General features: G+C 53.4%; 54 protein-coding genes and 1 tRNA gene. 22 read left to right on the top strand and 33 right to left on the bottom strand.

Features of this window, described 5'->3' with window-relative positions; all coding sequences use genetic code 11:
* Positions 1–62 precede the first annotated feature (62 nt).
* The 3 genes from AC2D8P_RS06400 to AC2D8P_RS06390 form a co-directional block, all read right to left on the bottom strand.
* Positions 63–506: a GNAT family N-acetyltransferase gene (locus AC2D8P_RS06400; protein ID WP_484701441.1), complete on the bottom strand. Its 444-nt coding sequence runs from the start codon at positions 504–506 to the stop codon at positions 63–65.
* Between the two features lie 172 nt (positions 507–678).
* Positions 679–2,325, bottom strand: coding sequence for a chaperonin GroEL (gene groL / locus AC2D8P_RS06395; protein ID WP_484701440.1), 1,647 nt, complete (start codon positions 2,323–2,325; stop codon positions 679–681).
* A gap of 47 nt (positions 2,326–2,372) precedes the next feature.
* Positions 2,373–2,660, bottom strand: coding sequence for a co-chaperone GroES (locus AC2D8P_RS06390; RefSeq protein ID WP_484701439.1), 288 nt, complete (start codon positions 2,658–2,660; stop codon positions 2,373–2,375).
* A gap of 169 nt (positions 2,661–2,829) precedes the next feature.
* On the opposite strand from AC2D8P_RS06390, the gene AC2D8P_RS06385 reads away from it, so the two are divergent.
* The gene (locus tag AC2D8P_RS06385; protein ID WP_484701438.1) at positions 2,830–3,813 is read left to right on the top strand and encodes a TraB/GumN family protein; all 984 of its coding nucleotides are present in this window, start codon (positions 2,830–2,832) and stop codon (positions 3,811–3,813) included.
* Here the strand turns inward: AC2D8P_RS06385 and AC2D8P_RS06380 are convergent.
* The gene (locus tag AC2D8P_RS06380; protein WP_484701437.1) at positions 3,797–4,504 is read right to left on the bottom strand and encodes a DUF2161 domain-containing phosphodiesterase; all 708 of its coding nucleotides are present in this window, start codon (positions 4,502–4,504) and stop codon (positions 3,797–3,799) included. The genes AC2D8P_RS06385 and AC2D8P_RS06380 overlap by 17 nt on opposite strands.
* A 111-nt stretch (positions 4,505–4,615) precedes the next feature.
* On the opposite strand from AC2D8P_RS06380, the gene AC2D8P_RS06375 reads away from it, so the two are divergent.
* Positions 4,616–5,536, top strand: coding sequence for a manganese-dependent inorganic pyrophosphatase (locus AC2D8P_RS06375; protein WP_484701436.1), 921 nt, complete (start codon positions 4,616–4,618; stop codon positions 5,534–5,536).
* A gap of 158 nt (positions 5,537–5,694) precedes the next feature.
* Entirely contained in the window at positions 5,695–6,561 is an 867-nt protein-coding gene (locus AC2D8P_RS06370) for an NAD(P)-dependent oxidoreductase (protein ID WP_484701435.1), read from the top strand.
* A gap of 6 nt (positions 6,562–6,567) precedes the next feature.
* On the opposite strand, the gene AC2D8P_RS06365 is transcribed toward AC2D8P_RS06370, so the two are convergent.
* The 10 genes from AC2D8P_RS06365 to coxB all read right to left on the bottom strand — a co-directional run bounded on the left by AC2D8P_RS06365 (position 6,568) and on the right by coxB (position 15,603).
* Positions 6,568–7,992: an FAD-binding oxidoreductase gene (locus AC2D8P_RS06365; protein ID WP_484701434.1), complete on the bottom strand. Its 1,425-nt coding sequence runs from the start codon at positions 7,990–7,992 to the stop codon at positions 6,568–6,570.
* A gap of 138 nt (positions 7,993–8,130) precedes the next feature.
* On the bottom strand, positions 8,131–8,715 hold the full coding sequence (locus AC2D8P_RS06360; protein ID WP_484701433.1) for a GNAT family N-acetyltransferase: 585 nt from the start codon (positions 8,713–8,715) through the stop codon (positions 8,131–8,133).
* The gene (locus AC2D8P_RS06355; protein ID WP_484701432.1) at positions 8,715–9,977 is read right to left on the bottom strand and encodes a M16 family metallopeptidase; all 1,263 of its coding nucleotides are present in this window, start codon (positions 9,975–9,977) and stop codon (positions 8,715–8,717) included. Before AC2D8P_RS06355 ends, AC2D8P_RS06360 begins: the two co-directional genes overlap by 1 nt.
* Entirely contained in the window at positions 9,974–11,362 is a 1,389-nt protein-coding gene (gene thrC / locus AC2D8P_RS06350) for a threonine synthase (protein ID WP_484701431.1), read from the bottom strand. The genes AC2D8P_RS06355 and thrC overlap by 4 nt, the downstream gene beginning before the upstream one ends.
* A complete protein-coding gene (locus AC2D8P_RS06345; RefSeq protein ID WP_484701430.1) occupies positions 11,359–12,045 on the bottom strand; it encodes an SURF1 family protein in 687 nt (228 codons plus the stop codon). Before AC2D8P_RS06345 ends, thrC begins: the two co-directional genes overlap by 4 nt.
* An 89-nt stretch (positions 12,046–12,134) precedes the next feature.
* Positions 12,135–12,935, bottom strand: coding sequence for a cytochrome c oxidase subunit 3 (locus AC2D8P_RS06340; RefSeq protein WP_484701429.1), 801 nt, complete (start codon positions 12,933–12,935; stop codon positions 12,135–12,137).
* 21 nt (positions 12,936–12,956) lie between these two features.
* Entirely contained in the window at positions 12,957–13,547 is a 591-nt protein-coding gene (locus AC2D8P_RS06335) for a cytochrome c oxidase assembly protein (RefSeq protein WP_484701428.1), read from the bottom strand.
* Complete coding sequence (locus tag AC2D8P_RS06330) at positions 13,544–13,726, bottom strand: hypothetical protein (RefSeq protein ID WP_484701427.1); 183 nt, start codon at positions 13,724–13,726, stop codon at positions 13,544–13,546. The genes AC2D8P_RS06335 and AC2D8P_RS06330 overlap by 4 nt, the downstream gene beginning before the upstream one ends.
* Positions 13,727–13,729: 3 nt before the next feature.
* A complete protein-coding gene (gene cyoE / locus AC2D8P_RS06325; protein WP_484701426.1) occupies positions 13,730–14,680 on the bottom strand; it encodes a heme o synthase in 951 nt (316 codons plus the stop codon).
* 56 nt (positions 14,681–14,736) lie between these two features.
* Positions 14,737–15,603, bottom strand: coding sequence for a cytochrome c oxidase subunit II (gene coxB / locus AC2D8P_RS06320; RefSeq protein ID WP_484701425.1), 867 nt, complete (start codon positions 15,601–15,603; stop codon positions 14,737–14,739).
* A gap of 186 nt (positions 15,604–15,789) precedes the next feature.
* Here coxB and tldD point away from each other — a divergent pair, with 186 nt between their 5' ends.
* From tldD to topA, 4 genes are all read left to right on the top strand, one after another.
* A complete protein-coding gene (tldD, locus tag AC2D8P_RS06315) occupies positions 15,790–17,211 on the top strand; it encodes a metalloprotease TldD (RefSeq protein WP_484701424.1) in 1,422 nt (473 codons plus the stop codon).
* The gene (locus AC2D8P_RS06310) at positions 17,208–17,642 is read left to right on the top strand and encodes a hypothetical protein (RefSeq protein WP_484701423.1); all 435 of its coding nucleotides are present in this window, start codon (positions 17,208–17,210) and stop codon (positions 17,640–17,642) included. The genes tldD and AC2D8P_RS06310 overlap by 4 nt, the downstream gene beginning before the upstream one ends.
* Before the next feature lie 111 nt (positions 17,643–17,753).
* Positions 17,754–18,905, top strand: coding sequence for a DNA-processing protein DprA (gene dprA / locus AC2D8P_RS06305; protein ID WP_484701422.1), 1,152 nt, complete (start codon positions 17,754–17,756; stop codon positions 18,903–18,905).
* Between the two features lie 166 nt (positions 18,906–19,071).
* Positions 19,072–21,609: a type I DNA topoisomerase gene (gene topA, locus AC2D8P_RS06300; protein WP_484701421.1), complete on the top strand. Its 2,538-nt coding sequence runs from the start codon at positions 19,072–19,074 to the stop codon at positions 21,607–21,609.
* Positions 21,610–21,629: 20 nt separating this feature from the next.
* Here the strand turns inward: topA and AC2D8P_RS06295 are convergent, their stop codons facing one another.
* Positions 21,630–22,502: a lytic transglycosylase domain-containing protein gene (locus AC2D8P_RS06295; protein WP_484701420.1), complete on the bottom strand. Its 873-nt coding sequence runs from the start codon at positions 22,500–22,502 to the stop codon at positions 21,630–21,632.
* Between the two features lie 341 nt (positions 22,503–22,843).
* Between AC2D8P_RS06295 and AC2D8P_RS06290 the strand changes: the two genes are divergently transcribed.
* The gene (locus tag AC2D8P_RS06290; protein ID WP_484701419.1) at positions 22,844–23,026 is read left to right on the top strand and encodes a Flp family type IVb pilin; all 183 of its coding nucleotides are present in this window, start codon (positions 22,844–22,846) and stop codon (positions 23,024–23,026) included.
* Between the two features lie 511 nt (positions 23,027–23,537).
* On the top strand, positions 23,538–24,374 hold the full coding sequence (gene cpaB, locus AC2D8P_RS06285; RefSeq protein WP_484701418.1) for a Flp pilus assembly protein CpaB: 837 nt from the start codon (positions 23,538–23,540) through the stop codon (positions 24,372–24,374).
* A 54-nt stretch (positions 24,375–24,428) separates the two neighbouring features.
* Here the strand turns inward: cpaB and AC2D8P_RS06280 are convergent, their stop codons facing one another.
* From AC2D8P_RS06280 to AC2D8P_RS06265, 4 genes are all read right to left on the bottom strand, one after another.
* Positions 24,429–26,321, bottom strand: a complete 1,893-nt coding sequence (locus AC2D8P_RS06280) for an acyl-CoA synthetase (RefSeq protein WP_484701417.1) — start codon at positions 26,319–26,321, stop codon at positions 24,429–24,431.
* Between the two features lie 98 nt (positions 26,322–26,419).
* Positions 26,420–28,213 carry an ABC transporter transmembrane domain-containing protein gene (locus AC2D8P_RS06275; RefSeq protein WP_484701416.1) on the bottom strand — a complete coding sequence of 598 codons (1,794 nt, stop codon included), beginning with the start codon at positions 28,211–28,213 and terminating at the stop codon, positions 26,420–26,422.
* Positions 28,214–28,513: 300 nt separating this feature from the next.
* Positions 28,514–28,587, bottom strand: a tRNA-Gly gene (locus tag AC2D8P_RS06270).
* A 182-nt stretch (positions 28,588–28,769) separates the two neighbouring features.
* Positions 28,770–29,273 carry a MarR family winged helix-turn-helix transcriptional regulator gene (locus AC2D8P_RS06265; protein ID WP_484701415.1) on the bottom strand — a complete coding sequence of 168 codons (504 nt, stop codon included), beginning with the start codon at positions 29,271–29,273 and terminating at the stop codon, positions 28,770–28,772.
* A gap of 30 nt (positions 29,274–29,303) precedes the next feature.
* Between AC2D8P_RS06265 and AC2D8P_RS06260 the strand changes: the two genes are divergently transcribed.
* The 4 genes from AC2D8P_RS06260 to AC2D8P_RS06245 are packed head-to-tail and all read left to right on the top strand — an operon-like array spanning position 29,304 to position 32,340.
* Positions 29,304–29,714 (top strand): antibiotic biosynthesis monooxygenase family protein, encoded by a 411-nt coding sequence (locus AC2D8P_RS06260; protein ID WP_484701414.1) that lies wholly within the window; start codon positions 29,304–29,306, stop codon positions 29,712–29,714.
* A 38-nt stretch (positions 29,715–29,752) separates the two neighbouring features.
* Positions 29,753–30,838 (top strand): CDGSH iron-sulfur domain-containing protein, encoded by a 1,086-nt coding sequence (locus AC2D8P_RS06255; protein WP_484701413.1) that lies wholly within the window; start codon positions 29,753–29,755, stop codon positions 30,836–30,838.
* Positions 30,839–30,861: 23 nt separating this feature from the next.
* Positions 30,862–31,395 carry a cytochrome b gene (locus AC2D8P_RS06250; protein ID WP_484701412.1) on the top strand — a complete coding sequence of 178 codons (534 nt, stop codon included), beginning with the start codon at positions 30,862–30,864 and terminating at the stop codon, positions 31,393–31,395.
* A 54-nt stretch (positions 31,396–31,449) separates the two neighbouring features.
* A complete protein-coding gene (locus AC2D8P_RS06245) occupies positions 31,450–32,340 on the top strand; it encodes an MBL fold metallo-hydrolase (RefSeq protein ID WP_484701411.1) in 891 nt (296 codons plus the stop codon).
* 487 nt (positions 32,341–32,827) lie between these two features.
* Here AC2D8P_RS06245 and AC2D8P_RS06240 read toward each other — a convergent pair whose 3' ends face one another.
* From AC2D8P_RS06240 to AC2D8P_RS06210, 7 genes are all read right to left on the bottom strand, one after another.
* Positions 32,828–33,499 (bottom strand): GntR family transcriptional regulator, encoded by a 672-nt coding sequence (locus tag AC2D8P_RS06240; protein ID WP_484701410.1) that lies wholly within the window; start codon positions 33,497–33,499, stop codon positions 32,828–32,830.
* A gap of 23 nt (positions 33,500–33,522) precedes the next feature.
* Positions 33,523–34,896 carry an amidase family protein gene (locus AC2D8P_RS06235; RefSeq protein ID WP_484701409.1) on the bottom strand — a complete coding sequence of 458 codons (1,374 nt, stop codon included), beginning with the start codon at positions 34,894–34,896 and terminating at the stop codon, positions 33,523–33,525.
* A 17-nt stretch (positions 34,897–34,913) separates the two neighbouring features.
* The gene (gene ehuA / locus AC2D8P_RS06230) at positions 34,914–35,678 is read right to left on the bottom strand and encodes an ectoine/hydroxyectoine ABC transporter ATP-binding protein EhuA (protein WP_484701408.1); all 765 of its coding nucleotides are present in this window, start codon (positions 35,676–35,678) and stop codon (positions 34,914–34,916) included.
* Between the two features lie 8 nt (positions 35,679–35,686).
* Positions 35,687–36,352, bottom strand: a complete 666-nt coding sequence (gene ehuD / locus AC2D8P_RS06225; protein ID WP_484701407.1) for an ectoine/hydroxyectoine ABC transporter permease subunit EhuD — start codon at positions 36,350–36,352, stop codon at positions 35,687–35,689.
* 3 nt (positions 36,353–36,355) lie between these two features.
* Entirely contained in the window at positions 36,356–37,075 is a 720-nt protein-coding gene (gene ehuC / locus AC2D8P_RS06220) for an ectoine/hydroxyectoine ABC transporter permease subunit EhuC (protein WP_484701406.1), read from the bottom strand.
* A gap of 61 nt (positions 37,076–37,136) precedes the next feature.
* Positions 37,137–37,994 (bottom strand): ectoine/hydroxyectoine ABC transporter substrate-binding protein EhuB, encoded by an 858-nt coding sequence (ehuB, locus tag AC2D8P_RS06215; RefSeq protein WP_484701405.1) that lies wholly within the window; start codon positions 37,992–37,994, stop codon positions 37,137–37,139.
* Between the two features lie 89 nt (positions 37,995–38,083).
* Positions 38,084–39,247 carry a M24 family metallopeptidase gene (locus tag AC2D8P_RS06210; RefSeq protein WP_484701404.1) on the bottom strand — a complete coding sequence of 388 codons (1,164 nt, stop codon included), beginning with the start codon at positions 39,245–39,247 and terminating at the stop codon, positions 38,084–38,086.
* 85 nt (positions 39,248–39,332) lie between these two features.
* On the opposite strand from AC2D8P_RS06210, the gene lhpI reads away from it, so the two are divergent.
* The 4 genes from lhpI (at position 39,333) to AC2D8P_RS06190 (ending at position 43,096) form a co-directional block, all read left to right on the top strand.
* Positions 39,333–40,268: a bifunctional Delta(1)-pyrroline-2-carboxylate/Delta(1)-piperideine-2-carboxylate reductase gene (gene lhpI / locus AC2D8P_RS06205; RefSeq protein ID WP_484701403.1), complete on the top strand. Its 936-nt coding sequence runs from the start codon at positions 39,333–39,335 to the stop codon at positions 40,266–40,268.
* Positions 40,269–40,279: 11 nt separating this feature from the next.
* On the top strand, positions 40,280–41,464 hold the full coding sequence (locus tag AC2D8P_RS06200) for an aminotransferase-like domain-containing protein (protein WP_484701402.1): 1,185 nt from the start codon (positions 40,280–40,282) through the stop codon (positions 41,462–41,464).
* An 18-nt stretch (positions 41,465–41,482) separates the two neighbouring features.
* Positions 41,483–42,508, top strand: a complete 1,026-nt coding sequence (locus tag AC2D8P_RS06195; RefSeq protein ID WP_484701401.1) for a succinylglutamate desuccinylase/aspartoacylase family protein — start codon at positions 41,483–41,485, stop codon at positions 42,506–42,508.
* A 63-nt stretch (positions 42,509–42,571) separates the two neighbouring features.
* Positions 42,572–43,096 carry a GNAT family N-acetyltransferase gene (locus AC2D8P_RS06190; protein ID WP_484701400.1) on the top strand — a complete coding sequence of 175 codons (525 nt, stop codon included), beginning with the start codon at positions 42,572–42,574 and terminating at the stop codon, positions 43,094–43,096.
* Between the two features lie 640 nt (positions 43,097–43,736).
* Here AC2D8P_RS06190 and fghA read toward each other — a convergent pair.
* The 7 genes from fghA to AC2D8P_RS06155 all read right to left on the bottom strand — a co-directional run bounded on the left by fghA (position 43,737) and on the right by AC2D8P_RS06155 (position 51,148).
* Positions 43,737–44,561 (bottom strand): S-formylglutathione hydrolase, encoded by an 825-nt coding sequence (gene fghA / locus AC2D8P_RS06185; protein WP_484701399.1) that lies wholly within the window; start codon positions 44,559–44,561, stop codon positions 43,737–43,739.
* A 3-nt stretch (positions 44,562–44,564) separates the two neighbouring features.
* Positions 44,565–45,701 carry an S-(hydroxymethyl)glutathione dehydrogenase/class III alcohol dehydrogenase gene (locus tag AC2D8P_RS06180; protein ID WP_484701398.1) on the bottom strand — a complete coding sequence of 379 codons (1,137 nt, stop codon included), beginning with the start codon at positions 45,699–45,701 and terminating at the stop codon, positions 44,565–44,567.
* Between the two features lie 134 nt (positions 45,702–45,835).
* A complete protein-coding gene (locus AC2D8P_RS06175) occupies positions 45,836–46,600 on the bottom strand; it encodes a DUF5020 family protein (protein ID WP_484701397.1) in 765 nt (254 codons plus the stop codon).
* 369 nt (positions 46,601–46,969) lie between these two features.
* Entirely contained in the window at positions 46,970–47,626 is a 657-nt protein-coding gene (locus AC2D8P_RS06170) for a glutathione S-transferase family protein (RefSeq protein WP_484701396.1), read from the bottom strand.
* Positions 47,627–47,637: 11 nt separating this feature from the next.
* Positions 47,638–49,362: a Rieske 2Fe-2S domain-containing protein gene (locus AC2D8P_RS06165; protein WP_484701395.1), complete on the bottom strand. Its 1,725-nt coding sequence runs from the start codon at positions 49,360–49,362 to the stop codon at positions 47,638–47,640.
* A gap of 25 nt (positions 49,363–49,387) precedes the next feature.
* On the bottom strand, positions 49,388–50,275 hold the full coding sequence (locus tag AC2D8P_RS06160; RefSeq protein ID WP_484701394.1) for an aromatic ring-hydroxylating dioxygenase subunit alpha: 888 nt from the start codon (positions 50,273–50,275) through the stop codon (positions 49,388–49,390).
* A 21-nt stretch (positions 50,276–50,296) separates the two neighbouring features.
* Entirely contained in the window at positions 50,297–51,148 is an 852-nt protein-coding gene (locus AC2D8P_RS06155) for an aromatic ring-hydroxylating dioxygenase subunit alpha (protein ID WP_484701393.1), read from the bottom strand.
* A gap of 141 nt (positions 51,149–51,289) precedes the next feature.
* On the opposite strand from AC2D8P_RS06155, the gene AC2D8P_RS06150 reads away from it, so the two are divergent.
* From AC2D8P_RS06150 to AC2D8P_RS06130, 5 genes are all read left to right on the top strand, one after another.
* Complete coding sequence (locus tag AC2D8P_RS06150; RefSeq protein ID WP_484701392.1) at positions 51,290–52,057, top strand: GntR family transcriptional regulator; 768 nt, start codon at positions 51,290–51,292, stop codon at positions 52,055–52,057.
* Between the two features lie 68 nt (positions 52,058–52,125).
* Positions 52,126–53,220, top strand: coding sequence for a BMP family ABC transporter substrate-binding protein (locus AC2D8P_RS06145; protein WP_484701391.1), 1,095 nt, complete (start codon positions 52,126–52,128; stop codon positions 53,218–53,220).
* Positions 53,221–53,296: 76 nt separating this feature from the next.
* Complete coding sequence (locus AC2D8P_RS06140; protein ID WP_484701390.1) at positions 53,297–54,844, top strand: ABC transporter ATP-binding protein; 1,548 nt, start codon at positions 53,297–53,299, stop codon at positions 54,842–54,844.
* Positions 54,834–55,904, top strand: a complete 1,071-nt coding sequence (locus tag AC2D8P_RS06135; protein WP_484701389.1) for an ABC transporter permease — start codon at positions 54,834–54,836, stop codon at positions 55,902–55,904. The genes AC2D8P_RS06140 and AC2D8P_RS06135 overlap by 11 nt, the downstream gene beginning before the upstream one ends.
* Entirely contained in the window at positions 55,904–56,824 is a 921-nt protein-coding gene (locus tag AC2D8P_RS06130) for an ABC transporter permease (protein WP_484701388.1), read from the top strand. Before AC2D8P_RS06135 ends, AC2D8P_RS06130 begins: the two co-directional genes overlap by 1 nt.
* The last annotated feature ends 595 nt before the right edge of the window (positions 56,825–57,419 follow it).

Below are 57,419 nucleotides of genomic sequence, written 5' to 3'. Positions count from 1 at the left end.
CCTTCCTTTTGCCGGAAATACCTTGGGGTGAATGCGGCGTCGCCGCAGAGGGGCAATGCCCCTCACCCACCAAGAGGCTTAATCATCACCACTTTTACACCGTCCCGGCTATTTTCCTGCCAGCCAAGGTGCTGATATATGGCGATGTTCTCTGGCATATCCTGATGTGTCGCCAACCGCAGCTCGCTCAAACCATGCGTCATGGCATAAGATTCTACCAGTGAAAGCAGCTTGCGCGCCACCCCCTGCCCCTGTGCACTTGGATGCACAACCAAATTCATCACATGCAGCGCATCATCGACCGGGCCAGCGATCAACCCGCCCACTACGCCACCGTCATGTTCGGCCACCCAAACCAGGTTTGTGGCAATATCCTCCTCGACACCTTCGTCAACGGGCGGCAATGACACTCCCCTTTGTCGTGCCTGGGCATAGGCCGCTTGGATACACGCCCTCAGGTCCGCCGCATCTTCTGGCTTTGCTGTTCTGATTTTAACCTGTGCCATCCGAACCCCTTCTTCTTTTTGGTGTAAATACTCTGGGGTTTGGGGCAAAGCCCCAATTTGCGCACCGCACCGGATCGAGCGCGGTGCAGCCGCTCCGCTCCCCGACAGCGCTCAAAAGAAAAGGGCCCACCATATGGCGGGCCCTTCCTATCCAAAAACGGACGGGGCTGGCTTACATCATGCCGCCCATGCCGCCCATGCCGCCCATGTCGGGCATGCCGCCACCAGCAGCGCCTTTTGGCTCTGGCTTGTCGGCAATCATGGCCTCGGTGGTGATCAGCAGGGACGCAACGGATGCTGCATCTTCCAAGGCTGTCCGGGTCACTTTGGCCGGGTCAATCACACCGAAGGAGAACATGTCGCCATATTCTTCAGTCTGTGCGTTGAAACCAAAGGCCAGATCGTCAGATTCACGGACTTTGCCAGCAACGACTGCACCGTCAACACCAGCGTTCTCAGCGATCTGACGCAGCGGAGCTTCCAGAGCTTTGCGAACGATGTTGATGCCTGCGTCCTGATCGGCGTTTGCACCTGTCAAGTCTGCAAGTACTTTCGAAGCCTGAACCAGAGCAACACCGCCACCGACGACGATACCTTCTTGAACAGCGGCACGTGTGGCGTTCAGCGCATCATCAACACGGTCTTTGCGCTCTTTCACTTCGATTTCGGTCATGCCGCCAACGCGGATCACAGCAACACCGCCAGCCAGTTTGGCAACGCGTTCTTGCAGTTTTTCACGGTCGTAATCGGAAGACGTTTCTTCGATCTGACCACGGATCTGTGCAACACGTGCTTCGATCTCTGCTTTTTCGCCATTGCCATCGACAACCGTTGTTTCGTCTTTGGTGATGGTGACTTTCTTGGCAGAACCCAGCATGTCCATGGTGACGCTTTCCAGCTTCATGCCCAGATCTTCGGAAATCACTTGACCACCGGTCAGGATTGCCAGGTCTTGCAGCATGGCTTTGCGGCGATCGCCGAAACCAGGGGCCTTAACAGCAGCAATTTTCAGGCCGCCGCGCAGTTTGTTGACAACCAGAGTTGCCAGCGCTTCGCCTTCAACATCTTCTGCAATGATCAGCAGTGGTTTTTGCGATTGGATCACTTGCTCCAGCAATGGAACCATTGGCTGCAGCGAAGACAGTTTCTTTTCGTGCAGCAGGATGATGGCGTCTTCCAGATCAACGATCATCTTGTCAGAGTTGGTGACAAAGTAAGGCGACAGGTAACCACGGTCGAACTGCATGCCTTCGACAACTTCGGTTTCTGTTTCCAGACCTTTGTTTTCTTCAACGGTGATCACACCGTCATTGCCAACTTTCTGCATGGCACCAGCGATCTGCTGACCAATGGCAGCTTCGCCATTTGCAGAAATGGTGCCAACCTGTGCAACTTCGTCGCTGTCTTTGACTTCACGAGATGCAGATTTGATTGCCTCAACAACACGCGATGTTGCCAGGTCGATGCCGCGCTTCAGGTCCATTGGGTTCAGGCCAGCAGCAACCTGCTTCAGACCTTCGCGAACGATGGCTTGGGCCAGAACAGTTGCAGTGGTGGTGCCGTCGCCGGCTTCGTCATTGGTGCGGCTGGCAACTTCTTTCACCATCTGCGCGCCCATGTTTTCGAACTTGTCTTCCAGTTCGATTTCCTTGGCAACGGTTACACCATCTTTGGTGATGCGCGGTGCGCCAAAGGATTTGTCGAGAATGACGTTACGGCCTTTCGGACCCAGGGTCACTTTGACCGCATCAGCCAGAACGTTCACGCCCTTCAGCATACGATTGCGGGCATCGGTATCAAATTTGACGTCTTTCGCCATTTTGATTGCTCCTTAAATTTCGTGTCAGTTTGAAAAGGACTTAGGGATCAGGAAATGATGCCCAGAATGTCGCTTTCTTTCATCATCAGCAGCTCTTCGCCGTCGACGGTGACTTCTGTGCCGGACCATTTGCCGAACAGAACGCGATCGCCGGCCGATACAGCCATCGCGATCAGCTCACCGGAATCTTTGCGGGCGCCGTCGCCGCAAGATACGATTTCGCCTTCGCTGGGTTTCTCTTTGGCGCTGTCTGGGATAATCAGACCACCTGCGGTTTTCTCGTCGCTTTCTACACGGCGGACCAGCACTCGGTCATGCAGCGGTTTCAATGCCATCTCTGAACGCTCCTTCGTTCGAGGTTTCTGTTATGTATTAGCACCCGCCCTGTGCGAGTGCTAACAGGATGGATGTAAGGAAGCCCCCGACCCGAGTCAACCGCGCACTAGCCAATTTTTTTTGGTAAGCTATGGTAGAAAAAAATCAAAACGAGCAGGCAGAATTTTAATGCGACATTTCCTGATTTCCCTTTTGGCACTCATCCTGCCCTGGGCCGCCCAGGCGCAATGCGTAGGCGAAAACCAAATTGGTGCTCTTACACCCGAACAACGCACCGAATTTCAACGCCGCGTCGATGCCGCCCCCTATCCAGAGGGCAACCTATGGCAGGCCGTGCGCGGTGATACTGTACTGCATGTGGTGGGCACCATGCATCTGGGCGATGATCGGTTCGAGCCACTGATTGACCGGCTCCGCCCCATCGTTACGAGCGCCGATCATGTCTATCTGGAAAGCTCGCGTGAGGATATGACCGCGCTGCAGGATAAAATGACCCGCGACCCCAGCATGCTGTTTGTCGCCAGCGGACCAACACTGATTGACCGTCTGGATGCCACCGATTGGAAAGCCTTATCCGCAAAAATGGAACAACGTGGCATTCCCGGGTTTCTGGCCGCCAAGATGCAACCCTGGTACGCGATGATGATGCTGTCAGTCCCCGCCTGCGCCATTCAGAGCTTCAGCATGGATGACGGCATTGACAGCCAGATCATGGATATTGCGGATGCATCCGGCGTGCCTATGCACTCGCTAGAGGATCCATTGGATACGCTCAAACTCTTGGCCGGGGATGATCCGGAACAGCAGATACAAACGCTGCGCATGACCCTATCGATGACCAAAGACGAAGACGCCAGTTTTGCCACGATGGTCGACTCCTACGCCGCAGAACGTCACCGCGAGATTTGGGAGGCCGGTCGCTACATTGCTGAACTTGAGGGCGACATGACCTCCGACGAACTGGATGCCCAAATGGCCGGGATGGAACAAACCTTGCTGATCGACCGCAATCAGGCCTGGATTGACAAATTAAGTGCTGAACTCCAACCGGGCAACGCCGTCATTGCCGTCGGCGCCGCCCATCTAAGTGGTGAAGATGGCATTTTGAACCTCTTGGCGGGCGAGGGTTACACCCTCACTCGGGTGGAGTAAAACTGGCACCCATATCTTTGATCACGGTTTTGAACTCGGTCAGTGCCTGCTGGCCATTGGGTGTAAGCTGATAAACGCATCTGGAGACGCGCTCAAACCAACCGTAGTAATCATCAGACATCATCCTTCCCGCCTTTTCCACACCTGTGACCTTTGCCGCCTCTTTCGCGGGGCAAGGTCCGCTTCGTGACAGAAAAACGGCGCAACGCAAAGCGTCCTGACGATAGGCAGTTACCAATTTGGCTCTTACACTCCCACCCGTGTTTGGATCACCTTCACGTCTTTCGTATTCACGCAACAGTCTTGCTTTGCGCGATCTGGACTGACGCGGCCTGTAGGGGCCCGGATCAACATGGGCCTCAACAAACCCATCGCGCAGTCTGATCGTGATCAATCCCAGACCTAATCTGCGACACATATCGACATTGCCCTTGAGCGAGCTTTGAAAGGCACGGCCCGACCCTCTGGGAACTGCGATATACACCCAGTCACTGATCGATTGCCGCGCAATCGCCTGACGATACAGCGACAGGCTAAACCCCATCTTCAGCTCAACCAACACCGGGTCATAGATTTCAGACTTGGTGGCCACAACGTCAACGTTTGAAACTTCTGACTTAACCTCATAGCCCTGCTGCTCCAGAAAGGTTTTTAGCGGCGCGTAAAGAGAAGTTTCCGATGGTTTTGACATAAATTCGCCTGCATGTTTGCAATGCGACGGTATCGCCCAAATCCCTAGGGTGACAACCCCTGCCCGACACCCTATAAGTCGCGCGAATTTGCATCTGAACGGACGTTATCCATGACCACTCTGGTTTTTGGCCACAAGGCCCCCGACACCGATTCCACTGGTTCCCCGATCATCTGGTCCTGGTACCTGAACGAGATCAAAGGCGAAGTGGCCGAACCAAAGCTTTTGGGCGAACCTAACACAGAGGCTGCCTTTGTTCTAGAACGTTGGAACCTCGACAAACCCGAAATCATCGCTGACGTCTCCGCCGGCGATACCTGCGTGATCGTGGACACCAACAACATTGCCGAACTGCCCGCCTCCATCAACGAGGCAAACGTGACAGAGGTCATCGACCACCACATGCTGCAGGGCGGCCTGAAAACCAAAGGTCCGATCAACATCACCATCCGCCCGCTGGCCTGCACCGCCACAATCATGGTCGATCTGATGGGCGCCGATGCCGCAAAGATGCCAGAGGCGATCAAGGGCGCAGCGCTGTCCTGCATCCTGTCCGACACGCTTGAATTCCGCTCGCCCACCACGACTGATCATGACCGCGCGGTTGCCGAAAAACTGGCCGCTGAGCTGGGCATCGACATTCCTGAATACGCCGCGGAAATGTTTGCTGCGAAATCCGATGTGTCGCGTTTCTCTGACGCTGAGCTATTGCGCATGGACAGCAAGGAATACGAGGTCGGTGGCACCAAGTTCCGTGTCAGCGTGCTGGAAACCACCTCACCCGCCACGGTTCTGGACCGCAAGGCCAGCCTGATGGCCAGCATGGAAACCGTCGCCGCCGAAGACAGCGTTGATCAAGTCTTGCTGTTCGTGGTCGACATCCTGAACGAGGAATCCACCCTGCTGGTTCCCAACGATCTGGTGAAAAACGTGGCCGAAAAATCCTTTGCCACGGTGTGTTCCGAAGACACCATCGTCCTACCCGGCGTGGTCAGCCGCAAAAAACAGATCATTCCAAATCTTGCAGTTTGATCAGCTCAGGTCCAAGAACACGCAAAAGGCACCCTCGGGTGCCTTTTTTGTATTTCGGCAGAACTGCTCCCGCTCCTGCAATATGGATTATACCGCAGGTCGCATGAATTCTGTGCCATAGTGCGGGATCGGCGAACATGTGGAAACTGGGGGACATAATGAGCGACATTACCGTAATTGGCTTGGGGGCCATGGGCACGGCTTTGGCAACTGCGCTGTTGAAATCGGGGCGCCAAGTGACGGTGTGGAACCGATCCCCCGACAAAATGCAGCCGCTGGTCGACCAAGGGGCAGCGGCAGAACCTGATTTAGCCAAGTCCATTGCAGCCAGTCCGCGCAGCGTCATTTGCCTTTTGAACTATGCCACCACCAATGCCCTGTTTGATACATCGGGCGTGCCCAGCGCGGTGAATGGGCGCAACATCATACAGTTGGGAACCTCTTCACCGCAGGAGGCTGAAGATGCGCAATCTCAATTCAACGCATGGGGCGCGGGGTATGTCGATGGCACGATCATGTGCTGGCCCGGAAATATCGGAACGCCCACCGGCCGGATCGCGGTCGCCGGGGCGGAGGGTGTGTTTGCAGATTGCGAAACGGACCTCAACATTCTTGCAGGCGACCTGCGCTATATGCGCGCCAATATCCGCGCTGCAGCAACACTGGAGCTTGCGTTTCTGTCCCGCCTTCTGGGCATCATCTTTGGCTCTATTCACGGCGCGCTGGCTTGTGAGGCCGAAGGTGTGCCGGTGTCAGAGTTCACCGCAATCCTTCCCCACGGTGATCGTGCGATCCCGCTGACCGAAACCATTCACGCCGGAACATTCGATCAGATTTCCAGTGCCGGGGCCTCCGTCGATGTCGCGGCAGAGGCGGTCGCAGGTCTTTATGATCATGCGATCTCTGTCGGTATAAATAGCGAACTTCCAGCCTTGATGCGCGAATGGGTCAAACGCGCGCAGTCTGCCGGATACGGGAAACAGGAAACCGCAGCCGTGATCAAAACGCTTCGTCAAAACGGGTAAAACTATTCAGATTCCCAAAATGACCCCTGGGTTCATGATCCCCTTAGGATCCAACGCCGCCTTCACCGCCCGCATTGCCCCTAATAGTACCGGATCAGCATAGCGTTCGACATCGGGTACTTTCATCCGCCCAACCCCATGTTCCGCGGCAACTGATCCGCCCAGTTCGTACACCAGATCATGCACCGTGGTTTTGATCGCCTCCCGCAAATGGTCATACGCGTCGCGTTTGCGACCCAGCGCCGGGAAGGCATTGTAATGCAGATTGCCGTCACCCACATGGCCAAAACAATTGATCCGCATATCCCCGATCTTGGCCATCAACGGTCGCGCCCGGGCGATAAACTCCGGGATCACCGCCAGAGGCACCGAAATATCATGGGACGATATAGACCCGATACGCCGGTTGGCCTCGGGCAACGCCTCTCGCAAGGCCCAGAAATGATCGCGCTGCATGCCCGATTGCGCCAACCAGCCGTCGAGGATCATCCCCTTGTCGGTCCCCTCGTCAAACAGATCTTCCAACGCCGTTTCCAAGGGCAGGATGGCAGGTGCGCCAATGTCCAGCAGGACCGACCATTCCGGGGGCGTTTCAAAGGGCAGATGCAGATCAGGGATGGTTTCAGTGATAAAGTCAAACCCCTGCCGGTGGATCAGCTCAAACGCTGAAATCACCTCCCCCAATCGTGCCTGCGCCAGGTCCAGCAATTCCAGCGCCTCTTGTGGGCCAGGAACCGCGATCAGGGCGGTCGCCTGCTGATCCGGTCGCGGCGACAGGCGCAGGCTGGCCGCCGTGATCACCCCCAAGGTTCCCTCTGCCCCGATCAGCATATCGCGCAGGTCATAGCCCAAATTATCTTTTCTGAGCGGCGTAAGCCCATGCCAGATCTCGCCAGACGGCAACACAGCCTCTACCCCCAAACTCATGGCCCGCGCATTGCCGTAGCGCAAAGTATTCACACCACCCGCATTTGTCGCCAAGACGCCGCCGATTTGCGCAGTCCCTTGCGAGGCGATGGTCAGTGGAAACAGCCGCCCCACCCCTTCGGCAGCCTCCTGCACAGATTGCAAACTCGTTCCAGCCTCAACCACCATCGAATTGTCTAACGTGTCGATCATGCGGATATTTGACATCCGTTCCAGCGATAGGATCAGGGGCACAGGCCCCTCGGGCATAACCTGCCCGCCCACCAATCCGGTTCCGCCGCCATAGGGCACGACCCCCACGCGTGCGTCACTGCAAAGTCGGATGATCGCCGCGACCTCCTCGACCGTCCGAGGCAACGCCAGAACGCCGCCCTGCCCGTGATACCTGCGACGTGGTTCAGACAAATATGCCTCTGTCACCGGGCGCAAAACGTCCTGCCCCACTGCTTGCGCGATTTGCGCGGCAAAGGTTTCGTCAGCAGGGGTCAGGTGTGATTGGGTCATATACAAGGTGAACCATGGCGGCGCAGTCAGCGCAAGTCAGTCCTCAGCATCCAGCACCATAACGGTCGGACGCTGCGGAATCACCAGTATAGTCCGTCACAACACTGATCCAGTCGGTCCAGGATAGCACAATTCGCCCTAGCCCGCCTCGGTACGACCGCGCCGATCCAGACGCAAATTGGCGTACAGCACATGGGTACGCCAGCGGCCATTGATCTGCAGATAGCTCTGCGCGACGCCTTCGTACTTAAACCCGGTCTTTTCCAGAACCCCGCGCGAGGCCGCGTTCGTTGGCAGACAAGCGGCCTCAATCCGGCTTAGATCAAGGGAGGTGAACGCATAATGCACAGCGGCCTCAATAGCCTCCCGCATATAGCCCTGTCGGGCATGAACGGACCCGACCCAATAGCCCAACGTCGCGGCTTGCGCAGGCCCCCGGCGGATCGTGTCCAGCGTCAGTGCCCCCAGCAACCGGTCATCCTCACGCCGGATCATGAAAAGTGGCACGGCAGAGCCATTGCTGATCGACCGCTGCGCCCAATAGACCCGGTTGGTAAAGGATTTGCGTGTCAAGTGGTCAGCAGCCCAGCTGGGCTCCCATGGCGACAGAAATTCAACGCTTTCCTGCCGTAGCATAGCCCAATTGCGATAGTCGCTGTGACGCGGCGGGCGCAGCGTCATGCGCTCGGTCTCTATCCTGACCTTACGCCCCCGTCCCAACATCAGGCGACCAGCCGGTCCTGCAACTGCCCCAGTTCAGGCGCACCAACCACCGGACCGTAGAGCGCCATCGTCGGCGTCGTCCCGGTAATCATCTTGGCCGCGAACTCACGCACATCAGAAATGGTGACGGCATCGACTTTCTCGACCACCTCGGCCACGTTTGGCACCCGGTCCCAGATCGCCACCATCCGCGCCAGACGTTCGGCACGGTTCGATGGGCTTTCCAGCCCCATCAACAGGCCTGCCTTCATCTGTGCGCGTGCCCGGGCGATTTCAGCCTCGTCCATATCATCGGCACTGCGGGCAAGCTCATCCATGGTGATCATCGACAATTCACCCAGCTGTTCGGAATTGGTCCCGGCATAAATCGTAGTCAGCCCGGTATCAGCATAGGCCCCAACCTGGGCGAAAATCGTGTAACACAACCCGCGCTTTTCCCGCACCTCCTGGAACAGCCGAGAGGACATGTTGCCACCCAGCGCCGCGGCATAAATCTGTGCCGCATAGATAGATGGGTCGCGATAGCCCGGCGTTTCAAAGGCTAGTGCGAAGTGTGCTTGTTCCAACTCTTTCTCTACCCGGCTCTCGCCCCCTTGATAGCGGGCTTCGCGATGCACCAGACGTGGCCGCGCTGTCAGATGACCAAAAAGCGCCTCTGCCTGCTGAACCAATGCTGCGTGATCCACAGCCCCCGCTGCCGCCAGGATCATTTGATCCGGCCCATAATGTTCGGTCACAAAAGACGACAGATCATCGCGGGCAAAACTTGAAACCCGCTCTGCCGGGCCCAAAATCGTGCGCCCGATAGGCTGATCCGGGTAGGCACGTTCCTGCAACCAGTCAAAAATCACATCATCGGGCGTGTCCAATGCCTGTCCGATTTCTTGCAAGATCACTCCACGCTCGATCTCGATCTCAGCCGGATCAAACACAGGGTTCAGCAGAATGTCGGATATAACATCCACCGCCAACGGCACATCGGCCCGCAATACACGGGCATAATAGGCCGTGGTTTCACGGCTGGTATAGGCGTTGATATAGCCGCCAACATCCTCAATCGCCTCAGCAATTTGCAGAGCCGAGCGGGTGGTTGTGCCCTTAAATGCCATATGTTCCAGAAAATGCGCGATGCCGTTCTGCTCAAACCGCTCATGGCGGCCCCCGGCATTCACCCAGATCCCGACAGAGGCCGATTGCAGCCCCGGCATATGTTCCGTCACAACGCGAAAACCGTTGGACAATGTATGAAGTTCGACGCTCACCTGGCCAAACGCTCCTTGATCAAAGATTTCAGCGCGTCCAGATCATTGGCGACCTGGGTCACACGCTCATCGCGCTCATATAGATCAGCCATGCGCGGGGGCAAGGGGGCATCCTGACCGCAGGCCTCTTTCACCGCTGCCGGGAACTTCGCCGGATGGGCGGTGGCCAGCGTGATCATCGGGGTTACGCCAATAAGTTGGTCGGCCACCCGTGCACCAATTGCGGAATGCGGGCACAACACTTCGGCGCTGCGCTCATGGAAATCGCGGATCGCGCCTTTGGTTTCCTCTTCCGATACACGACCGGAATCGAACTGCTCGCGCAGCGCCTCCATCGCGCCTTGGGAAATCTTGAACCCACCACCGGATTTCAGCTCATCCATCAACTGCCTGACCGCCGCACCATCGCGCCCATAAGCATAAAATAGCGCGCGTTCAAAATTGGAACTCACCTGAATATCCATCGACGGGCTGATCGACGGTTCAACGCCCGTTGTACGATATTCGCCCCCATCCAGTGCCCGGTGCAGAATGTCATTCTGGTTGGTGGCCACGATCAGGCGATCAATCGGCAGGCCCATCTGCTTGGCAATGAAGCCCGCAAAGATATCGCCGAAATTGCCTGTGGGCACGGAAAAGCTGACCCGCCGATGCGGCGCACCAAGGCTGACAGCAGAGCTGAAATAATACACCACCTGCGCCAGAACCCGGGCCCAGTTGATCGAGTTCACACCCGCAAGGCGCACGCCATCACGGAACTCGAAGTCATTGAACATGTCTTTCAGCTGTGCCTGACAATCGTCAAAATCACCATGCACCGCCAACGCGTGTACATTGGCCTCCGCCGGAGTTGTCATCTGGCGGCGCTGCACCTCAGACACCCTGCCATGCGGGAACAGGATAAACACATCCACCGCGTCCAGCCCCCGGAACGCCTCGATCGCCGCCGACCCTGTATCGCCCGAGGTCGCGCCAACAATGGTCACCCGCTCGCCTCTGCGTTTCAACGCCACCTCAAAGAGTTGCCCAATCAGCTGCATGGCAAAATCTTTGAACGCCAATGTCGGGCCGTGGAACAGCTCCAGCAGGAAATGGTTGGGGCCCAGCTGTTTCAGCGGCGCACGGGCCTCATGCCCGAACCCGTCATAGGCGCGGGCAATGATCGCCTTAAACTCCTCATCCGTGAACGTATCACCCACAAAGGGGCGCATCACGCGAAACGCGATCTCTTCGTAAGACAACCCGGCCAGCGCGGCGATTTCATCCGCCGACATCGTCGGGATAGTTTCGGGCACATAAAGCCCCCCATCCCGGGCCAGACCCGTCAGCATCGCCTCTTCAAAACTCAGCTCGGGCGCGCGGCCACGGGTCGAGACATATTTCATTTTTGCAGTCCTTTGCGGTCTTTCTGCCTGATACGCCAGACGAACACCCCTGTCATCCCCAACCAGACCACAGCCAGCGAAAACCAGGTGAACGCATAACCCAAGTGATCATTGGGAATGGCGGATGTATCTACGGGCAAGGGCGTCACGGATTTGTCCATGAACGACAATTGGCGCGCCACCACCAAAACAGGTTGGGTTCGCAGCACTTCGGCCATCTGATCCAGATCGCGGGCGAACCACAGATTGCCCGCCACGTCATTGTCGGGGGTGGAGGAGTTTCGGTCATCAGGCCAGTGCAGATTGCCAACAATTTGCACCGGCCCTTCGGGCAGCACAGGCAACGGTTGGTCCACCTTGATGAACCCCAGATCCAGCAGGATCGACCGCTGCCCTACCCGCAACGGAGCGATCAGGCGATAGCCCGCTCCAATTTGTTTGCGGCTGACCAGCACGCGGAGCACATCCTGCCCAAGCAGCCCGTCAAACTCGACGGGTTGATAACGGTGGACCATCGGATCAGGTTCGGCTGGTAGTGCAATGGGGGCATCCGAAATTCGCGCCTCAATCTCTGCCAGCACGTCCTCCTTCCAATCCAGTCTCTGTACCTGCCACGTACCCAACCTGATCAGGATGGCAGCGCCGATCAGGCCAAAGATCAGAGGGACAATAACGCGGCTCACTGGCGACAGCTCCGTTTCAAAAGGAAAAGCGCGCGAAAGAGCCGCGCGCTTCGGGATTTTCTGTAGGGTGGGGTTTCACCCCACCTTCCTTATCCGCCCCAAACGTAAACAGCGGCGAACAGGAACAGCCAGACAACGTCAACAAAGTGCCAGTACCAAGCGGCAGCCTCAAATCCCACATGCTGTTGCGGGGTGAAGTGGCCGCGCTGTGCACGCATCAGGCAGACAAACAGGAAGACCGTGCCGATAATCACGTGGGCCCCATGGAAGCCTGTGGCCATAAAGAAGGACGCGCCATAGATATTACCGGCAAAACCAAAGGCCGCATGGCTGTATTCATAGGCCTGGAAGCCGGTAAAGATCGCCCCCAGAACAATCGCGATGATCAGGCCGTTGATCATGTCTTTGCGGTTGTTTTCATGGGCCATCGCGTGGTGGGCCCAGGTGCAGGCGGCACCAGAACACAGCAGGATCAGCGTGTTGATCAGGGGCAGGTGCCACGGATCAAATGTTTCAATCCCCACCGGAGGCCAAACAGCATCCACTGCCGGGCTGTCAGGCCCCATCGGGTACATGGCGTGTTTGAAGAAGGTCCAGAACCAGGCCGAGAAGAACATGATCTCAGACATGATGAACAATAGGAACCCATAGCGCAGGCCGATCTGCACCACAGGCGTGTGATCACCCGTGTTGCCCTCGACCACCATGTCGGACCACCACACAAACATCACATAAAGGACCAGCGCCAAGCCGATCAGGAAAATCCACGGAATGCCGTTTGACATCCATTGCACCGCGCCAAACAACATGACGAAGGCACCAACTGCCCCCAGAAACGGATTCAGAGATGGTGGCAGGATGTGATAGTCGTGGTTCTTTTCGTGTGCCATGCGTATTCCCTCGTTTTGAGGCTAGTTAACATCACTCGAAGTCGCGGTCGAGAGGCTCGCCGTATCTTCGGGCATTTCGGTTTCATAAAAAGTGTAAGACAGCGTGATATGCTGCAGATATTTCGCCTCGCGGTCGTCGACGATCTCCGGATCGACAAAGAATGTCAGCGGCATCTGTACCCGTTCCCCGGGCTGTAAGACCTGCTCGGTAAAGCAGAAACAGTCGATCTTGGTGAAAAATCCACCTGCCGCATAGGGCGTTACGTTATAGCTTGCGGTTCCGGCAACCGGTCGATCAGTTGGGTTATAGGCCTCATAAAAGACCAAACCCGTTTCACCAATGCGAATTTCCATCTCGCGCACGACGGGTTTGAACTCCCACGGCATTCCGCGTTCCAGCGTGCCGTCAAACCGTACGGTGATCGTCTGATCCAAAACCTCATCTGATCCGGTGTCGGCTGTCGCGGTGGTGCCGCCAAACCCGGTGACGCTGCAAAACCAATCGTACAAAGGTACCGACGCCCACGCCAGGCCACCCATAAAAACCACAACGCCCAACAGGCTTAGCACGGTCTTACGGTTGCTCTTGGGGGTCGAATCAGGAACGCTCATTGCCCACCCTCCTGCACCTGACCGGTGCTGGCGTTGTAGGCATCATGAACGTCGATGACTTTCACCTTCACCACAGTCAAGCCAAAAACGATCGCCACAAATCCGATCAGCGCCAATCCAACACCGGCATTGCGGCTGAAACGGCGCTTGTGCAGTTCATGTTCCTTTGCAATCGCCATGCCTTACCAGCCCCCCAGCCCATAAGGGCGCAGCGCGGCTTCTGCCAACAAGGCACCGAAATGCAGGAACAGGTAAAAGAGTGATGATTTGAAAAACCCACGTTCCGCTTTATAAGCATCCGCCTCGGCCGCCGCATCATCGCGACGCACAATCTCGACCGCGCCCTTGATGAACCACAGGTTCAGAACCACAGCGGTTGCCAGATAAATCGGCCCCCCGATAGAGGTCAACCCGGCCCCAATGGTCACAGGTACCAATAACAACGTATAGGCCAGAATGTGACGGCGGGTCGACTTGCGCCCGTGGGTCACGGTCAGCATCGGCACACCCGCCTCTTTGTAGTCCGACTTCACAAACAGGGCCAAAGCCCAGAAATGCGGCGGCGTCCACATAAAGGTAATCATGAACATCAGAACAGATTCGACCGATATACCACCGGTGGCCACAGCCCAGCCGATCATCGGCGGGAAAGCACCAGCCGCACCACCGATGACGATGTTTTGCGGGGTCCAGCGTTTCAACCACATCGTGTAGATCACGACATAGAAAAAGATGGTAAAGGCCAGCAATCCTGCGGCCACCCAATTCGCCGCCAGTCCCAGCATCACGACAGCCATGGCCGAGAGGGTGATCCCGATAGCAAAAGCCTCGTCCTTGGTCACTTTGCCTGCCGGGATCGGACGTCCCTTGGTGCGTTTCATCACCGCATCGATATCAGCATCCCACCACATGTTCAGCGCACCCGAGGCGCCACCGCCAATGGCAATAAACAGGATCGCAGCAAATCCGATCATCGGATGCACGGGCACCGGGGCCACCAACAGACCGACCAGCGCGGTAAACACAACCAGCGACATCACCCGCGGTTTCAGCAGGGCAAAGTAATCCCCAAAACTGGCTTCACCGCCATGGGCGGTGGCCTTGATCGGGGTATCTATGCTGGTGTCGCTCATGCCTTGTCTTTCAGACGGGGTGAGAGGCCAGCATATGCACTGGCCCGCAACACGACTTAGTTAGACGCAACGGTGATGGATTGCGGGATACCGGCGAACTCTTCCTTCGCGCGGCCCAGCCAGGCGTCATATTGCGCCTGCGTCACGACCTTGACGGTGATCGGCATATAGGCGTGGTCCTTGCCGCACAGTTCCGAACATTGGCCGAAATAGATGCCCTCGGCCCCTTCATCGACCTCAAACCACAGCTCTGCCAGACGTCCGGGAACGCCGTCCTGCTTTACACCAAAGGCGGGGATGGCCCAGGCGTGGATCACGTCAGCCGCAGTCACTTGTACAACGATGGTCTTACCTGATGGCACGACAACGGCGGTGTCGGTGGCCAGCAGATATTCGTCCTGGCTATAGCCAGCCGCTGCCAGACCTTCACGACCCAGCATGAAGCTGTCAAAGCCGAACTCTTCGTCGACATATTCATAGGACCAGTACCACTGGTTGCCGATCGCCTTGATGGTGATGTCACCTTCCGGGATTTCCTGCTGCTTGAACAGAACCGGCAGCGAGAACGCGCCGATGAAAACCAGAATGACAATCGGCCCAATGGTCCAGGCCACTTCCAGTGGTGAGTTATGGGTAAACGTCGCGGGTGTTTTGTTGACGCGCTGATTGTAGCGCATGATGATGTACGCCATCAGCCCTGTCACAAACACAACAATCGCTGTGATGATCACCAGGATTAGGCCATCCAGGCCCTGAATGTCGCGGGCCAGTTCGGTAACTGCGGGCTGAAACCCAATTCCACCCTCGACAGGCTTACCAATAATCTCCAACCCTTCGATCCCGTCCTGCGCAAAGGCGGCAGCCGCAGAGAGAGTTGCAAGAGTAGCGGCCGATAGGCCCGAAAGTTTGCTCAGAAGCTTCATATCCGTTTCCTGTTCGATCCGGCGTCTGTGGCGCCCGGTGGCTTTTCCGATGGCTGATCCGGGAATTGCCGGAATCCCATTGTGTCCGGCTCGGTTAAAACCATATTACAACAGACGGAACAAGCAAATCATGCGCGGCAAAGGGCCGCTTTTTGGAAATTTGTCACTTTCAGACGCGGAGAGACCATGTCAGACACCCCATTTCGCCCCTTCGAGACTGCTTTTGACAAAGATCAGGCGCTGGGCCATCTGGCCGCGGCGACAGATGGGGCCGATGATGGGGAGCTGTTTCTGGAGCGCCGCCGGTCTGAGGCGCTGGTTTTTGATGATGGCCGGGTGAAAACCGCCAGCTATGACGCATCTGAGGGATTCGGCCTGCGCGCCGTGCGCGGCGAAACCGCTGGTTACGCACATTCCACCGAAATGTCCGAGGCTGCATTGAAACGCGCCGTTGAAACCGCGCGGCTGGCCGTGGGCGATGGCGGCGGCACCTTGGCCGACGCCCCCACCGGCACCAATACCCGGCTTTACCGCGATCTCGACCCGATATCCGAGATCAGCTTTGCCACCAAATTGGACACTCTGCGTGAAATCGATGACTTTCTGCGCGCCCTCGATCCGCGCGTTGTGCAGGTCAGCGCAACAGCCGCGGCGTCCTTGCAAGAGGTCGAGATCCTGCGCCCAGAAGGCACGCATTTGCGCGATGTCCGCCCCATGACCCGGCTGAATATCGGCGTCATCGTCGAGCAGGACGGCCGCCGCGAATCTGGTTCGGCAGGCGGCGGCGGGCGCATCAGTCTGGAAGGGCTGATCGACCGCGCCCATTGGGAAGGCGTCGCGCGCGAGGCACTGCGCGTGGCGGTGGTCAACCTTGACGCTGTTCCTGCGCCTGCGGGCGTCATGGATGTGGTGCTGGGCCCCGGTTGGCCTGGTATTTTGTTGCATGAGGCCATCGGTCATGGGCTTGAGGGCGATTTTAACCGCAAGGGCAGCTCTGCCTTTGCAGGTCTCATGGGCCAACAGATTGCCGCCCCCGGCGTCACTGTTCTGGATGACGGCACCATTCCCGATCGGCGCGGATCAATCACCTTTGATGATGAGGGCACGCCGTCCGGCAAAAACACCCTGATCGAGGACGGCATTTTGGTGGGCTACATGCAAGACCGTCAAAACGCCCGTCTGATGGGCGTCAATGCCACTGGCAATGGGCGGCGCGAATCCTATGCCCACGCGCCCATGCCCCGGATGACCAATACCTATATGCTGGGCGGTGATACCGACCCCGCCGATGTGGTCGCGGGGCTGAAGGATGGCATCTATGCTGTCGGTTTTGGTGGCGGTCAGGTGGATATCACCAACGGCAAGTTTGTGTTTAGCTGCACCGAGGCCTACCGGGTTGAAAACGGCCAGATCGGCGCCCCGGTCAAGGGCGCCACGCTAATCGGCGACGGCGCCACCGCCCTGAAACAAATCCGCGCCATCGGCAACGATATGGCACTGGACCCCGGCATGGGCAATTGCGGCAAACAAGGCCAATGGGTCCCCGTGGGCGTCGGCCAGCCGACATTGATGATTGGCGGGCTGACCGTGGGTGGGGCTGCTGCGTGAAATTACCGGATTTTGCTTGGAGCATCCCGGAAGATCGGATTCAGCATGTTTCGATTATCGATATGCTGATCGCACTAATCTCCACCTTTATTGCGTTGCCCACAATTGGGTTTACACTTGCAACCATTTTTAAATTTCTGGTCGGAGAAGATTCAGTTCTCGTAACGATATTTTCGGGAGTAATGTTTACCGGGTTCTATGCATGGATGTTTGCAATTCCCGCATTTCTGATTGCGATCATAGCAAAACGTCATGGTCTGGTAGGTTACCTGTCCGCTTCAGTTACCGGCTTCTTGCTTGGTGGTATCCCCATTCCCATGATGATAGCGATGGATGGTTTTAGGCATTTGGATATTCAAGACCTTATATCAATTCTATTTACTCTTTTTACGCTCGGTTCGATTGGCTTGGTATATGCTTTTTTCTCTTAGCTTGTGCTGAGGTACTTGTGTCCAGACGCTTTTACAAAATCGTCCCAACAATCTTAACCCTTCCTTAACCATACGCACGCCACTCTGACCGAACCACACCATAGGGCAGTCATGGCGGACGATCTTTTTTCTCACACGATCACACCCCCACCACCTCTCACCGATGCTGACCGACTGACCCACCTGCGCCTGATCCGGTCCCGCCGGGTCGGCGCAACGACCTTTCACCGGCTGGTGCAGGAACACGGATCAACGGCAGAGGCGTTGGCGGCCCTGCCGGACATCGCCCGCGCCGCCGGCGTAAAAACCTACGCCCCCTGCTCCACCGAGGCCGCGGAACATGAAATGGCTGCGGGCCACAAGGCCGGCGCGCACCTGATCTGCGATGGAGATCCAGATTATCCTGCCCCCCTCTATGATCTGCCCGATGCCCCACCCGTTCTCTGGCTGCGTGGACGGGCCGAACTGCTCTCTCGCCCGATGATCGCCATGGTCGGGGCGCGCAATGCGTCATCTCTCGGCACCCGGATGGCGCGCAAACTGGCGGGCGAACTGGGGGAGGCCGGATTTGTCATCACCTCGGGCCTTGCCCGCGGGATCGACGCCGCCGCCCATCTGGCCGCCCTGCCCAGTGGCACGGTTGCGGTTCTCGCTGGCGGGGTTGATGTGGTCTACCCATTGGAAAACCTGTCGCTGATGGATCAGATCGCGGCGGAGGGCGTGATCCTGTCGGAACAGCCCATCGGGATGCAGCCCCTCGCCCGCCATTTCCCGATGCGCAACCGGATCATTTCGGGCCTTGCGCAGGCCGTGGTGGTGGTAGAGGCCGCATTGAAATCCGGCAGCCTGATCACCGCGCGCAATGCGCTGGATCAGGGACGGGAGGTTCTGGCCGTCCCCGGCCACCCCATCGATGCCCGTGCCTCTGGTTGCAACGCCTTGATCCGGGATGGGGCGATTTTAGTCAGAGACGCCACTGACGTGGTTGATGCCCTGAAACCGCTCTCCACGCCGTCCACCGTCAAATCACCGCCCGCCATGACTACACCCGCAACTGGGTCGCATCCGCCATCGACACCTCCCGGCTTTGATCTTCAATCCCGCATCCTGTCCTTGCTCGGCCCTAGCCCTGTTGCCATCGACCAATTGATCCGCGATTGCGCTCAGCCCTCGGATCGGGTGATGCCCGCCCTCACCATGCTGGAGCTTGATGGCCAGATCGAACGCCGGGCCGGGGGGCTAATTTCTCGCACCGCGCAATAGGTCAGTAAATTTGACCATGTGGATAACCGCACCGACGCAATGCCGCGCCAATACCGACGCAATACCGACGTTGATTTTTGGCAATCTGAAACACGCCATTGACAATCCCCTCTCTCCCCCCACATTTTGCGCGGCCATAAGGCCGAGCAGAGTCGAAAGGAAATTTATGCCCGTCGTTGTCGTCGAATCCCCGGCCAAAGCCAAAACAATCAATAAGTATCTTGGGGAAGATTACACCGTCCTGGCCTCTTACGGCCACGTCCGTGATCTGCCCGCCAAGGACGGGTCGGTGGATACCGATAACGACTTTGAAATGATTTGGGAAATTGGCTACGATTCCCGCAAGCATGTAAAGGCAATCGCCGATGCATTAAAGGGCGATGACACGCTGATCCTCGCCACCGACCCCGACCGCGAGGGGGAGGCGATCAGCTGGCACCTGCAAGAGGCCCTGACCAAACGCAAGGCGATTAAGAAGTCGACGGATGTAAAGCGTGTCGTCTTTAACGCGATCACCAAATCCGCGGTTACAGAGGCGATGAAAAACCCCCGCGACGTCGACGCCCCCCTGGTCGAAGCCTACCTCGCCCGCCGCGCCTTGGACTATCTTGTCGGCTTCAATCTGTCCCCGGTTTTGTGGCGCAAACTGCCAGGTGCGAAATCCGCCGGCCGCGTGCAATCCGTCTGTCTGCGCCTGATCGTCGAACGCGAGATGGAGATCGAGGCCTTCAATGCCCGCGAATATTGGTCGGTCAAGGCGATCCTGACCACGCCACGCGGACAGGAGTATGAGGCAAAGTTAACTGTTCTGGGCGGCAAGAAGCTCGATAAATACGATCTGGAAAACAGCACGGCTGCGGAACTGGCTGTGCAGGCTGTGCAGTCTCGTGATCTGACCGTCAGCTCGGTCGAGGCCAAACCCGCATCACGAAAACCCGCCGCCCCGTTCATGACATCGACACTGCAGCAAGAGGCCAGCCGCAAATTTGGTTTTGGCGCACGCCAAACTATGTCGACCGCCCAACGCCTGTATGAGGCCGGCTACATTACCTATATGCGGACGGATGGCATTGATATGGCACCAGAGGCCGTGATGGCCACACGGGAAGAGATCAAATCGCGCTATGGCGATGCTTATGTTCCCTCCTCTCCGCGCATGTATAAAAACAAAGCCAAGAACGCCCAAGAAGCCCACGAGTGTATCCGCCCTACAGATATGTCGCGCGATCCCGGCAAGCTGGCCAAGCTCGAGGCCGATCAGCACAAGCTGTACGATCTGATCTGGAAACGCACCATTGCCAGCCAGATGGAAGCGGCCCGCATGGAACGCACCACCGTCGATATCAGCAGCGCCGATGGACAGGTTGAACTGCGCGCCACAGGTCAAGTTGTGTTGTTTGATGGCTTTATCCGTGTGTATGAGGAGGGTCGCGATGATAGCGCCGTCGATGACGACGACAAGCGCCTGCCACAGATTGCAGCAGGCGACGCTGCCGCCAAACAAAGCGTGACCCCCGATCAGCATTTCACTCAGCCGCCGCCCCGCTATACCGAGGCAACGCTTGTTAAGAAGATGGAAGAGTTGGGGATCGGACGCCCGTCGACCTATGCCTCTGTCGTAACTACGATCCAGGATCGCGGCTATGTCCGCAAAGACAAAAATCGGCTGTTCCCCGAAGACAAGGGGCGGCTGGTCACGGTCTTTTTGACCAACTATTTCCGCAAATATGTCGGCTATGAATTCACCGCCAATCTGGAACAGGAGCTTGATGAAGTTTCCGCCGGTGACGAAAACTACAAGGATGTCCTCGGTCGGTTCTGGCGGGATTTCTCTGCGGCGATCTCAGAAACATCCGAACTGCGCATCACCGAAGTTCTGGACAAGATCAACGAAGTGCTGGAACCGCACCTCTTCCCCATGAACGAGGAAGGCACCGATCCGCGGCTCTGTCCAAATTGCGGATTGGGGCGACTTTCAATGCGCACAGCCCGGTCCGGTGGCGCCTTCATTGGTTGTTCAAACTATCCTGAATGTCGCTATACCCGGCCCTTTGGCCCCCCAGGTGCAGAAGGCGACGACATTGGTCCGGACGGCAAAATCCTAGGCTATGACGACGAAGATGCGATATCGTTGCGCAAGGGGCGCTTTGGCCCCTATGTGCAGCGTGGCGACGCCACCGAAGAAGTGCCTAAGCCCCCACGCGCCAGCCTCCCAAAAGGCTGGTCGCCCGAAGATATCGATCTGGAAAAGGCGCTGATGCTTTTGAACCTGCCGCGTGAGGTTGGACCACATCCAGACGATGGCGAAATGATCGAGGCAGGAATCGGGCGCTATGGCCCCTTTGTCAAACACGGCCGGCTTTATGCCAATTTAAAAGAAGTCGACGACGTCTTTACCATCGGCATGAACCGTGCGGTCGAAGAATTGGCCAAGAAAGCCGCCTCTCGCGGTGGCACGCGCGCTACGGCAAAGCCGCTGAAGGAACTAGGCGAACATCCCGAAAGCGGTGGTGCTGTCAATGTCATGGATGGACGCTACGGCCCCTATGTCAAATGGGAAAAAATCAACGCGACCTTGCCCAAGGATGTTGAGCCTGCCGATTTGACCATGGATATGGCGTTGCAATTGATTGCGGAGAAGGCCGCCAAAAAGGGAACAAAACGCAAAGCCCCCGCGAAAAAGGCAAAGGCCAAAGCAAAGTAGTACGGATTGCGGCGCGGAGTTTACTCAGTCGCCGCGACTTCTAATCCGGCAAAAACACAACCATCGGAAATGAACATTGGCGGCGATAAGCACAGAGCACTTGCCACTTTCCACGCCTCAAGCACTTTGGGAACATAAAGCCGGGTCTCATCAAATGGGGGCACACCATTTCTGCTGAGAACCGCATTCTCCCCAGCATTGTAACCTGCCAGAACCAACAACGGATCGCCGTTGAACGTGTTTACCAGGAAATCCAGATAGGCGACCCCACCTTTAATGTTCTGAGTTGGATCAGTGCGTTCTTTCACCCCGAACCGTTCGGCAGTGGCGGGCATAAGCTGCATCAACCCCACCGCCCCGGCATGGCTTTCGACCGCAGGGCGCCCACCTGATTCAACAGAGATAACCGCAAGAACCAGTGCCGGCGACACATCTGTGCCAACCGTTGCTAGTAAGATATCGCGTCCATGCTTGATGGCGAGCGTTTGCAGGTGCTGCAAACGAGGCGATGGCAGGCTTTCGGCTTCGGGAAGGTTATCCAGCAAAAACAAGGCATCCTGTAATCGCCCTGGATTTGCCTCCGCCAGAGCCGGCGAAATTCGTTCCCAAAACCACTCTGCAGCCCCGTCAGTGGGTGGCGTTGGCGCCTCAGATGGTCGTCGCCTGGGTTCAGGTTTCGGCCGAATAGCCAACAACCTTGCCTGCTCCTCAGGATCAATCTGAATCCCAATACGCGGCGCTGTGCTGTTAGGCTCTGGAATTTTCACGCGGCGAAATGTGAAGTCATAGGATTCTTCCGACACCTCTTCGCCGTCGACGGTGGACTCTTGTGCAGATACACCAGATACCGCCAACATCAGGATCGTCATACCGAATAAAAGCCGCTGCCTCATGTGGTCTCTTCATCCATCTGGTTTATCGCTCGGTTGTTGCAAAATTGGTTCTGAAATACCAGCTTTGGGTGGTTGTTCTTGGTTTGATCATGCAAAAATCCGCTAAAAATGGCACAGCGAACATCAAATGTTAATATTTTATTCGTTATTTTTCAGTTAGTTAGTTAGTTTTCTCTGGAAAAAGTTAAGGTTTCCAAAAATGAACCATCCCCGCCCAACTGTTGCCCCAATCGGACGGCTATATCGTTGTCATGCCACGGCAGGAGCAGTTGTTTGAACGCTGCTACAAACGCTGCCCCGGCTTGTGAAAGAGCGAACGAACCTTGAGAAGGAACTGAGAAATGAAACTGTTTGATCTGGTAAAGAACTTCCACAATGACGAATCCGGTGCTGTTACTGTTGACTGGGTTGTCCTGACTGCAGCTGTTGTTGCCCTGGCCATCGGCATCCTGTCGACCATCGACACAGCCACCACCAACCTTGCTTCTGAAATTGGAAGCCGCATCGACGGTGTTAACCCGTAAGATTAGGTTGGATGGAAGCACGTCTTCAATCAACAAGAATCTATCTAAGGCCTCTATAACAGGGGCCTTAGATCATTTTTGGGTATTAATCATAATGCCGGAAAATACCCCCCCCGGGAACATGGTTTTGCCATAGTTTTCTGGAACGGTTAATTAAGGGCGTCTTAAAGGTATAGCTGTTATGTTGATGCATGCTCAATCATTCATGAACGATGAAAGCGGGGCGATCACGGTGGATTGGGTCGTTCTGACCGCTGCGATAATTGCGATGACAATCGGCATATTCTCCTCATTTCAGAATTCTGTAGAAAATCAACGCGACAAGGCATCCAACTTGATCAATGATTTCAGAACGGACGTTCAGTCTTTCGGCGGGCAATAGCCCTCGCCCGCGACCCACGAAATCCGCGATCGGGCCAATCTTTCGCCGCATTCTTCCGACAAACTGTCTCTGAAATGGAAACATGATTCATGACTCGCCAGTCGGGTCAAACTTGGGAAAGGACGCATCATGCGTATGGTATTTGGTCTGGTGCTGATCGTGGGCGTTGGCCTTGCTGGCTTTGCTGTCCATATGGTCAAGGGCTATATGGGCAATTACGAGGCAGAGCTTGAACGCGAACGCGCTGCCCGCGCAGCCGTAACAGTTGTTGAGACAGCGACAGTATATGTCGTGAACGAAGGGCTGCGCTATGGCCAGCGCATCACAGCGGAAGACGTCCGCCCGGTCCAATTCCCTGTTGACGCTATTCCTGAAGGATCTTTTTCTGAACTGGCGGCCTTGTTTCCCGAAAACGGTCCCAGCTTCCGCTCCGCCATGCGCAGTGTGGAAAAAGATGAGGCCCTGCTGATCAGTAAGGTAACCGAACCAGGCAAAGAAGCGGGTATCACGTCACGACTGCAGAGGGGTATGCGTGCCTTTGCGATCAGGGTGGATGTCACCAGCGGCGTCTCCGGATTTCTACGCCCGGGCGACAATGTGGATATATTCTGGACTGGCAATGCCTTGGGACAGGAAATTACCAAACTAATTGACACCCGTGTCAACCTGATCGCAATTGACCAATCGACGGATGAGGATGATACGTCCGCCAACATCGCGCGTACTGTGACGGTTCAAGTCACGCCTGCACAAGTCGCCGCCCTCGCACAAGCACAATCCAGCGGTCGTTTGTCCCTTGCTTTGGTTGGCGTTGCCGACGACAGCATCGCAGAAGCCGTTGAGATCGACAAAAATACTCTTTTGGGCATCGAAGAGCAGCAAGTCGTAGAGGTTGAGCAAAAAGAGGTCTGCACGACAAAAACCCGCCGCGGAACTGAAACAATTATCGTCGAGATTCCCTGCTGATCTCTGCATTCTAGATGTTAAATCATAAAGGGCGCCACTGGCGCCCTTTCTTTTTTACTGTTCCTTTGCCCATTCCCAGGCAACGACAAAGTTATCAAGACATCGAGCGACCGCATCTGAATCCGCATCCGACTTGGGGCCAATCTGTGCCACCAGTCCGCGGTTCTTGCTTTCAATTACCGACACGACACGGACTTCCTGCCCGATTTCTTTGAGTGACTGATCGTATATCCGCTTGATCGCCAGTTTTCTGAGATCCGGTTTGAAAACTTTGCCCACAGCGGTTTTGGGCAGTTCTCCCAAAATCTCCACATGCTTTGGATGAGCGGCCCGCTCATGGATATGGGAACACGCGTAATCCATCAGCGCCTCAGGTGTTATCTCTGCGCCTTCAACCAGTTCAACATAGGCACTAGGCAGTTCACCGGCGTGGGCATCAGGTTGACCGATCGCCCCGACGAATGCGACGGCCTCGTGCCCCGCGAGCGCTTCCTCGATCTCGGCGGGGTCAATGTTGTGCCCGCCACGGATAATCAAATCTTTGGCGCGACCAGTGATCCACAGATAACCCTCTGCATCTATCCGGCCCAGATCACCTGTGCGCAAATAGTCGTTCTCGTAATAAAGGTCCTTGTTCTTTTCGGCTTCTGTGTAGGTGGCACCAGAAAATACGCCGGGATTCTTGATGCAGATCTCACCCACTTCATCCGCGTCACAGACCTCGGGAACACCACCGCCATAACGAATAATTTTAACGTCGGTGTATGGAAACTGAAATCCAACCGATCCGATTTTCTTCTCTCCCTCGGGCGGATTGCATGAGACCAGACAGGTTGCCTCCGTCAGGCCGTAACCTTCTACAATGCTGACGCCTGTTGCCGAGGTGAAGCGATTGAACAACTCCAATGGCAAAGGGGCGGACCCGGAAAATGCTACCTTCAGCGACGAGATATCCGCATTGACCGGTCGCTGCATCAGGGCTGATATTGCCGTTGGCACTGTGATCACGAATGTGATGTTCCAGCGTTCAACCAACTTCCAGAAATTGTCCATCACCCCTTCACCACGATATCCGGCAGGGGTTGGAAATACCACATGGGCCCCGGACGAAATCATCGACATCAAGATGGGATAAACAGCAAACACGTGAAACAGCGGCAACGGGCAGATAACGTTGTCATCAACTTCAAACAGCAACCGATGCCCTAGCCAACCATTATAAACCATGCCGGAATACCGATGCTGGGCAACTTTCGGCATGCCGGTGGTGCCGCCCGTGTGAAAGTAGGCGGCAACGCGATCACCCGGACTGTCCGCAAAATTGAGTGTCGTGCTATGTTTTACAATCTCTTTTGAAAAATCAACAACACTGGCAGAATGAGCCTGTGGATTCTTGGGCCGGATCATTGGGACGATCCAGCTTTTGGGTGGCGACAGATAACGCAGCAAATCCACTTCGAGTACGGTTTTGATGTTCGGTGCCATTGCAACCGCCCGGGCCGCTTTTTGCGGGACATCGGTTTTGGGAAACGCTTTCAATGTCACCAGAACACTTGCGCCGGTCTCCCGCAAAATGGCCGCGATCTGTTCGGCCTCCAGCAACGGGTTGATCGGGTTTACAATCCCAGCAATCGCGCCCCCCAAAAGCGTATGAACAGCCTCCATGCAATTGGGTAGCAGATAGGCGACGACATCTTTCTCCCCTACCCCCAGCTCACGAAACAGATTGGCAGCCTGAACCGCCTTGTCATGGACTTCTGCCCAGTTCAGCGTTTCTGATTTATCCCCGGGGCCAGAGGTGATCTGATAACTGATCGCACTGGATGTGCCATAGTTCTGCTTGGCCCGATCCAGCATCTGAAAAAGCGTTTTCGGATTGTCACGCGCATCCCATGACGCCTCGGCCTCAATCTCAGCCAGATCAGCAACAGTTGCAAACTTCCCCATTGGCGCCCTTTCTTCTCTCAGTGGATGCTTTTCCACACAGGGTGAAAGCAAATCATCCGCTTCGCAAGTGTAACGCCACGAAAAAACGCCAGTGCACGCTATTCTGCCGCAATCCCATCGGTAAATTGCAGCTTGGCCAGACGGGCATATAATCCGCCCTCCTCCACCAAATCGTCGTGGCGACCATCTGCGACGATGCGCCCCTCATCAAACACCAATATGCGATCAGCCTTTTTCACTGTCGCCAAGCGATGCGCAATAATCAACGTGGTTCTGTCCTGAGCCATCTTCTCAACCGCGTGCTGAACCTTGCGTTCGTTTTCGGCATCCAATGCCGATGTGGCCTCATCCAACAGCAAGATCGGCGCGTCGCGCAAAATTGCCCGGGCAATGGCGATCCTTTGTTTTTGACCACCCGACAGCATAACACCGCGTTCGCCAACCTGGCTGCCATACCCATCTGGCAGGGCCAGCAAAAATTCGTGGGCAGAGGCCGCCTGCGCCGCGAATTCCACCTCCGCATCTGTTGCATCGGGACGCCCGAAACGAATGTTCTCACGCGCCGAAGTTGCAAAAATCACCGGGTCTTGTGGCACCAAAGCAATGGCCTGACGGAATGCCGAGCGCTTCATCACGGCCAGCGGCAAACCATCGATACTTATCTGACCCTGACTCGGATCATAAAATCTCAGAAGTAGTTGTAAAATAGTCGTTTTTCCAGCCCCCGACGGCCCCACCAAGGCCACGGTTTCCCCAGGCTCGATGGTCAGTGAAACATCGCTGAGCGCTGGCATATTCGGGCGACTGGGATAACGGAAAGTGACATCTTCAAAGGTGATCCGCCCTTTTGCTGGCCACGGCAACGCCTGGGGATCGTTGGGGTCCTGAATTGCATCATCCGCGTTCAACAACTCTACCAATCGCTCCGTCGCACCAGCCGCGCGCTGCAGTTCCCCCCAAATCTCTGACAACGCGGCAACGCTACCGGACACCATGATCGCATAGATGACAAACTGCACCAAAACGCCGGCGCTCATCTCTCCGGCCCTGACATCACGGGCACCGATCCACAGAACGCCAACAACACCAGAAAACACCAGAAAGATCACAATCACGGTCATCAAGGCCCGCGTTCCGATCCGCGCCTTTGCAGCCTCAAATGCAACTTCTGTCGCCTGCCCAAACCCTTTGCGGGTCAAATCCTCATGGGTAAAAGCCTGAACGGTTTGCACGGCGAGTAAGGATTCCGACGCGATGCCAGAACTTTCGGCAATTTTATCCTGATTGATCCTGCTCAGCCCCCGCAACCTGCGTCCCAGAACGATTATCGGAACAATGACAACCGGAACGATCAGAAAAACCAGGCTGGTCAGTTTGACGCTGGTCAACAACAACAGCACCATGCCACCGATCAGGATCAACATGTTGCGCAAGGCGATTGAGGCGGAAGACCCGATGACCGACTGAATTAACGTTGTATCCGTGGTCAGACGCGATAGCACTTCGCCGGTCATGATGGTTTCATAAAAGCCGGGGCTTTGACCTATAACGCGATCGAAGACCGCCTTTCGAATATCGGAAACAACCCGTTCCCCCAATCGGGTCACAAGATAGTACCGCAGACCTGTTCCCAACGCCAAAAGCCCGGCTATCACCAAAGCCGCGGCAAAATATCTGTCCAGCAGGGCCAAATCATTGCTCTGGAACCCATCGATGACCCGACGAACTGCCAATGGCAAAGTCAGCGATAGCCCGGCCGTCAAAACCAATGCCGCCAGCGTTGCAACCAACATTAATTTGTAAGGTGACAAAAAGGGATACAACCCCTTGATCGCGCCGATCTTCTTGGAGGTCTCGCGGTCCTCTGCCAACTGAATATCACGTGCTGACATTGACTGCCCCCTTCTGCTAAACTCCACATAAAGGTTGCACTATCGACCTACAAGCAGTGCAAGACAAAATCACGCATGTAGTCGGCGTTCGAGAACTATTTTGAAATGGCGGGATCAATGCACCACCGCAAATTCAAAGTATAAAAATGTAATGTGAAAATCTTGGAGCGGGCGGCGGGAATCGAACCCGCGTCATTAGCTTGGAAGACAACAGTGCAAATCTTACAAAAATTCATAATATCAATGCACTAATCGACATCTTCTTTAAATTTTGTCGGCAATGTGCAGAAAAATATTTTTTGGAGCGGGCGGCGGGAATCGAACCCGCGTCATTAGCTTGGAAGGCTAAGGTCTTACCACTACACAACGCCCGCTCAACAGATTCACCTCATATTTCATGGGCTTTTTAACGTCAAGGCCACTCGTGTTCTTCTTTCGAGCAATATTCATTGGATCTGTCAAAAAAGCCCATAGCTGACCTTGCTTGATCGCGCGGCCAAGGTCCGGAACGAGCCCATTGTTACGGATGCTGCAAGTTGAACGAAGGTCAGCTTTGTTAGGGACGTTCGGTTTGTGAATTTGAAGCCTCCTGCAAGCGCGTTTTCAAGAGACCAATGACGTCTTGCGCCGTTTCAATGTCACCTGGCGACAGGTCTTTGGAAAGTTCATTTACCCACGGAACCTGTAAGGCTATAGCTGCTTCGAACAGGTCCTGACCTTTTGATGTAAGCAGAACAAGTTGCGCCCGCTTGTGATGCGGGTTCGGCTGAAACTCAACAATCCCCTCCTTTTCCATTTCATTGACAATGCGCTGAACACCCTGTCGGTGAACGCCCATCGTCCGTGCGTGCCAAGCCACAGATTCCGGTCGATCCGCATAAGCAATAGCGCCGAGTATTTGCCAACGCGCGCTGGTCAAACCTAGACCTGCAACCAGCCGGTCACCGGCAAGTTGTAGTCGGCCATTCAGGCGAAACACATCAAGGATAAGCGCTGTCACCGCTTCTCCAGCCTCCGTCCATCTTTCGTTTGTCATGGCGGTAATTTGATCTGTTGACAACGTATTGTCAATGTGTTTTGTGGATCAATAATGACAACACGTTACCATATCAGCACCTACGGAGTTCAACAGATGGTCAAATTCGAACCTCTCGACCCACAATTCCCAATTGAACAACAGCTCGGCGTTGATGCCGGGCCGGTTGTTTTGGTTAATCTGTTTACGATTGATCCCGCAGATCACGACGCGCTGATTGCTGCGTGGAAAGACGACGCGCTCTTCATGAAAAAGCAGCCTGGCTACATCAGCACACAGATGCACAAAGCCATTGGCGATAGCGGCATGTATCTGAACTACGCCATCTGGGATTCGGTAGCTGACTTTCGGGCGGCGTTTTCGAACCCGGAGTTTCAAAAAGCGCTCAGCCACTACCCTTCAAGCGCCGTCACGGCACCGCACTTGTTTGAAAAGATCGCCGTCTCAAACTGCTGCACGGCCTGATGGGCATCTGAACACGAACCAAAGTGGAGGATAAAAAGATGAAAACACGCATTCACGCAATCGCTGGCGGAGTCGGTTTCCTGATGATCCTCCTTTTCTGGACCTCCACCGCCATCAGTGAGCTATTTTCCAGCCACGAGACCGTTGCCGCGGTCAAGGCCATGATCCTGAAGGGCATGTTCATCCTCATCCCCGCAATGGCAATTGCCGGTGGATCGGGCACCGTGATGGGTAAGAACCGGACGGATGCAAAGGCACTCGCCAAGAAGAAGCGGATGCCATTCATTGCGATGAACGGCCTTCTGATCCTGTTGCCCTCGGCTTGGTTTCTGGCGGGAAAGGCCGCCGCGGGCGAATTCGATAGCACTTTCTACATCGTCCAGATGGTCGAATTGGTCTGCGGCGCCGCAAACCTCACCATGATGGGCCTGAACATCCGCGATGGTCTGACCATGACAGGCAGGATTGGCGGCTCAGTCGCCGCCCCCGCAACTCCAAGTGAACCGGTGATCGAAGAACGCCCGGCCGGACCACTAGTGGCCAAATCCATTCCCCGGCTCACCAGCGCAGCGGGTCAACAGCTTAAAACGCGCCCAGTCGTTGCCTTGTGCCGCTGCGGTGCGTCGAAGAAAAAGCCCTACTGCGACGGATCGCACAGTGAAATCGGCTTTTCGTCCGACCCTTCACCGGACCGCACGCCCGATGCTGTGAAGGTTTTCGAAGGGAAGCAGATTGACGTCCATTACAACCGACTGCTCTGTTCTCATGCCAGGGAGTGCGGTGCCCGATTGAAACCAGCTTTCGACACTTCACGTACCCCCTGGATCGCGCCTGACAATGCCACTCCGGATCAGATCAGGGAGGTGGTCAAGGCCTGCCCTTCTGGTGCCCTTGCCTGGAGCGAGCCGGGTGGAACGGCACAGCACATCATCGGCGAAGCGCCGGGTATCACGATCGAAAGCGATGGGCCTTACCGCGTCACGAATGTACCTCTGGCCTCCGATCAACGCGCCTCTGGTGCATCGCCTGACAAATACGTCCTGTGCCGGTGCGGTGCGTCGAAGAACAAGCCCTATTGCGATGGGTCGCACGCCGACATTGGCTGGTCTGATCAATCATCCTGAATAACCCGATAGGAAGTGACCCCATGAAAAGCACATCTGCGAAATACGGAACCGTTGCGGTTACGATTCACTGGCTGAGTGCACTGCTGATCCTGGCACAGCTGGGGTCGGGTCTTCGGGCGGCATCCATGCTCGACAGCAGCGCAAAAGAAGCGATCCTCCGGTTCCATGCCCCCCTGGGGATTGCCATCCTGGTTTTGACGGTTGCCAGACTTGTCTGGTGGAAGTTTGCGGACCGAAAACCAGATCCGGTTGCAGGTGATCCGGCCTGGCAAACCTTTGCCGCCAAAGCTGTGCATGTACTGTTTTACGTCGTGATCCTTGGCATGGTGGCCAGCGGAATTGGCTTGATGGTCATCTCGGGCGCAGGCGAAATCCTGTCCGGGGAAACCACTGCAGCACTTCCTGACTTTTCGAAATACGCACCGCGTGTTCCGCATGGGCTTGGTGCCCGTCTGATGGTTGCTCTCCTTGTGTTTCACGCGGGCGCCGCGCTCTACCACCACTTCGTCAGGAAAGACGGCGTGCTCGCCCGGATGTGGTACGGCGCGAACTGAAACTCACTCACCCACGGATACATCTTTAAGTCCACGACAAAGGAACGCGACGTTATGACAGGCTCTTCTTCAACAGACAGATCATTTCTGCACGGCCATTCAAAAGGCGGTGTCTGGGATAAGGCGGGTGCACCTACAGGTGAGGATGCGTGGCGGCCTGTTGAACTGGGCCAAGGCGTTTTTGCGCTGGAAGTTGATGGGGGCAACCCTGGTGGCACGATTGCGATGCTTATCGGGGAAGAAGGCTCGGTGCTTGTTGACAACGGCTTGCCGCACGCAGCTGCTGTGACAATGGCGGCAACAGAAAAACTGGCGGGTGGCCCGCTCGACTTTTTGATCAGCACGCACCTGCATGCCGATCACGTCGGATGTAACGCACATTATGCAGCTGCGGGAACGACGATCATCTCACATGTTGAAACGCGCAACCTCTTAAGTGTTGACGACACATTCGACAAAGCAGGCCTTCCTCAGCTTACCTTCAGTGACCGCGCCACATTGCATCTAAATGGCATGACGCTGGAACTGATCCCGTTCTCAAATGCACACACCCTCAATGATGTAATTGTCCATTTTGTCGAAGCCAATGTCATCCATGCAGCCGATCTGTTTTTCAACAGGATCTACCCGTTCATGGATCTGGAAAACGGTGGCAATCTTGACGGGTTCGTGGCCGCCCAACGGCAAATTATCGACATGGCCGACGACGATACCGTAATCATCGCAGGTCATGGGCCGATCGGCAACAAGGATGATATGCGAAGCGCTGCAGATTTGCTGCTCGCCATCAAGGCCACGATGGAACCTCTGATCGAACAAGGCATGTCGATGGAAGAAGTCCTTCGCGAAAATCCCCTATCGGTTTTCGAGCAATACGCCTGGTTCCATATCCCGACCGAAAGAATGACAAAAATCATCTATTGCTTACTGACAGAAGGCAAATAGCAGCCATTAGTAATGTTGCAGCGAATACTGACTTTGTCCCGCATAGCTGAACTCATCTTGGGCGATCTGAATGGCGGCTATGCCGAGATAGTGTTGAAAAACTCGAGAATTTTGTTGCCTCATTTTCTAGCCAAATTCCGATGTACTAGAAAAGTCCGGCCTGACAATGTAGAGGAGGCTGTCAGCGCCCTATACATCGCCGAACGAGCGCTTTTGCCGAGCCCCCTAGCCAAATTTTGCAATCGGCAATTCATGGACGATTTTTCACCGGAATTAAGCAAAATCGGAGCTTTTCAACACAATTCTGACTTGGCAGACCTTCGCTACACGTGCATCAATGCCTGGTTCAGGAGGTTACTCACGCGTAGTTCTACTAAGCATCAGTTCGATAAACTCACACTGGGCTATATCTATCGCCCACAGTCGTTAGTCCCCGAGCACGGTTCCCGATCAAGATGGAATTAACGCTCGTGGCAGGTGGCGATTTTCATCGTACAGATGCATTAGTTCCCCCCGCTGTCAATTCACGTTCCGCGCGTGCCGTCGCGCTAATGATATGCTTGGTCATCAACTCGACTGCCTTTTCCTTTTCACGTGTCTTGACAGCGTCCAGGATTGCCGTGTGTTCTCTATGAAGTTTGCCAAGCTGAGTGCGATGAGTGACAACTCGGAATTGTGAAAGGCGAGCAATGCCATCGTACTGGTCGGCAATAATCTCTAGCGATCTTTTCAAGCGCGATGGTCCAAGCAAAGCCAAATGAAACAATTTGTTCAGCTCCACCATTTCCCAAGGATCGGTTGTCTTACGTGCGCGTTCTACAATTGATTGACATTGGGTCAACGTATCCGGTGTATGGCAAAACACTGCATCGGCCAGAACGATAGGTTCCAAGGCACCCCGAATTTGATTCATTTCGATCAAGTCGCGAACATCCAAATGTGCAATGATTGGACTTCGACGTGGGCGCAATTCTAAAAGGTTTTCGGATGCCAATATTCGTATAGCTTCGCGCAACGGCACAATAGATATGTCCATCTCTTTCGCTAGTGGCATAATCTTAAGTTCGGATCCGGGTTCTAGCTCTCCTGCGATGATCTGGCGCTTTAATATTTCATAAATGGCCTTTGGGCCGTCCCCGTAATTGAGCAACTCTCGCATAATCTAAGCCTCCTTTCGGAACGTTATACCAACTGATCAATCATCCCAGCTGCTGTCAGCACCGCTTCATCGCCTCCGAATGCCCCTACAAGCTGGACACCCATCGGGGATCCATTTGAAAAGCTGCCAAACGGAGCAACATGTGCAGGCAAATATAATAAACTTCCCAACATGTGTAGCATGTGTTGTTTAAGAATGGGCTCTTCCTGTCCGTTCACGGGCACTGTGCGAGTGGTCGCAACTACACCTGTACGTAGAGGTGCAGCTGGACCAGCGGCAGCTGGGCACAATAAAACATCAAAATTTTCAAAGAAATTAGCCATTTTAGCACAAAGCTCCAACCGTTCCTCATGCAGAACTAACCACTCGTGATGGCTAAGTTCGGTTCCTTGTGCATTGATCTTGGTAAAGGAATTTAAGGCAGCAGGCTTCTCCCCCTGACGAGCACGAAACTCGGAGATCAAGCTTGCCTTGCGTGAAGTTTCAGCGCGAACTAAGAGGTTCATCAAATCAGTTGCACGCTCAAAATCTATGTCCGGCATGACGATTTCAACCTTGGCTCCTTTGACGGATAACTGACTTACAAGATGGTCTATACCTGTGGTGTAAGCGTCATCAATTGGGCAACCGGGCAAAGATGGTAACAACGCAAACCTGTAATTCTTAATCTGCGCTTCGAGCGCGAGCGCTGGCGTGCCCGTAAGCACGGAAAATGCCAACGCCGTGTCGCGGGCAGAGCGGGCGAGCGGGCCTCCAACACCTATGTCCGGATTGCGCCGTTCGCCCAGCGGACTGTGGCCACTCATCGGAATCATACCCCAGCTGGGTTTCAGGCCATGCACCCCGCAATTATGTGCAGGATAGCGAATTGATCCTCCTTGATCGCTGCCGATGTCTAGATAACTCATCCCAGAAGCAACTGCGGCCGCCGATCCGCCGGAAGATCCGCCAGCGCTAAGGGTCGAGTCATGGGGATTGCGGGTAGCCCCAAACAGTGGGTTGGCAGTTTCCCAATCGGACAGGTAGGGCGGGATGTTTGTCTTGCCAAAGATCACCGCGCCCGCCTGTTTCAAGCGTGCGACAACTGCGGCATCTGTGTCTGCGATAATTCCCTCACGCGCAGGATCACCCCATGTGGTGGGGTGTCCGGCCCAGTCGAAACATTCTTTTATGGTCACGGGAACACCGTGCAGAGGGCCAAGCGAAACCTTGGATGCGTCGCACAAACGCGCAGCGGCGCGCGCGCTTTCGCGGTCTTGGTAGACGATTGCGTTTATATCGGAGTTGCGGACATCAATAACGGCGAATACGGCCTCAAGCGCAGACAGTGCGGTGATCTTTTTCTGGTCCAAAGCGATGCAAAGCGCTGTCGCATCCGGGTAGACCGTATTGGGCAATATTCGATCTGTCCTCATTAGCCGGCCTCGAGAACTTTAGACAAGAATTGCTGCAAACGTTCATTTTGCGGGTTGCTGAACAGATCCTCTGGTTTTCCTTGTTCCATCATGCAGCCAGCATCGAAAAAACAGACTCGGTCCGAGACTTCGCGCGCGAAGCCCATCTGATGGGTCACAAGAAGTATAGTATAATTACCTGATTTGGCGAGTTCGCGGATGACCGACAAGACCTCACCGACCATCTCAGGGTCGAGCGCAGAGGTTGGTTCATCGAAGAGCAAAATTTTGGGGTGCATCGCCAGCGTGCGCGCGATGGCTACTCGTTGTTGTTGTCCACCCGATAACTGGCTTGGATAATGGTCGACCTTATCGGCGAGGCCCACCATGTCCAGCAGGCGTTTGGCCTCGTCAGTGGCTTCGGCTTTGGTTTTACCCTGGGTGAAGATCGGGCTTTCAATGCAGTTTTCCAGCGCGGTCATATGAGGGAACAGGTTGAAACTTTGGAACACCATCCCAATCTTTGAGCGGATACGTCTAATATGGGTCACAGAGGCTTCAACCAGTTGGCCGTTGGCCTCCATCTTGTTGAGCGGCTCGCCATCCACATACATGGTGCCACCCTGAATGCCTTCCAATGTCATCAGGACACGAAGAACAGTTGTCTTCCCTGAGCCAGAGGGCCCAATGATTGACACCACTTCCCCGTTTTCGACACTAAAATCGAGGTCCTTGAGAACTTCAAGCGCGCCGTATGCCTTGAGAATCTTGTCGAATTTTATCATGGGTTGGGTCAATGCAGGATGCTCCGTTTGACATAGTTTTCAACTAGGCGAATCAGGAATGCGGCAATCAAGCTCATCACCAAAAAGAAGATGCCTGCAATCGTTATGGCTTCGGTAAAGCGATAATATTCAGCGCCTATCAGTTTCGAGACTTGCATGATTTCAGCAACGGCCACGAACGAAAGTAGTGGAGTTTCTTTGAATATTGCCACTAAATAGTTACCCAATGCAGGAACAATGGGTGGAAGCGATTGCGGGATTATAACGTCTTTGAATGTCCGATAGGTGGACATGTTCAGGGCAATACATGCCTCCCACTGGCCTTTGGGAACGGCTTGAAAACCTGCGCGGTAAACCTCAGCACATAGGGTCGAGTTATAAAGGCCGATTGCCAGAATGCCAGTCGTCAGAGGGGGTAGAGTGATGCCAACATCGGGCAAAATGAAAAACATGAAGAAGATCAGAACCAGTAAGGGTGTTGCGCGAATAAATTCGATGAACTCAGTCGCGGGTGTGCTAACCCAGGGCGAGCGATGGGTTTTCAGAAGCATTAAAATTAACCCGCCTACCAATGCCAGAGCGAAGCTTGCTACTGTTGCCCACACGGTAACTCCGGCAGCTTGCCACATTCGCGGCAGCACGACTTCAAATGTGAAACCCCAATCCCAATCCATCGGTTATGCCCTCTTGGTCAAGTGTCGGGAAAAATGCTCTTCCAGTGCCGCGCCACCGAACCTTATGAATTGGGACAAGCAATAATAAAGGAGTACAGCAATCGAGAATATTTCCATCGTGCGATAATGCAGCTGGTTCTGCTGCACAGCGGCATAGGTGATATCGACCATTGTCACAGCTGATACAAGCGCTGTGGCTTTGGTCAGCTCGATAGTCAGATTGACCATACCGGGGATCATGATCGATACCGCCTGTGGCAGAATAATCCGGACCATTCGGCGATATGCTGACATGTTCAGTGCAATCGTTGCCTCTGTTTGACCCTTTGGCACGGCCCCAAGAGCCCCACGGACAATTTCAGCACCGTAGGCTCCAAAATTCAGACCGATGCCCAGTACAGCTGCGGACAACGGTGATAGAGTCAGGCCAAATTCCGGCATAACGAAGAACATCCAGAACAGGATCACCAAAAGAGATGTACCCCGAAAGAACTCGATGTAGATAATCGAAACCCAACGTAGGATACCATTTCCATGAGACCGACCTATGCCGGCAAGTAAAGACAAGATGAGAAACAGGACAAATGACAGAACCGCAACCTGAACCGTCGTTACTGCACCCTCGAGGATCGCGGGCAGGAAAACTCGCAGTTCGGAAAAAGTTGCGACCATTAGCCCGAACAGAAAGGCGACCAACCCGGAAACGATGGCAATACGGTGCATGCTTTACTCCTGTTTGTCAAAATCGCCCGGCCTTCAAAACAGAAGGCTGGGCGTAATTGCATTAGCTGCCGCACAGCTCAGCTGTGGAACTCAGCGGCAATTCATCTGCGGTCATACCGTGACTTTCCAAAAGTGCTATATGTTCTGGAGTACCAATGAATTCCTTCATCGCGGCATTGAACGCGGTCACAAAGGCTTCGTCCTCTTTACGAAAGGCAAAGGCCCCATGTGATACAGCCACTTTGCCAGCGACCTCTGAAAATGCGGGAACAGCTTCGATGTCCCCATCAGGCAGGCTGGCGATTATCTGGCGCACTCCGGGGGCGGATACGGCCCAGGCATCAATACGGCCTGCACGCAGTGCCGCGATGCCAGTTGGGTTGTCAGGCAATTCCGAGATGTTTGCAGCGTCTACCCCTGCACTTTTGGCAAGGTCCGATTGGGCAGCTCCTGCAACGACGCCCACTTTCAACCCGCTGGCTGCAATGGATTCAAAGTTGGAGATGCCGTTGGGATTGCCTTTTTGGACGACCATTCCTTGTTGAATGCCAAACGTCGGTTCCGAGAACTGAACTTCGGCGCACCGCTTGGGCGTCACGAACATACCAGCAGCAACGACATCGAAGCGTTCGGCTTTAACACCTGGGATCAGAGCCCCCCATTCAGTTGCATTGGCCTCGGCGACCTTGGCGCCCATCGCGGCCAAAACCGTGTTCAATGTATCAACATCGGTACCAGTCAGTGTGCCGTTGTCATCTTTATACGCGTAGGGCACAAAGTTATAAAAGGCGACGCGCAGGCCAACGCCCGTTGCGCGGTCCATAAGTTCCTCAGCAAATGCCGAAACTGCCGGAAGTATCGCAACTGTTGCAGCAAGGGTCGATCTCAGAAGCGCTCGGCGAAGTGTATTGATTGACATGGTTTTCTCCTTGTTGAAATTGGACGTGACTGTTTCAAGCCTATCGTTGGACCGTGCCGCTCGCGACACGGTCAGTGTTTTGAGGCGGACTATGCCTCGATGACTGGGATTTCCCAATCGGCAACCGGAGCCGACAGTAAGTCAGGCTCTCCGGTTGTGACGGCCCAGTTGTCTTCGGCATTGATGAAGCCAAGGTGGTTTGAGAAGTTCGGATTACAGGCAAACACGTTGCCAACTTCAAAGACAACCTCTTCAAATACCGCAAGCGATGGGTATTCAGTGGTTTCAATGCCTACGCCATGCCCGACCCGACCTACTCCCATTGTATTGAGGCCACGCTCCGCCAGATACTTATCGACGACACGGATCACATCGGCAGGTGTGTTGCCAGCAGTCAATTGCATATTGCAATCGTGGCGCAATTGCATGGCCCATCCATAAAATTCGCTCAACTCCTGCGAAGGCTCACCGACGGAGGCCGTGCGAGCGAGATCGGACCAATAGCCTCGATAGCTGACACCTACATCAAAACCGAGCGTCTCACCCTTTTTGATCACGCGGTCGGTCGGAAGCAGCACAATGCCCTTTTCATTTGCACCTGATAACACGCACAGAAGTGAGATTTTTTCGGCTCCGTTGGCGATCAGATTCTGACGCAAAATCTGCGCAACTTCGTTCTCAGTCATACCTGCATGCACTTCGTTAAACGTCTTCTTCTGCGCCTCTGCGCTCATGATCGCGGCGCGGCGTAGATATTTAATCTCTTGCGGAGACTTGACGTTACGTACTTTTAAAATGATATCAGCGGCATCTTCAAAAGTGGCATCAGGCAGCCCCCTCATAATTTGCCGCATCCCTAGGTAGGAAATGCCTAGATATTGCTCACGGCCCAGTTCGGCCCCAATGCGCGCTTTGGACAGGCCAAGGTCTTTTAGAACATCGATGATGAACTCAGGGTGCCCCATCAAGCCTCCCGTGGTTCGGATATCCGTGATGAACGACGTCTGCTCTACCTGGGCAATCTCAAACGGCATGGTGATCAGGGTCGGCTCGCCGTCCTTTGGGATGACAACCATGTAAGAGCGAATCTTATCAACCGGGCACTGCTCAGAGCGATGGCCAGAGTAATACTGATAGTTCAGCCGCTCTGTGATGAGCATAGCATCCAAGCCCTGCTCTGCCATCAATGCGCGGGTTTTTGCGAACCTTTGCTCGAATTCTTCTTTGGTGAAATCTGCGTATTGCGGTGTCATGTGAACCTTGCATTTCTGAGTTGACGTTATTTAGATACTAGATAATATATTATATGACGCAAGGAAATATTTGGAGTGCTACCAAATGAGAGTGTTTTCAGACACACAAGTCGCTCAAGCCCTACCGTGGAATGAGTTGATTTCTCAATTGCGCAGCGCGTTTTCCTCAGGAGTTTCTCAACCACTGCGAACGGCCCATGCTGTTCCCGTTCCGGGTGAACCGGATGCGTCCTTTTTGGTCATGCCCGCTTGGGAAAAAGGCGGAAAACTAGCTGTTAAGATCCTGTTTATCGCACCTGGGAATTCCGCCCGAAACTTACCGGCAGTTAACGCGACTGTTTTGGTATTTGACGCTGTAACCGGACAGGTCGAAGCTGCGATGGAAGGTACCGAATTGACGGCACGCCGTACCGCTGCCACATCGGCGTTGGCTGCGGATTTAATGGCGCGCAAGGATGCCAAAAACCTGTTGATTGTGGGGGCAGGCACTATAGCAAGCAATCTGATAACTGCCCATCAGATCGTGCGCGATTATGAATCTGTAAAAATTTGGGCGCGGCGGCCCGAGCAGGCTGCAGCGTTAGCAGATCAGTTTGGCGATTTGGTTCAGGTAGTGACAGACCTAGACAGCTCCGTCGCACAAGCAGACGTCATATCCACCGCTACAATCACAAATGACCCCCTGATCAAGGGGGCATTGTTAAAAGATGGCACACATATTGATCTAGTTGGCGGCTTCACTACCAGAATGCGCGAGGCCGACAGCGAAACATTAAGGCGCGCCGCTGGTGGCATCATCGTCGATACATATGATGCTGCAATGGCCGAGGCAGGCGACATCACCCAACATCTGGCGGATGGATCAATCTCACGCACAGATATAGTTGGAGACATGGCCGATTTATGCCGTGGTGTTGCCCAGCCGCGCATTTCTGATGTTCAAATTACCGTTTTTAAATCCGTAGGGACTGCAATCGAGGATTTCGTTGCCGCCCGTATGACTGCTGAAACTCAAACCTGACAGGAAAGAAAATGACAAACTACAGATTCGCACGCCGATCAGCCATTCTTGGCAAATCAGTGTTCGATCAAACACCCGGAACGATCGCACTAAGTTCAGGCGCAGCTTACCCACCTTGCTTGCCTGATGTTGTGCGAGAGGCAACGGAGGCCGTTGGCGCATTGCGAGAGGAAGCCATGCAATACGCACCCTTGATGGGTCTGGATGATCTGCGCGCCGAAGTCTGCAATTTCGTGGCCGAAGACGGAATCATCGCTGCACCCGAGAATGTTCTGATCACCTATGGTTCCAAAAGTGCCTTTGATCTGGCTCTGCGCACATTTTGCGAGGCTGGAGATAAAGTTATCGTGACGCGCCCGACTTACATGACCGCAATCCACATCATGCGTACTCACAACGTGCAGTTTGTTGATATTGGGCAAGACGAGCAAGGATTCTGCGCCGACGAGTTGGAAATCAAACTGCGACGCATGGAAAACAACTCCGAAGCGATGCCCAAGCTTTTGTTTGATGTGCCGGATTTTCACAACCCGACAGGTATTACAACATCGCTTGAACGGCGCGTGAAGATGTTAGAACTGGCACGGCGCTATAACTTTGTGATCTGCGAAGATGATCCCTATAGGCGTATCCGCTTTGAGGGCGAAGTTATCCCTTCTATCAAATCCATGGACACTACTGGGCACGTAATCAGCCTTGGTACAGTGTCGAAAATTCTGGCACCCGGTTTGCGGGTTGGCTGGGCGATTGGTGATGCAGACGTGATCCGGCGTATGGCGATGCAAAAGGCCGACGGCGGATCAAACGCATTCGCGCAGCGGATCGTCGTGCAATTGATGCAATCCAACAAGATGGCACATCACATTGACGAAATGATCCAGCAGATGCGCATTCACCGTGATGTTATGATCGCCGCTTTTGACAGGCATATCCCCGAGGCCAATATTCGCGCACCTCAAGGGGGTTATTTCCTTTGGGCAACAATGCCCGAAGGGACAGATGCAGAACGGCTCGTCGAGCTAGGAATTGAAGAAGGTGTCGAGGTTTCCTCAGGTCGTCTCAGCTTTCCCTGCGATGATCCGGGCAACTGTATTCGTATGGCCTACAGCTTCATCACAGTCGACGACATCAATGCTGGCATCGCCAAACTTGGCGCCGCCTGGCGCAAATTACAATCAAACGCCAAAGCAGCATAATCAACAAAGGAACCCCATATGCCCTGCCCCAAAGTAAGCCTAGCACCCACATGCGAAATCGACCTTGACGCCGATGGCAAACACCACGGCTATGTCCGCATTCAGTTTTCATCCGACCGCTCGGCCTATGGCTGGCTGCCAATGCCTATCATGTCGATTAAGAATGGCGTGGGTCCAGTTGCGGTCGTGATCGGTGCCAACCACGGCGATGAATATGAAGGCGTTTCAATATGCAACGGTCTGTACCAAGAGCTTGAGGTGTCTGACATCAAAGGGCAGATCATTTTCCTGCCTGCCGCAAACGCTCCGGCCTTTTATGCAGGTAAGCGCACCTCGCCGCTGGACTGGACCGGCGAAGCCAATCTCAATCGGATGTTTCCCGGTAACCAGTATGGTTCACCCACAGAAATGATTGCGTGGTACATCACCAATCACATCGTGCCGCGCGGTGATGCTTTCTTTGACCTGCATTCGGCGGGTAAATCCATCGATCACCACCCTTCAGTCAAAATCCGTCTGATGGGGGATGAAACTAAGGACGCCATGCAAATGAAGTTCTTAAAATTGTTTGGCGCACCGTTAGGCATAGTCGGAGATCGCGTTCACGAGACGACCCTGTCAGGTGAAATCTTGCCGCTCGACAAAATCTATTTGTCGACGGAACTAGGTGGGGCAGGGAAAATTCGTCCATGGATTCGTAATTTTGCGTGGAACGGAATGAAGCGTTGCCTGCGTGAGCTTGGTTTGTTGCACACGGACGAAACCTTGCCTGAGCCTGAGCATGACGTTGCGCTGAAAGCCATGCAGACCGGTGATCACTACATCTTTGCCCGCAAAGACGGCATGTTTGAACCGATTGTAAATCTGGGTGACGTTGTCGAGGATGGTCAGTTGGCTGGGTATATCTGGAACCTAAAAGAACCGTGGGAAACACCTGCCGAGTTGCATTTTAACAAAGGCGGCGTGGTCTTTTGCAAACGTACGCCCGCGCTGTGCGAAATCGGTGACACCTTGTTCTTCACACTCAGCGACTACGAGGGTTAAACGCCGCTTTTGATCGTTGCCCGGTGATCGGATCGGGCAACGGCGGCGGCGAAGATACACACCATGCAAACTGCTTCAACGCCTGTAGTTATTCACCCATCAGGGACAAAACCTCCGGTCAAACTGACGCTCAACTGTGAAAGCTTCACGGATTGGCCAGGCTTGATGAACCTACTGCAAACTGAGTTTAGCTACACGCAAGGTCTGGTTTCGCCACCAAGCACGGTTTTCGAAATGACGCTTGAAGATATTCAAAAACGAGCTTGCGTCGAAGACTTGCTACTGGCGTGTGTCGGAAATTCTCTCGTTGGATGTTTGTTCCTCAAAGAACGGCCTGGAGCCTTATTCCTTGGCCGATTCGCGATTTCACAACCTTACAAAGGGACAGGGTTAGCACGAAAAATGATGCAGACCGCGGTTAAAGTGGCCCAACGAAAAGGGCTAAATTATCTTGAGCTGGAAACCCGTGTGGCACTCGAAGAAAATCAAAAGAAGTTCGGTGCTCTTGGATTTGAGAAATACAGTTCCCGCGCCCACGATGGATTCGAAGTTTGCACTACGTATCTCATGAGGAAACGGCTGAAATGAAAGGACTAACTATAATGGGATCGTTTACGAAAAGGTTCTATTGCGTTAGCGTGCTTAACACTCACTTCCATAGTTTGGCCCAATGACCGCCAAACCTTCAAAAATGTTACAATCCTCTAAAATAAAGAGCAGATGCCCCAATTGTACCTCGCCGCCAGCTGACCAACCATTGGCAGCTTTGCGCCCCTAGCCGTCATCTGTGCTCCGCATAACTTTCGGATGTATGAGCTCTAAGCAGTCATTCGCTGCAATATTTATGGATGCCTACTAAAGCCGGTAATGAAGTCAGTTCTTCAGGTGTGCCGAGTTTACGTAGGCTGGATGTCCACACATCCGGCATCGACGTATATGTCTCGATACTAAAGACATACTTTTCAATCAGAGAAGAATTAGCGCAGATTTTGCGATTTCTTTGCTGGGGCGAGGTACTACCAATCATATGTAACAAGCTACATTTCCATCCCAAAATTTCTGACTGGTAAACTCGATTAATTGGCAAGAGCCGGCACGTGCGAACTTTTCAAGAAATCGCAAACTTCAGAACCTTGCCTTGGGAATTGATAGCAAATTAAGAGATGCCTCGATGAACGGAAATCGAGCTAAAAATGTTGGACTCACAGCCTATTAATAATCTCGAATATCACTCTAATCTGTCCGCGTGCCAGTTTACATGGTCTCCCGCAAAACTGGCAACAAAGTAGTAGCTATGATTGTACCCTTTGTGCTCACGAAACGTCAGCTTAGCCCTCACTGCACATGCTGCATTCGACAACGCTTTTGGTTGCAGTAAATCATAAAACTGATCATTCTCGCCTTGGTCTACCAAGATATCCTTGTCCCAAGTATTTTCGATGATCAGTTTGCTCGCATCGTGCTTCATCCAATGTTTCTTCTGGTTGCCCAAGTAAGCGGACAGTTGTTTCCTGCCCCAGTCCGAAGCAGTTGGGTTGGTGATCGGTGAAAAAGCAGAGACCGAGCCATATTGCCCCGGATTGTTTAAGGCGATTGTCAGCGCTCCGTGCCCTCCCATAGAATGGCCGGTAATCCCGTGGTTTTCATTTACGGGAAAGCTCCCGCATACTTTCTGATACAGCTCTCTGACGACATAGTCATACATATTATAATGTTTGGACCACGGTTCCTGCGTAGCGTTTACATAAAATCCGGCGCCTTGTCCCAAATCGTAAGCGTCGTCATCAGGTACATCTTCACCTCTCGGAGAAGTGTCTGGAAAGACAATGGCGACACCTCGTTGAGCGGCAAATTGTTGCAACCCTGCCTTGCTCATTGCGTTCTCGTGGGTGCAGGTCAGCCCGGAAAGGTACCACAAGACCGGGACAGATTTTTCTTTTGCCTGAGGTGGCAGGTAGATGCCGAAGGTCATGTCACAACTACAGGCATCTGAGCGATGCCTGTAGACTGCATTTTGCCCTCCAAAGCAAGTTGTGCTTTCGATCAGCTCCATTGATCAGAACTCCACCACAGCGCGGATGGATTTGCCTTCGTGCATCAGATCGAAACCTTCGTTGATCTGATCCAGCGTCAGTTTGTGGGTGATCATGTCATCGATTTCGATCTTGCCGTCCATGTACCAGTCGACAAACTTCGGAACATCCGTGCGGCCCTTGGCACCACCAAATGCTGTGCCCTTCCAGACACGGCCTGTGACCAGCTGGAATGGACGAGTCGAGATCTCTGCTCCTGCCGGTGCGACGCCGATGATCACGGACACACCCCAACCACGGTGAGAACATTCCAGCGCGTCACGCATGACCTGCACATTGCCAGTTGCGTCAAAGGAGTAATCAACGCCCCCAAACTGGTCTTTCTCAGTCTTGGTTAGTTCAACGATCGCTTCGGTGACCGATTGACCCTCAGGTAGTTTTGAAGGGTTCACGAAATGGGTCATGCCGAACTTCTTCGCCATCTCGGCCTTATCATCATTAAGGTCGACCCCGATGATCATGTCCGCACCCGCCATGCGCAGCCCCTGGATGACGTTTAGGCCAATGCCACCTAAACCAAACACTGCCGCAGTTTCACCGATTTTAACACCGGCTGTATTGATCACTGCACCAATACCCGTGGTCACCCCACAACCGATGTAACAGATCTTGTCGAATGGTGCGTCTTCACGCACTTTAGCCAGTGCGATCTCAGGCAGAACCGTGTGGTTGGCGAAAGTGGAACAGCCCATGTAGTGATAGATTGGGGTGCCATCCAGCATCGAAAACCGCGTCGTACCATCGGGCATCAAGCCTTGACCCTGGGTGCCGCGAATGGCGGTGCACAGGTTAGTTTTGCCCGACAAGCAAGAATGACATTCACGACATTCCGGCGTGTAGAGCGGGATCACATGATCACCAGGCTTTAGAGTAGTCACACCTTCACCCACCTCAACCACAACGCCAGCACCCTCATGGCCAAGGATTGACGGAAACAGCCCCTCCGGGTCCGCACCTGAGCGGGTGAACTCATCCGTGTGACACAGACCCGTGGCTTTCACCTCGATCAGAACCTCACCCTTCTTCGGGCCGTCCAGGTTTACTTCCATAATTTCAAGTGGTTTGCCGGCCTCAAGGGCCACAGCAGCTCTTGTGCGCATCTTCATTTTCCTTCTGGTACTAAATTAAAAAAGACGCCCGGTGACGGATTGGAAACTGGGAGTGTCACCGGGCGCAAGGCTTGCTGATTTAGGAAAACAGCAAGGGAGAATTAGGTACACCGTGTACCGCTACCTCAAAATTTCAGCGCAACAAACGCGGACAAAGAGTTGTCGTCTACGCCAGTTACACCGAACTTGTTTCGGAAATGGGTGTATTCTAGGCCAACGGAGGCTCCGCCTGCTTGCCCTACATCCCAAACCAATTGCGGAGAAAATACGATCTGATCATCCACGCCAGAGCCCTGATCCCCGATAAAATCGGCGAAACCTCTGAATTGCATATTGGCGTTGCCAAGAGTGAAGGGTGCGTTCCAAACGACAGTTGCCTGATAGGTTGTGTCCAGATCTCGATCGAAAGGATCAACAACATTGTCATAAGCATAGAGACCTAGCGTAAAGACGCTGAAGCCAGGAATGTTGAAATCAGCCCGAACCCCGGGAGCAACAACAAAAAAATCCGTTCCGTGCATTAGGCCAAGATCTAAGCCAACGTCTTTTATGGCTGAGTCCTCGGCAAAGTTGAGCCCAAAGTTACCACCATTAAAGTGGGTCCAAACTTCTGCATAATGGTCAATTTCTCGCCCCGTGCCATCGTGATCTCGGAACAGATCAGCAAAGAAGAATAAGTCGCCCCAGTTGAAGAGCGTGAATTGCTCTAAAGTGACTGTTGACCGAGCTGTGTCGTCAAAGCCATTCGCGCCCAGATGGTATCCATCACCATAATGAAGTTGGATCTCACCCGTCGAAAATAGAACTTCTGCTTCGGCATTCTCCGCCGATGTGAGGCTTACTAGCCCTGCAACGACAAGCGCCGTCGCTACGTTTAAACTTTTCCGCATAGTTTACACTCCTTGCGTTGGGTTATTGTTGTTAAGTGGTCTAATTTAGATTCACAAAGATCGGCACAAACGCTCCCCAAGGAGTAAATCTCATATTGAGAATTATTCCTGCAAAACAGTGCTTTAGATGATTTTTAAACTCACCTTCCCTAACGCATCATGAGGTTTTCATTGGCCTCATGTTGGAAGTTAGATCAGGCAACTTTCTTGCCCCACTAGTGGTCCTTGCGAACTGGGTATCTTTGTGCGCGTTTCCTTCTCCCTGTGATTTGGATTGTGTCAAAGAGGCACTGGTTAAATTTCGATTTCGGCAGCATCATGCTGAAGATTGCCGTGTGTTTCTAAGCAGCAATCCAGCTTACACTATTTCTAAGCAGCCACTTCCGCAGCCGGGCCTGCGGGAAATACGCCAGACATGACCGAAAACCCCGGAATGCGCTTGAACCTGTCACACCATCTGCGGATGGCGGGATAGTCAATCCGCGAGACGCCGCCTTCTTCGCTGAGCATCACATATGGAAAGCACGCGATATCTGCGATTGTTGGGTGCTCGCCCGGACAGATCCAGTCTTGCCCAGCTTGCTCAGTAAAGAACAGATGTTCGTCCAATATCCGGAACAGTCGATGAGCCCCATCACGTGCAGCATTCACGTCAATCTGACTGTAGAACAATGCATCATGCAGTCGAGCGGCGGAGGCGGTGGCCGTGATGCCATCAGCGAAAGCCAGCCATTGCGATATTTGGCCCATCAGCGCGGGATCATCCGTCGGATACCACTTTCCGGAGGAATCATATTTGCTGGCCAGATAGACTAAAATTGCCTGTGCATCGCGCAAGACTAACCCATCGTCGTCAATGACCGGCAACTGTCCTAAAGGGTTTATCTGCCGGAACTCAGGCGATTTGTGCTGGTTGCCAGGATAGAAATCGATCTGTTGCGCGTCGTATTCTTTACCAAGGAACCCAAGCAAAAGGCGCAACTTGTAGCAGTTCCCGGAGAGTTCATAATCATATAGTTTAAGCATTTTCCCCTCCTTCAGATGTCCAGGATCAGGCGGTCAGATTTTGCACGGCTGACGCATGTCATGATTGATTTGCCTTCGGCCTTCTCAGAGTCGCTCAGATATACATCCTGATGAACAACCTCGCCTTCGATCACCCCGCACCGGCAGGTTCCACAGGCCCCTTGTTCGCATGAACTTGTCATGTTGATGCCATTTTCTCGAAGAACCTCAAGAATGGTTTTGCCTGCAGGTACTTTCAGCGTCATAGCCGAACGCGCCAGATCGATTTCAAACTCATTTGAGTCATCCAGATCAACAGTATTTTTGAAGTATTCAAAGTGAATCGTATCGTCGGTCCACCCATTGTCTCCTGCGATAGCACGTGTTGCTTCGAGCATCGGACCTGGGCCACAGATGTACAAATGGCGTGAATCGCCGGGCTCACCAAGAACCTCTTTGAGTTTGGCACCGGTCTCGTCGGGGCTCAGCCCTTTGTGAATGTTGAGTGCGCCTGCAAATTCACCGATTTCACGCTTGAACGCCACATGAGCATCGCTTTGCACAAAGTAGTGAAATTCAAAACTCAAACCTTGCGAGTTCAGGGCTCGTGCCATGGCTACCATCGGTGTTACACCAATGCCGCCAGCCACAAAGATCGTGTGCACCGCATCTCGTCGCAGCGGGAAATTGTTGCGCGGCGCCGAAATCGCCAGAACGTCGCCCTCATTCACGCTGTCGTGGATCGTGACAGAACCACCCCGGCTATCCGGTTCGCGTTTCACACCAATCGTGTAGTGGTCTGTTTCGCCCGGCCCGTTTGTAACGGAATACTGCCTGACCAACCCGTTTTGGAGGTGAAGGTCCAAGTGCGCGCCAGGTTGGAATGTCGGCAACTGGCCTTTGATCGCTTCCAGCCGCAGGCTTGCGATGCCCTCTGCCGTCATTTCCTTTTTGGCGACAGTCACACGCAGGTCCGCCTTGCGGCCATCCGAACTTATTGCAGGAATGTCGACCAAATCTGGTGACACTTTCGCAATCACGGGCTCATAGGCAGGTGGTGCGTCTTGCCCAGCCGCAATCGCCTCGATCTGAGTGCGCATTTCCTGCATCAGCCAACTATGCTGCTTTAGAAGCACTATCTGCTGATCGCCGGTCAGGGCTTGGTTGAACAATCCGCGCATGACGGAATGGTTGCTATCAACAGGTTGAACAAAAATCCTGACAGTCGCTCCCTTTGTATCAGTAATGGTGACGGAACCATCCGCATTTTTCAGTCCAGAGCAATTGTCACTCCAAGAGTAGTTGAGCAACTGATCTTCTACCAAATCTCGCGGAGCAATCAACGGAACAGGACGCAGCACAGTTGACTGCTCAAATCCGTCGAAATTCGGCAAATCCCCTGTGGCCTCTTCGCCAGACCAAACCAGCCCGTGCATTTCTTGCGTAGGATAAGTGTTGTTGCAGATGGTGCGCGAAGGTGCATCTGCCGGATGAGCTGGAATATACGTGCAGCCGGCTGTCCGGTTCGCATAACGCCAGCCGTGATACTGACACTTTAGTTCCTTGCCATCATTGATCCCGATGGACAATCTGACACCGCGGTGCAGGCAGCGGTTTTCCCAGACGTTTACGTAACCATCATCAGCGCGCCAAACGGCGAACTCTCGCCCCAGCAGCTGCGCCTGATACACATGGCGTTTCGGCAGATCCGAGCTTGATGCAATCGGATACCAATTCCTTTGCAGGTCGGTAGTCATATTGATTTCCCTGTTGTTATTTCGGTCACGCTGCTGCTGGAATTACGCCATAAGTAATCCCTTTCCCAGTCAGCCACCTGCGGTAGGCTATTGCGGATTTATCCGCGCGAATGGGCGTTTCTGCCCGAGGATCAAGCGGCAAACGTTTTGGGTATTGGTTTTCCAAAATTGGTTTGTCTTGACCAAATATGGTCTGCTGAAACAACCGGATGTATGTGTCATCGTTCGTGTCATCCAGTAGGCACAAAAGCATATGCACCCGTAGCGTTTCTTCAGTGATCGGCTGGATGAAGATAGCGATTGCGTCCATACGCTTTGGATCAGTGGGGTTGGATTTGTACAGTACCGCGCAATATGGGTGGGGAACACGGTACACGTAGTCCACGTCCATTCCTCCGCTCGCAACGGCCGCAGCCATTGGTTGCCAGAATTTACAGTTTGTCGCTAAGATTTCATCGCGCTCTTTCGAGACTTCGACAAAATACTCCTTCACTTCTGTATGGGGCTCGGCGCCTAGAATATCAGTATGAACATAAGGAAAATGTCCCATATCGAGAAAATTTTCAACCAAACGCGGCGCCGAGGTTCTGACGCCAAAACTTGCTGCGTGAATATTCCTGCGATCACTTTCATCGTATTCGGGTATTGCGAATATGTCATTTGTGGGCGATCCCAACGAAGTCCAAAAATAACCATAGCGCTCCACAACAGGTAACGGAGTTTCGGACTCATTGCTGCCTGCCGGGCCGCCATAGGCCCATGCGTTGATGTTGCCGTTGACGGTACGAGTGAACGCAATTGGATTGTCAAGCAGGATAGAATGTTCAACTTTCCCAAATTTAACATCATCAATTGGTGCGATCGCATACCAAAGATTTAGTGCCACTGGGTCTTTGCATGTTAAAGTAGACAAAATTTCGCCCTCGAACTAAGGTTAACTTGCTGGAATTGCGCCGTAACTTACCGCGTGATCGCGCAACCAACGACGATACATTATCGCGACTTTATCGGCTCGAATGGGAGTTTCGGCACGTGGATCAAGTGGCAAACGTCGCGGCACTTGATTTTCCAAAATTGGTTTGTCCTGAGCAAATATGAGCTGCATAAACCAGCGTATATCAGACTCAACCATCCCCTCTTTGATGTAACAAAGCATATTGTGCACAACGCAGCTGTCTGGGCCAACTGGCTGTATGAACAATACGATATAATCCATCCGATCTTCATCGAGCGGGTTCGTTTTGTACAAAGCGACGATGTACGGTCGATAAACCCTATACTTGTACTCAACCTGGATACCGCCCGAAGCGGTTGGAGAAGCAACCGGTTGGTGAAAAAAGCATTCGGTTGCGATTATTTCGTCGTCATCTGTGAGCTCAACCTCATAAGGAGCCACTTCTGTATGCGGCTCTTCACCGAGCCATCCAGTGTGGACAAACGGGAAATGGCCCATATCAAGAAAGTTTTCCACCACCCTAAGCCCAGAAGTCTTCACTGGGAATGAGCCGCCGCTAACGATATAGCGATCTTCTTCGAACGCTTCTGGAATGTGAAGAATATCCCTCGACGGTTGACCAAGGCAGGTCCACACAAATCCGTATTGAGTTTTCACCGGAAGAGCGCGGTTGTCGCCTAGGACAACAACCTCAAACTCATTCTCGCCTTTTTCCGCAACAAACAGATCGCATTCAAACAATGATGTTCTAAGCGATCCAATTGCGCGCAACTGGTCGATATCTGCGACAACGTGCCAATCATCGAGCAAGATTCGATCTTCACATTTCATGTCGCGCTCCGCAGTTGAGATTGAATTTCCCATATCGTTAAGCAATATTAAAAAATTGCATAGCAATTATATCAATAAAGACTTTCAAAATAAGAATGATAGTAGAACAAAATAGTTCGCATTAGTGTCGAAGCCGAACATATGAGCGCAAAATTCACTGCAATTACTCGCGCTTGTTGGAAATTTTGGGGTCAATCGAAGGGACGCGCCAATAGTATGGGAAGCCGAGCAGACAACTTATCAAAGGTTATGACGCGGGCAATTATCGGGAAGCATCTGCTGCCCGGTTGCAAATTGCGGGAACAAACATTGGCTGACCTATTCAATGTAAGCAGAGCTGTCGTGCATCAGGCATTGATCCGGCTAAGTGAAGATGGGTTGGTGACAATGGAGCGAAATCGCGGCGCGTTTGTCGCGAAGCCCTCATTTCGAGAAGCATTGGAAATCTACGACACTTTGACAATGCTGGAGCAAGGTATAGCTGCGCAACTGGCAGGCCGACTTGACGCGAAAGGTTGGGATGAATTGCGTCAATATGCAGAGCGCCAACATAAAGCCATCGAGGCAAACAATGATGATCTGGCGAACGAGCTTGGCCAAGGATTCCACGAAGTGCTTGTTCGTCTCTCTCGAAATACAGTGGTCCAACAACTTCACGCCCAACTAACCAGACGGACAGCGCTTCTGCGTTCATTGGTCAGTTCGCGATTTGACTTTTGTGGCCTGCTCAATGACCATTTCGAGTTGGTCGACCTATTGGAAGCTGGGAAGGTTTCGGAAGCACAGGAATTGATAGCCCGGCATCACAACGATGTGGTTAAGGGCTACTTGCTAGATGAAGAAATCGAGCAATCGGTAAGTGTGAGAGAGGCGCTAATGCCATTCTTGAAGCAATCGGATGCAGCGTAACTCATTCAATAAAAAACAGACGCAAACTGCATCCAGCAACTAAACTCAACATGACAGGGAGTTACTAAATGAAACGCGCAACACGTAGAGATATTCTAAAGTATGGAGCAGCGGCTGGCTTAGCAACTGGGTTGTCCGGTTTTCCGGGGATTACTCGTGCTAGCGAGAAGCTTAAAGTGGGTGCTGTTTATGTATCCCCAGTGTCTGAGATAGGTTGGACCAAGCAACACAGCTTAGGTGTCGATGCAATTAAGGAAGAGTTTGGTGACAATGTCGAACTTACGGTTATCGACAACATATTCCGGCCCCAAGATGCGGAGCGAGTATTCCGTGAGTTGGCGGGTTCGGGAAATGATCTAGTTTTCGGGACTAGTTTTTCTCACGGAACCCCAATGCAAAAGGTGGCGCCACGCTTCCCAGACACGATTTTTGAACATTGTTCTGGAATCAAACACCTGGAAAACCTCGGTACCTTTGAAGCGAAATATTTTGAAGGTACTTATGTGGCAGGTGTCGCCGCTGGTCATGTATCAAAATCAGCTAAGATCGGCTTTATTGGCGGGTTCCCCATACCTGACATTGTCGGTCCGGCAAATGCACTATTGCTGGGCGCTCAAAGCGTTAATCCCGACGTCACATGCAACGTGATTTTCTTGAACTCCTGGTTCGATCCTGGAAAAGAAAAAGAGGCTGCTAACACGTTAATTGCGCAGGGATGCGACGTCATCTGCTCGATGACAGATACTGCTACGGGAGTTCAGGTGGCTGGTGAAAACGATGCCTGGTCTGTTGGATACGCGAGCGACATGGCCAAGTTTGGTAATGGCAAACATCTAACAGCATTCACACTAAATTGGGCTCCGGTTTATGTTCAAGCCGCGCGCGATGTCGTCGCCGGAACGTGGCAGACTTCTGAACGCTGGAATGGACTTGCCGAAAATGTGGTCCAAATGTCTCCTTACAATTCAGAACTTTCGGCAGAAGTGGTCGCTGCCTTGGATAAAGCTCAATCTGACATTGTTTCAGGTTCCCTGCACCCGTATGCGGGCGAACTAAAAGATCAATCTGGTGCGGTTCGAGTTGAAGCTGGATCTGTCTTGCCAGTAGGCGATATCCGCGGATTTAATTGGTTTGTTGAGGGTGTAATTGGCAAATTAGGCTGATCATTTAACTCAAACAGGAACGGTTGTCCTCTGTGTATGTATTATGAGGGCAACCCAAAAATATGGGAAGCGCGCGATGGCTCCTCGATTGGAACTTCGTGGGATAGGGAAATCCTACCCAGGTGTGATTGCGAATGACGATATTTCTCTATCAGTGTTGCCAGGTGAAATCCACGCAGTGCTAGGAGAGAACGGCGCTGGCAAAAGCACGTTAATGAAAATTATCTACGGTGCGACCCATGCGGATTCGGGCCAGATCTATTGCGACGGGAAAGAAATCTTTGAGCACGGCCCGGCCCAATCACGCGAATTGGGCATCGAGATGGTTTACCAACACTTTGCTCTGTTCGAGTCTATCACGGTTGTTGAAAATATTGCACTTTCAATGCCGGGTAAGCTTGATTTGCTGAATCTTTCAATGCGTATCACGGAAGTTTCGGAAAAGTATGGTTTACCGATAGATCCAAACCGACTTGTGCTTTCTCTATCTGTAGGGGAACGACAACGTGTGGAAATAGTTCGCTGCCTTTTGCGAAACCCAAAGTTGCTAATATTGGACGAGCCGACTTCGGTATTGACGCCACAGGCCGTGCGCAAGCTCTTTGAAACTTTAAGACTGCTTGCCGATGAGGGGTGCAGTATTCTTTACATCAGTCACAAGCTCGATGAAGTTCGTGAATTGTGCCATGGTGCGACAGTTTTGCGCGGTGGGAAAGTTACTGGAGAAGCTGATCCTCGTCAGTCTACATCCGCAGAATTGGCCCGAATGATGGTTGGCAGCGAGCTGCCTGAAATGATGGTTGAACCCGCGGAGCTTAGCGATTTGCCCATCATTTCGGTTCAAAATCTCCATATGGAATCTGAAAACATTACTGGTACCTCGCTAAAGAATGTGAATCTAGAGGCGTTTGGTGGTGAAATCATCGGAATTGCTGGCGTGTCTGGAAACGGTCAAAGCGAACTTGCAGCTGCTATTAGTGGCGAACGCATTACCAACGCAGCGGAAGACATAATTTTAGAGGGCCGGCCAATCGGGCACCTCGACGCGGGACGCCGCCGAGACCTTGGATTAGGATTTGTACCAGAAGAACGTTTAGGTCGGGGCGCCGTTCCACCATATGAACTGTCAGAGAATGCGCTGTTAACTGCCCACCGAAAGGGGATGGTCCGTCGAGGGATGGCAGACCGAAAAATGGCAAAGAAGTTTACATCAGAGATCATAGAAAAATACGATGTTAAGGCGAGCGGTCCCGAGGCGAAGGCGCACGGATTGTCTGGCGGCAACCTGCAAAAATTCATCATGGGTCGTGAAATCGAACTAGGCCCAAGAGCGTTACTTGTATCGCAACCGACATGGGGTGTTGATGTTGGAGCAGCTGCGTACGTCCGGCAAACTCTGATTGATCACAGTCGCTCAGGGCAGGCTGTAATAGTCATTTCGGAAGAGTTAGAAGAGCTATTTGAAATTTGTGATCGATTGTATGTGATCTGTGATGGAAAATTGTCCCAATCCCTGAAGCGTAGCGAAACCAATGTTGAGGAGGTCGGCCTGTTGATGACCGGAATTGGCAATGCAGCTCAGCCAGATGCTGAAACATACGAGGAGGCCGAAAATGTTGTTTAAGATTGAAGCGCGAGCTGAGCCTTCGCGTCAGATGGCCTTGGCGGCTCCTCTGATCGCAACTGGACTGACTTTGGTTTTGAGTTCTGTGTTTTTTTTGAGTTTGGGCTTGAATCCATTTGTCACGCTTTATGCGTTCTTCGTGCAACCGCTGACGTCCTTAAACGGTGTTTCTGAATGGCTATTGAAAGCTTCCCCACTCATATTGATCGCATGCGGACTGGCGGTCGGCTTTCGAGCAAACGTTTGGAACATTGGCGCCGAAGGACAGTTAGTCATGGGTGCTATTGCCTCAGCAGGGGTAGGCCTGTTTGCTCCATGGCAGGAAAGCCTATTTCTATTACCATCAATGGTTCTGGCAGGGATTTTAGCGGGCATTTTCTGGGCTGCAATTCCTGCATTCCTAAAAGATCGGATGAACACCAATGAAATACTAGTCACATTGATGCTGACCTACGTGGCAACACTCTTCCTATCGTGGCTTGTTCATGGGCCCTGGCGTGACCCTGAAGGATTTAATTTCCCCCAAACTGCGCTCGTACCTTACGAAGGAATGTTTGGAGTATTTGACTACTCTTATCGTTTGAATACTTCGATCTTTTTTACAGCTGTAGTCGTAGTGATTACTTGGTTGTTCACGGATCGTAGTTTCCTCGGTTACAAAATGTCTGTGGGTGGCGTAGCCCCTGCGGCTGCTCGCTTCGCTGGGTTTAAAAGCTCTGCATCTATCTGGATCGGGTTGACGGCATCGGGTGCCGCTGCTGGCCTCGCTGGCATGATGGAACTATCGGGACCGTTAGGACAACTATCTCCCCAAATTTCCCCAGGATACGGATTTGCCGCAATTATCGTTGCATTTGTTGGGAGGCTGAATGCTTTCGGAATTGTATTGGGAGGACTGCTGTTGTCGCTCTTGTATCTTGGTGGGGAAACTGTCCAGTTGTCGCTCGGCTTACCATCTTCCATTGCATTGATTTTTCAGGGAATGTTGTTGTTTTTTCTTCTGGCAAGCAATTTCTTGATTAACTTTCGCATCCGTAAACTTTCGGTGAGGGCTAACTAATGGACCTGTTCATTTCAATGTTCACTGCAACGATTATCGCTGCAACTCCCTTGATTTTTGCTGCCTTGGGGGAACTAGTCGTCGAAAAGTCAGGTGTGCTTAATCTTGGAATTGAGGGAATGATGCTAATCGGAGCGGCATTTGGTGTTTGGGTGCACTTTGCGGGGTTCCCAATGATTTTGGCGCTACTCGTTGCGGTGCTCGCCGGTGCGGTGGCGTCACTTTTGTTTGGTGTGCTCGCACTGACATTCATGACCAACCAATATGCCGCCGGATTAGCCCTAGCTATTTTTGGTGCCGGAGTATCTGCATTTATCGGGAGGGGATTCGGGAGTACGCCCGTGGATGCGATCAAATCTATTCACATTCCTGGCTTGTCCGACATCCCTGTACTTGGTGAACTATTCTTCCAATACGACCCGTTGGTGTATCTGTCCTTCGTAGCTTTCGGATGTGTAAGCTGGTTCCTTTATAAAACTAAAGCGGGATTGGCGCTTCGCGCCATAGGTGAAAGTCCAGATTCAGCTCATGCGATTGGGTACGAAGTAATCAAGATCCGTTACTTGGCTGTAATGTTTGGCGGCGCAATGGCCGGTCTTGGCGGTGCATATCTATCACTTGTCTATACACCGCTTTGGGTGGAGAACATGACAGCGGGTCGAGGTTGGATCGCGTTAGCTTTGGTTGTCTTTGCCGCATGGAGACCAAAACGTGTAATTTTTGGCGCTTGGTTGTTCGGCGGAATGACTATCTTGCAGCTGCAAGGGCAAGCGATTGGGCTCGAAGTTCCATCTGAAGTGTTGTCTGCTTTGCCATACCTTGCAACAATCGCGGTGCTGGTAATGATATCTCGAAACCGTCAGGCCATGGCACTAGATTTTCCTGTTTCGCTCGCGAAGCCTTTTAGACCAAAGGGTTAGAAGTTCGAAGGTCCCGTTGTTTGTTCATCTGTCACTCCGCAGGGTGGTGCCATTTGTGGATGGTTCTTGCGTTACAAAGGCAAATGTCAATTGATTGAGATCTTTATGGATGGTGGTCTATAGTACGGCCAATTTGCGACACGCGTCTGACAGCTGGCCTTAATGAAGCACGCGAACCGGGTCCCTATCAGACCAACGAGATTTGAAACACTGACAACACCTTGGGTTATCCCAGTTGCGGTTCCAATTGATCATCATCACCTACATCTGCCTTTGCAACTTTCGACGATAGCCATTGGCTGCAGCCGGTTTTAGATCATATAGACGAAACGGCTTTGAAGCTTTCACCTCTGGTCAGCATGGCCTAAGTAGAAAGAACGAACGCACAGATGGCTTTCGATCCAAAATAAACTTGATTACTTTTCGCTTATTTCGAGTTTTAGCTGTGGCATCCAAAACAACAACATCAATGTCTTAGCCCCCTAAAACTGTGCCACTACTTGAGTGTTACAGAAGGAACGAGGGATGGCTCGAAAACGGTATTCGGATGAGGATGCGCTGAAGATATTGCGCGAGATTGATGTGCACCTGCACG

Source organism: Roseovarius sp. YIN77 (assembly GCF_057219155.1).
Note: the sequence above shows the minus strand (reverse complement) of the source record. Positions and strands in the feature narration are given on the sequence as shown.

Excerpts from the sequence above, each read along its gene's own strand:
- AC2D8P_RS06195 (WP_484701401.1), top strand. The coding sequence starts at position 41,483 with ATGCCCTGCCCCAAAGTAAGCCTAGCACCCACATGCGAAATCGACCTT.
- AC2D8P_RS06250 (WP_484701412.1), top strand. The coding sequence starts at position 30,862 with ATGAAAAGCACATCTGCGAAATACGGAACCGTTGCGGTTACGATTCAC.
- AC2D8P_RS06400 (WP_484701441.1), bottom strand. The coding sequence starts at position 506 with ATGGCACAGGTTAAAATCAGAACAGCAAAGCCAGAAGATGCGGCGGAC.
- cyoE (WP_484701426.1), bottom strand. The coding sequence starts at position 14,680 with ATGAGCGACACCAGCATAGATACCCCGATCAAGGCCACCGCCCATGGC.
- AC2D8P_RS06335 (WP_484701428.1), bottom strand. The coding sequence starts at position 13,547 with ATGAGCGTTCCTGATTCGACCCCCAAGAGCAACCGTAAGACCGTGCTA.
- ehuC (WP_484701406.1), bottom strand. The coding sequence starts at position 37,075 with ATGCACCGTATTGCCATCGTTTCCGGGTTGGTCGCCTTTCTGTTCGGG.
- AC2D8P_RS06200 (WP_484701402.1), top strand. The coding sequence starts at position 40,280 with ATGACAAACTACAGATTCGCACGCCGATCAGCCATTCTTGGCAAATCA.
- AC2D8P_RS06170 (WP_484701396.1), bottom strand. The coding sequence starts at position 47,626 with ATGCTTAAACTATATGATTATGAACTCTCCGGGAACTGCTACAAGTTG.
- AC2D8P_RS06290 (WP_484701419.1), top strand. The coding sequence starts at position 22,844 with ATGAAACTGTTTGATCTGGTAAAGAACTTCCACAATGACGAATCCGGT.
- cpaB (WP_484701418.1), top strand. The coding sequence starts at position 23,538 with ATGCGTATGGTATTTGGTCTGGTGCTGATCGTGGGCGTTGGCCTTGCT.
- AC2D8P_RS06280 (WP_484701417.1), bottom strand. The coding sequence starts at position 26,321 with ATGGGGAAGTTTGCAACTGTTGCTGATCTGGCTGAGATTGAGGCCGAG.
- AC2D8P_RS06130 (WP_484701388.1), top strand. The coding sequence starts at position 55,904 with ATGGACCTGTTCATTTCAATGTTCACTGCAACGATTATCGCTGCAACT.
- ehuD (WP_484701407.1), bottom strand. The coding sequence starts at position 36,352 with ATGGATTGGGATTGGGGTTTCACATTTGAAGTCGTGCTGCCGCGAATG.
- AC2D8P_RS06375 (WP_484701436.1), top strand. The coding sequence starts at position 4,616 with ATGACCACTCTGGTTTTTGGCCACAAGGCCCCCGACACCGATTCCACT.
- AC2D8P_RS06275 (WP_484701416.1), bottom strand. The coding sequence starts at position 28,213 with ATGTCAGCACGTGATATTCAGTTGGCAGAGGACCGCGAGACCTCCAAG.
- fghA (WP_484701399.1), bottom strand. The coding sequence starts at position 44,561 with ATGGAGCTGATCGAAAGCACAACTTGCTTTGGAGGGCAAAATGCAGTC.
- AC2D8P_RS06385 (WP_484701438.1), top strand. The coding sequence starts at position 2,830 with ATGCGACATTTCCTGATTTCCCTTTTGGCACTCATCCTGCCCTGGGCC.
- AC2D8P_RS06240 (WP_484701410.1), bottom strand. The coding sequence starts at position 33,499 with ATGCGAGAGTTGCTCAATTACGGGGACGGCCCAAAGGCCATTTATGAA.
- AC2D8P_RS06155 (WP_484701393.1), bottom strand. The coding sequence starts at position 51,148 with ATGAAATGTGAAGATCGAATCTTGCTCGATGATTGGCACGTTGTCGCA.
- AC2D8P_RS06210 (WP_484701404.1), bottom strand. The coding sequence starts at position 39,247 with ATGACACCGCAATACGCAGATTTCACCAAAGAAGAATTCGAGCAAAGG.
- ehuB (WP_484701405.1), bottom strand. The coding sequence starts at position 37,994 with ATGTCAATCAATACACTTCGCCGAGCGCTTCTGAGATCGACCCTTGCT.
- AC2D8P_RS06340 (WP_484701429.1), bottom strand. The coding sequence starts at position 12,935 with ATGGCACACGAAAAGAACCACGACTATCACATCCTGCCACCATCTCTG.
- lhpI (WP_484701403.1), top strand. The coding sequence starts at position 39,333 with ATGAGAGTGTTTTCAGACACACAAGTCGCTCAAGCCCTACCGTGGAAT.
- tldD (WP_484701424.1), top strand. The coding sequence starts at position 15,790 with ATGTCAGACACCCCATTTCGCCCCTTCGAGACTGCTTTTGACAAAGAT.
- dprA (WP_484701422.1), top strand. The coding sequence starts at position 17,754 with ATGGCGGACGATCTTTTTTCTCACACGATCACACCCCCACCACCTCTC.
- topA (WP_484701421.1), top strand. The coding sequence starts at position 19,072 with ATGCCCGTCGTTGTCGTCGAATCCCCGGCCAAAGCCAAAACAATCAAT.
- coxB (WP_484701425.1), bottom strand. The coding sequence starts at position 15,603 with ATGAAGCTTCTGAGCAAACTTTCGGGCCTATCGGCCGCTACTCTTGCA.
- AC2D8P_RS06380 (WP_484701437.1), bottom strand. The coding sequence starts at position 4,504 with ATGTCAAAACCATCGGAAACTTCTCTTTACGCGCCGCTAAAAACCTTT.
- AC2D8P_RS06245 (WP_484701411.1), top strand. The coding sequence starts at position 31,450 with ATGACAGGCTCTTCTTCAACAGACAGATCATTTCTGCACGGCCATTCA.
- AC2D8P_RS06365 (WP_484701434.1), bottom strand. The coding sequence starts at position 7,992 with ATGACCCAATCACACCTGACCCCTGCTGACGAAACCTTTGCCGCGCAA.
- AC2D8P_RS06135 (WP_484701389.1), top strand. The coding sequence starts at position 54,834 with ATGTTGTTTAAGATTGAAGCGCGAGCTGAGCCTTCGCGTCAGATGGCC.
- AC2D8P_RS06145 (WP_484701391.1), top strand. The coding sequence starts at position 52,126 with ATGAAACGCGCAACACGTAGAGATATTCTAAAGTATGGAGCAGCGGCT.
- AC2D8P_RS06190 (WP_484701400.1), top strand. The coding sequence starts at position 42,572 with ATGCAAACTGCTTCAACGCCTGTAGTTATTCACCCATCAGGGACAAAA.
- AC2D8P_RS06330 (WP_484701427.1), bottom strand. The coding sequence starts at position 13,726 with ATGGCGATTGCAAAGGAACATGAACTGCACAAGCGCCGTTTCAGCCGC.
- AC2D8P_RS06370 (WP_484701435.1), top strand. The coding sequence starts at position 5,695 with ATGAGCGACATTACCGTAATTGGCTTGGGGGCCATGGGCACGGCTTTG.
- ehuA (WP_484701408.1), bottom strand. The coding sequence starts at position 35,678 with ATGATAAAATTCGACAAGATTCTCAAGGCATACGGCGCGCTTGAAGTT.
- AC2D8P_RS06390 (WP_484701439.1), bottom strand. The coding sequence starts at position 2,660 with ATGGCATTGAAACCGCTGCATGACCGAGTGCTGGTCCGCCGTGTAGAA.
- AC2D8P_RS06180 (WP_484701398.1), bottom strand. The coding sequence starts at position 45,701 with ATGCGCACAAGAGCTGCTGTGGCCCTTGAGGCCGGCAAACCACTTGAA.
- AC2D8P_RS06255 (WP_484701413.1), top strand. The coding sequence starts at position 29,753 with ATGAAAACACGCATTCACGCAATCGCTGGCGGAGTCGGTTTCCTGATG.
- AC2D8P_RS06295 (WP_484701420.1), bottom strand. The coding sequence starts at position 22,502 with ATGAGGCAGCGGCTTTTATTCGGTATGACGATCCTGATGTTGGCGGTA.
- thrC (WP_484701431.1), bottom strand. The coding sequence starts at position 11,362 with ATGAAATATGTCTCGACCCGTGGCCGCGCGCCCGAGCTGAGTTTTGAA.
- AC2D8P_RS06175 (WP_484701397.1), bottom strand. The coding sequence starts at position 46,600 with ATGCGGAAAAGTTTAAACGTAGCGACGGCGCTTGTCGTTGCAGGGCTA.
- AC2D8P_RS06150 (WP_484701392.1), top strand. The coding sequence starts at position 51,290 with ATGAGCGCAAAATTCACTGCAATTACTCGCGCTTGTTGGAAATTTTGG.
- AC2D8P_RS06260 (WP_484701414.1), top strand. The coding sequence starts at position 29,304 with ATGACAACACGTTACCATATCAGCACCTACGGAGTTCAACAGATGGTC.
- AC2D8P_RS06360 (WP_484701433.1), bottom strand. The coding sequence starts at position 8,715 with ATGTTGGGACGGGGGCGTAAGGTCAGGATAGAGACCGAGCGCATGACG.
- AC2D8P_RS06140 (WP_484701390.1), top strand. The coding sequence starts at position 53,297 with ATGGCTCCTCGATTGGAACTTCGTGGGATAGGGAAATCCTACCCAGGT.
- AC2D8P_RS06165 (WP_484701395.1), bottom strand. The coding sequence starts at position 49,362 with ATGACTACCGACCTGCAAAGGAATTGGTATCCGATTGCATCAAGCTCG.
- groL (WP_484701440.1), bottom strand. The coding sequence starts at position 2,325 with ATGGCGAAAGACGTCAAATTTGATACCGATGCCCGCAATCGTATGCTG.